The sequence below is a fragment of the Micromonospora sp. WMMD1076 genome, assembly GCF_029581475.1.
In the GTDB taxonomy this organism is placed as follows: domain Bacteria; phylum Actinomycetota; class Actinomycetes; order Mycobacteriales; family Micromonosporaceae; genus Micromonospora; species Micromonospora aurantiaca.
The window spans coordinates 6017501-6074632 of record NZ_CP120862.1 but is presented as its reverse complement, the minus strand read 5'-3'; the positions used below and the strand labels follow the sequence as shown (position 1 = coordinate 6074632).

The 57132-nt window shown below is 72.7% G+C and carries 51 protein-coding genes, 2 tRNA genes and 2 pseudogenes (1 of these 55 running past the window's edge); 38 read left to right on the top strand and 17 right to left on the bottom strand.

From position 1 onward, the window contains the following. Positions 1–106 precede the first annotated feature (106 nt). Positions 107–2239, bottom strand: a complete 2133-nt coding sequence (locus tag O7622_RS27420; protein ID WP_282310988.1) for a transglycosylase domain-containing protein — start codon at positions 2237–2239, stop codon at positions 107–109. A 121-nt stretch (positions 2240–2360) separates the two neighbouring features. On the opposite strand from O7622_RS27420, the gene cobC reads away from it, so the two are divergent. From cobC to cobA, 3 genes are read left to right on the top strand one after another with little or no spacing between them, the layout of a single operon-like run. Continuing rightward, positions 2361–3443, top strand: a complete 1083-nt coding sequence (cobC, locus tag O7622_RS27415; protein ID WP_282310987.1) for an Rv2231c family pyridoxal phosphate-dependent protein CobC — start codon at positions 2361–2363, stop codon at positions 3441–3443. Beyond that, positions 3443–4516, top strand: a complete 1074-nt coding sequence (cobT, locus tag O7622_RS27410) for a nicotinate-nucleotide--dimethylbenzimidazole phosphoribosyltransferase (protein ID WP_282314245.1) — start codon at positions 3443–3445, stop codon at positions 4514–4516. The genes cobC and cobT overlap by 1 nt, the downstream gene beginning before the upstream one ends. Then, positions 4513–5775 (top strand): uroporphyrinogen-III C-methyltransferase, encoded by a 1263-nt coding sequence (gene cobA, locus O7622_RS27405; protein WP_282310986.1) that lies wholly within the window; start codon positions 4513–4515, stop codon positions 5773–5775. Before cobT ends, cobA begins: the two co-directional genes overlap by 4 nt. 151 nt (positions 5776–5926) lie before the next feature. Here the strand turns inward: cobA and otsB are convergent, their stop codons facing one another. The 3 genes from otsB to O7622_RS27390 all read right to left on the bottom strand — a co-directional run bounded on the left by otsB (position 5927) and on the right by O7622_RS27390 (position 10236). After that, positions 5927–8527, bottom strand: coding sequence for a trehalose-phosphatase (otsB, locus tag O7622_RS27400; RefSeq protein WP_282310985.1), 2601 nt, complete (start codon positions 8525–8527; stop codon positions 5927–5929). Next, entirely contained in the window at positions 8524–9924 is a 1401-nt protein-coding gene (locus O7622_RS27395; RefSeq protein ID WP_282310984.1) for a trehalose-6-phosphate synthase, read from the bottom strand. The genes otsB and O7622_RS27395 overlap by 4 nt, the downstream gene beginning before the upstream one ends. Positions 9925–10038: 114 nt before the next feature. Next, positions 10039–10236: a hypothetical protein gene (locus O7622_RS27390; protein ID WP_282310983.1), complete on the bottom strand. Its 198-nt coding sequence runs from the start codon at positions 10234–10236 to the stop codon at positions 10039–10041. Positions 10237–10487: 251 nt separating this feature from the next. Here O7622_RS27390 and ettA point away from each other — a divergent pair, with 251 nt between their 5' ends. From ettA to O7622_RS27370, 4 genes are all read left to right on the top strand, one after another. Next, on the top strand, positions 10488–12164 hold the full coding sequence (gene ettA, locus O7622_RS27385; RefSeq protein ID WP_282310982.1) for an energy-dependent translational throttle protein EttA: 1677 nt from the start codon (positions 10488–10490) through the stop codon (positions 12162–12164). Continuing rightward, a complete protein-coding gene (locus tag O7622_RS27380; RefSeq protein WP_135241665.1) occupies positions 12157–12600 on the top strand; it encodes a thioesterase family protein in 444 nt (147 codons plus the stop codon). Before ettA ends, O7622_RS27380 begins: the two co-directional genes overlap by 8 nt. Beyond that, entirely contained in the window at positions 12597–13259 is a 663-nt protein-coding gene (locus O7622_RS27375) for a hypothetical protein (protein ID WP_282310981.1), read from the top strand. The genes O7622_RS27380 and O7622_RS27375 overlap by 4 nt, the downstream gene beginning before the upstream one ends. A 131-nt stretch (positions 13260–13390) precedes the next feature. Continuing rightward, complete coding sequence (locus tag O7622_RS27370; protein ID WP_282310980.1) at positions 13391–13975, top strand: YbjN domain-containing protein; 585 nt, start codon at positions 13391–13393, stop codon at positions 13973–13975. Between the two features lie 7 nt (positions 13976–13982). Here the strand turns inward: O7622_RS27370 and O7622_RS27365 are convergent, their stop codons facing one another. The 3 genes from O7622_RS27365 to O7622_RS27355 form a co-directional block, all read right to left on the bottom strand. Then, on the bottom strand, positions 13983–14369 hold the full coding sequence (locus O7622_RS27365) for a globin (RefSeq protein ID WP_091046104.1): 387 nt from the start codon (positions 14367–14369) through the stop codon (positions 13983–13985). Positions 14370–14447: 78 nt separating this feature from the next. Further along, positions 14448–15821 carry an MFS transporter gene (locus tag O7622_RS27360; protein ID WP_282310979.1) on the bottom strand — a complete coding sequence of 458 codons (1374 nt, stop codon included), beginning with the start codon at positions 15819–15821 and terminating at the stop codon, positions 14448–14450. Positions 15822–16054: 233 nt separating this feature from the next. Further along, positions 16055–17083, bottom strand: a complete 1029-nt coding sequence (locus O7622_RS27355; RefSeq protein ID WP_282314243.1) for a mechanosensitive ion channel family protein — start codon at positions 17081–17083, stop codon at positions 16055–16057. Between the two features lie 255 nt (positions 17084–17338). Here O7622_RS27355 and O7622_RS27350 point away from each other — a divergent pair, with 255 nt between their 5' ends. Continuing rightward, a complete protein-coding gene (locus tag O7622_RS27350; RefSeq protein ID WP_282310978.1) occupies positions 17339–17878 on the top strand; it encodes an HNH endonuclease in 540 nt (179 codons plus the stop codon). 9 nt (positions 17879–17887) lie between these two features. Here the strand turns inward: O7622_RS27350 and O7622_RS27345 are convergent, their stop codons facing one another. The 3 genes from O7622_RS27345 to O7622_RS27335 form a co-directional block, all read right to left on the bottom strand. Then, complete coding sequence (locus tag O7622_RS27345) at positions 17888–18757, bottom strand: class F sortase (protein ID WP_282310977.1); 870 nt, start codon at positions 18755–18757, stop codon at positions 17888–17890. 14 nt (positions 18758–18771) lie between these two features. After that, on the bottom strand, positions 18772–19281 hold the full coding sequence (locus O7622_RS27340) for a hypothetical protein (RefSeq protein ID WP_282310976.1): 510 nt from the start codon (positions 19279–19281) through the stop codon (positions 18772–18774). Between the two features lie 78 nt (positions 19282–19359). Continuing rightward, the gene (locus O7622_RS27335; RefSeq protein ID WP_013288068.1) at positions 19360–19800 is read right to left on the bottom strand and encodes an Lrp/AsnC family transcriptional regulator; all 441 of its coding nucleotides are present in this window, start codon (positions 19798–19800) and stop codon (positions 19360–19362) included. Between the two features lie 148 nt (positions 19801–19948). Between O7622_RS27335 and O7622_RS27330 the strand changes: the two genes are divergently transcribed. From O7622_RS27330 to O7622_RS27265, 14 genes and pseudogenes are all read left to right on the top strand, one after another. Next, on the top strand, positions 19949–20827 hold the full coding sequence (locus O7622_RS27330; protein WP_282310975.1) for a tryptophan 2,3-dioxygenase family protein: 879 nt from the start codon (positions 19949–19951) through the stop codon (positions 20825–20827). Positions 20828–20841: 14 nt separating this feature from the next. Continuing rightward, positions 20842–21948: pseudogene (gene kynU / locus O7622_RS27325) on the top strand (kynureninase); the annotation flags it as partial. Between the two features lie 415 nt (positions 21949–22363). Further along, a complete protein-coding gene (locus O7622_RS27320) occupies positions 22364–23692 on the top strand; it encodes an NAD(P)/FAD-dependent oxidoreductase (RefSeq protein WP_282310973.1) in 1329 nt (442 codons plus the stop codon). A gap of 20 nt (positions 23693–23712) precedes the next feature. Continuing rightward, positions 23713–25194 carry a 2-hydroxymuconic semialdehyde dehydrogenase gene (locus tag O7622_RS27315; protein ID WP_282314242.1) on the top strand — a complete coding sequence of 494 codons (1482 nt, stop codon included), beginning with the start codon at positions 23713–23715 and terminating at the stop codon, positions 25192–25194. A 74-nt stretch (positions 25195–25268) separates the two neighbouring features. Further along, complete coding sequence (locus tag O7622_RS27310; RefSeq protein ID WP_282310972.1) at positions 25269–26066, top strand: fumarylacetoacetate hydrolase family protein; 798 nt, start codon at positions 25269–25271, stop codon at positions 26064–26066. Positions 26067–26142: 76 nt separating this feature from the next. Then, the gene (locus O7622_RS27305; protein ID WP_282310971.1) at positions 26143–27138 is read left to right on the top strand and encodes an acetaldehyde dehydrogenase (acetylating); all 996 of its coding nucleotides are present in this window, start codon (positions 26143–26145) and stop codon (positions 27136–27138) included. After that, positions 27135–28190: a 4-hydroxy-2-oxovalerate aldolase gene (dmpG, locus tag O7622_RS27300; protein WP_282310970.1), complete on the top strand. Its 1056-nt coding sequence runs from the start codon at positions 27135–27137 to the stop codon at positions 28188–28190. The genes O7622_RS27305 and dmpG overlap by 4 nt, the downstream gene beginning before the upstream one ends. Further along, positions 28187–28960: a 4-oxalocrotonate decarboxylase gene (locus O7622_RS27295; protein ID WP_282310969.1), complete on the top strand. Its 774-nt coding sequence runs from the start codon at positions 28187–28189 to the stop codon at positions 28958–28960. Before dmpG ends, O7622_RS27295 begins: the two co-directional genes overlap by 4 nt. A 179-nt stretch (positions 28961–29139) precedes the next feature. Beyond that, positions 29140–29565: a RidA family protein gene (locus tag O7622_RS27290; RefSeq protein WP_282310968.1), complete on the top strand. Its 426-nt coding sequence runs from the start codon at positions 29140–29142 to the stop codon at positions 29563–29565. Further along, positions 29558–30082 (top strand): 3-hydroxyanthranilate 3,4-dioxygenase, encoded by a 525-nt coding sequence (locus O7622_RS27285; RefSeq protein WP_282310967.1) that lies wholly within the window; start codon positions 29558–29560, stop codon positions 30080–30082. The genes O7622_RS27290 and O7622_RS27285 overlap by 8 nt, the downstream gene beginning before the upstream one ends. Before the next feature lie 3 nt (positions 30083–30085). Beyond that, positions 30086–31081 (top strand): amidohydrolase family protein, encoded by a 996-nt coding sequence (locus O7622_RS27280; RefSeq protein WP_282310966.1) that lies wholly within the window; start codon positions 30086–30088, stop codon positions 31079–31081. Positions 31082–31130: 49 nt separating this feature from the next. Beyond that, a complete protein-coding gene (locus O7622_RS27275; protein ID WP_282310965.1) occupies positions 31131–32603 on the top strand; it encodes an amidase in 1473 nt (490 codons plus the stop codon). 70 nt (positions 32604–32673) lie between these two features. Beyond that, positions 32674–32958, top strand: coding sequence for a hypothetical protein (locus tag O7622_RS27270; RefSeq protein ID WP_282314241.1), 285 nt, complete (start codon positions 32674–32676; stop codon positions 32956–32958). After that, complete coding sequence (locus tag O7622_RS27265; protein WP_013475476.1) at positions 32945–33358, top strand: DUF5130 family protein; 414 nt, start codon at positions 32945–32947, stop codon at positions 33356–33358. Before O7622_RS27270 ends, O7622_RS27265 begins: the two co-directional genes overlap by 14 nt. Positions 33359–33497: 139 nt before the next feature. Here O7622_RS27265 and pepN read toward each other — a convergent pair whose 3' ends face one another. Beyond that, positions 33498–36044: an aminopeptidase N gene (pepN, locus tag O7622_RS27260; protein ID WP_282310964.1), complete on the bottom strand. Its 2547-nt coding sequence runs from the start codon at positions 36042–36044 to the stop codon at positions 33498–33500. A gap of 227 nt (positions 36045–36271) precedes the next feature. Between pepN and O7622_RS27255 the strand changes: the two genes are divergently transcribed. The 4 genes from O7622_RS27255 (at position 36272) to O7622_RS27240 (ending at position 39298) form a co-directional block, all read left to right on the top strand. Further along, complete coding sequence (locus O7622_RS27255; protein WP_282310963.1) at positions 36272–36895, top strand: disulfide bond formation protein DsbA; 624 nt, start codon at positions 36272–36274, stop codon at positions 36893–36895. Between the two features lie 179 nt (positions 36896–37074). Continuing rightward, positions 37075–37422, top strand: coding sequence for a hypothetical protein (locus O7622_RS27250; protein ID WP_282310962.1), 348 nt, complete (start codon positions 37075–37077; stop codon positions 37420–37422). Positions 37423–37555: 133 nt separating this feature from the next. Further along, positions 37556–38755 (top strand): DUF1015 family protein, encoded by a 1200-nt coding sequence (locus O7622_RS27245; RefSeq protein ID WP_282310961.1) that lies wholly within the window; start codon positions 37556–37558, stop codon positions 38753–38755. A 72-nt stretch (positions 38756–38827) separates the two neighbouring features. Then, entirely contained in the window at positions 38828–39298 is a 471-nt protein-coding gene (locus O7622_RS27240) for a ribose-5-phosphate isomerase (protein ID WP_282310960.1), read from the top strand. 16 nt (positions 39299–39314) lie between these two features. Here O7622_RS27240 and O7622_RS27235 read toward each other — a convergent pair whose 3' ends face one another. Beyond that, positions 39315–39575: a hypothetical protein gene (locus tag O7622_RS27235; protein WP_282314240.1), complete on the bottom strand. Its 261-nt coding sequence runs from the start codon at positions 39573–39575 to the stop codon at positions 39315–39317. A gap of 273 nt (positions 39576–39848) precedes the next feature. Then, complete coding sequence (locus O7622_RS27230) at positions 39849–41069, bottom strand: GNAT family N-acetyltransferase (protein WP_282310959.1); 1221 nt, start codon at positions 41067–41069, stop codon at positions 39849–39851. 98 nt (positions 41070–41167) lie between these two features. Between O7622_RS27230 and O7622_RS27225 the strand changes: the two genes are divergently transcribed. Further along, positions 41168–41707 (top strand): hypothetical protein, encoded by a 540-nt coding sequence (locus O7622_RS27225; protein WP_282310958.1) that lies wholly within the window; start codon positions 41168–41170, stop codon positions 41705–41707. A 523-nt stretch (positions 41708–42230) separates the two neighbouring features. After that, entirely contained in the window at positions 42231–44111 is a 1881-nt protein-coding gene (locus O7622_RS27220; RefSeq protein WP_282310957.1) for a propionyl-CoA synthetase, read from the top strand. Between the two features lie 37 nt (positions 44112–44148). On the opposite strand, the pseudogene O7622_RS27215 reads toward O7622_RS27220, so the two are convergent. Beyond that, positions 44149–44442: pseudogene (locus O7622_RS27215) on the bottom strand (peptidase M14); the annotation flags it as partial. Positions 44443–44496: 54 nt separating this feature from the next. After that, on the bottom strand, positions 44497–47421 hold the full coding sequence (locus tag O7622_RS27210) for an Hsp70 family protein (RefSeq protein ID WP_282310956.1): 2925 nt from the start codon (positions 47419–47421) through the stop codon (positions 44497–44499). Between the two features lie 128 nt (positions 47422–47549). Between O7622_RS27210 and O7622_RS27205 the strand changes: the two genes are divergently transcribed. The 4 genes from O7622_RS27205 to O7622_RS27190 all read left to right on the top strand — a co-directional run bounded on the left by O7622_RS27205 (position 47550) and on the right by O7622_RS27190 (position 50779). After that, the gene (locus O7622_RS27205) at positions 47550–48197 is read left to right on the top strand and encodes an MOSC domain-containing protein (protein WP_282310955.1); all 648 of its coding nucleotides are present in this window, start codon (positions 47550–47552) and stop codon (positions 48195–48197) included. A 29-nt stretch (positions 48198–48226) separates the two neighbouring features. Beyond that, the gene (locus O7622_RS27200; protein WP_282310954.1) at positions 48227–49255 is read left to right on the top strand and encodes a questin oxidase family protein; all 1029 of its coding nucleotides are present in this window, start codon (positions 48227–48229) and stop codon (positions 49253–49255) included. A gap of 15 nt (positions 49256–49270) precedes the next feature. Continuing rightward, entirely contained in the window at positions 49271–49696 is a 426-nt protein-coding gene (locus O7622_RS27195) for a nucleoside deaminase (RefSeq protein WP_282310953.1), read from the top strand. A gap of 471 nt (positions 49697–50167) precedes the next feature. Next, entirely contained in the window at positions 50168–50779 is a 612-nt protein-coding gene (locus tag O7622_RS27190) for a hypothetical protein (RefSeq protein WP_282310952.1), read from the top strand. A 202-nt stretch (positions 50780–50981) separates the two neighbouring features. Here the strand turns inward: O7622_RS27190 and O7622_RS27185 are convergent. Further along, a tRNA-Gly gene (locus O7622_RS27185) sits at positions 50982–51055 on the bottom strand. A 297-nt stretch (positions 51056–51352) separates the two neighbouring features. Between O7622_RS27185 and O7622_RS27180 the strand changes: the two genes are divergently transcribed. From O7622_RS27180 to clpX, 5 genes are all read left to right on the top strand, one after another. Further along, a tRNA-Pro gene (locus tag O7622_RS27180) sits at positions 51353–51426 on the top strand. 149 nt (positions 51427–51575) lie between these two features. Continuing rightward, positions 51576–52922: a trigger factor gene (gene tig, locus O7622_RS27175; protein ID WP_282310951.1), complete on the top strand. Its 1347-nt coding sequence runs from the start codon at positions 51576–51578 to the stop codon at positions 52920–52922. 175 nt (positions 52923–53097) lie between these two features. Continuing rightward, the gene (locus O7622_RS27170; protein WP_073830695.1) at positions 53098–53739 is read left to right on the top strand and encodes an ATP-dependent Clp protease proteolytic subunit; all 642 of its coding nucleotides are present in this window, start codon (positions 53098–53100) and stop codon (positions 53737–53739) included. A gap of 14 nt (positions 53740–53753) precedes the next feature. Beyond that, the gene (locus O7622_RS27165) at positions 53754–54416 is read left to right on the top strand and encodes an ATP-dependent Clp protease proteolytic subunit (RefSeq protein ID WP_013288034.1); all 663 of its coding nucleotides are present in this window, start codon (positions 53754–53756) and stop codon (positions 54414–54416) included. Between the two features lie 227 nt (positions 54417–54643). Beyond that, positions 54644–55936, top strand: a complete 1293-nt coding sequence (gene clpX / locus O7622_RS27160; RefSeq protein WP_013288033.1) for an ATP-dependent Clp protease ATP-binding subunit ClpX — start codon at positions 54644–54646, stop codon at positions 55934–55936. A 24-nt stretch (positions 55937–55960) separates the two neighbouring features. Here clpX and O7622_RS27155 read toward each other — a convergent pair whose 3' ends face one another. Next, complete coding sequence (locus O7622_RS27155; protein WP_282310950.1) at positions 55961–56584, bottom strand: helix-turn-helix domain-containing protein; 624 nt, start codon at positions 56582–56584, stop codon at positions 55961–55963. A 41-nt stretch (positions 56585–56625) separates the two neighbouring features. Here O7622_RS27155 and O7622_RS27150 point away from each other — a divergent pair, with 41 nt between their 5' ends. After that, positions 56626–57132, top strand: the 5' portion of a protein-coding gene (locus O7622_RS27150; protein WP_282310949.1) for an EamA family transporter. It continues 327 nt past the right edge of the window; 507 of the gene's 834 nt are visible here — the first part of the coding sequence; the start codon lies at positions 56626–56628; its stop codon lies off the right edge, out of view.

The following is a 57132-nucleotide window of genomic DNA, read 5'->3' as shown; positions in this document are numbered from 1 at the left end:
CTGCCCCACAACGTCGATCAAGGAGTTCGCGTCGGCGGATCAGCCGATCCGGGACGCAAACTCCTTGATCAACTACCCGGGCGCACCCCCGGGCGGATCAGGGCGGTCAGCCGACTATCTGGTCCGAGGGTGGGGTGAACTGGCGGGTGGGCTGGCCCTTCAGGGAGTCCCGAAGGGTCTGCGCCACCGCGTTCACCGGGATCTGCGACTGCCCGTCACCCACCGCGTTGAACGGATTGTCCGGGTCGGCGATGAAGCTCGCCGCCGCCAGCTCCGGCGTGTAGCCGACGAACCACGCCGACCGGGTGCTGTCGGTCGTACCCGTCTTGCCGGCGACCGGGCGGCCCACGGTGCCCCGCACGCTGTCGGCTGTCGACCAGCCGCCGCAGCCCCCCTTGGCCGGGGTGTCGCCGGTCGGGCAGCGCGCCGCGTCCGTGGCGGCGCGGGCCGCGTCGGCGTTCACCACCTGCCGGCACCGCGGCTTGGCGACCTCCCGCTGGACCCCGCCCGCCGTGGTGTACGTGGCGGGCGTGCCGTCCCGGTTCATGATCGCGTTGACCGGGATGGCCTCGCAGTAGCGCCCGTCGGCGGCGATGGCCGCGTACGCGTTCGCCATCTCCAGCGGGGTGGCGTCGGAGACGCCGAGCGTGAACGCGCCCCACTTCTTCGCCTTCCCCGGTGACGCCTGCTCCCTGTCCACGTCGGTACGCCAGCGCAGCCCCAGTTGCTCGGCCAGGCGCACCCCGGCGTCCGCGCCGATCTTCTCCTCCAGTTGGACGAAGTACGTGTTCACCGACTTGCCGAACCCGGACCACATGGTCTGCCGGCCGGTCATCGCGCCGCTGGCGTTGGACGGGGCCCACCCGTCGTAGACGGCCGACTTGTACGTGTACGGCGAGTCGTACGCGGTGGACAGCGGCATCCCGGCGTTGAGCGCGGCGAGCATCGGGAACATCTTGAACGTCGAACCGGCCTGGTAGCCCGGGAGCGTCCCGCCGCCGAGCAGCGGCGCCACGGTGTTCGGGTAGTTCGCCTTGACCTTCGGGCCGGCCTCCGGGTTCGAGCTGTTCGGGTTCTCGGCCAGGTCCAGCGAGTAGTTCCGGTTCACCGCCATCGCCTTGATCCGCCCGGTGCCGGGTTCGGCGACCACGATGCCGTTGGCGAACGGGCTGCCGGTGTTGTCCTTGGCACCGACGTTCCGCTCCGCCGCCGCCTGGGTCTTCGGATCGACGGCGAGCACGATCCGGTAGCCGCCGCGGCGCAGCTTGTCCATCCGTTCCAGCCGGTTCTCGCCGAACGCGGGCTGGGAGCTCCACCAGTTCTTCAGGTAGTCGCAGTAGAAGCCCCAGCTGCGGTGGCCGCCGTCGATCGCGGCGCAGTCGTTGGGCGGGGTGGTCAGCTTCAGCTTGATCGGCTGGCCCTTGGCCGCGGCGGCGGCATCAGGCGACAGGTAACCGAGGCGGGCCATGTTGTCCAGCACGTAGTTGCGCCGCCCGGTGGCGTCCTTCTGGTCCGAGGTGATCGGGTCGTACTCCGACGGCGACTTCACCAGCCCGGCCAGCGTGGCCGCCTCGACCGGCGTGAGCGTGGCCGGGGTCTTGGAGAAGAAGATCTGCGAGGCGGCGTAGATCCCGTACGCGCGGTGACCGAAGTAGGCCGAGTTGAGGTAGCGCTCCAGGATCTGCTCCTTGCTCAGGTGCTTCTCGATGTCCAGCGCCATGCGCATCTCCTTGACCTTGCGCAGGCTGGTCTGCTGGGTCGCCTCCTGGACCTCCTTGGGCGTGGTCGCGCTGTCCCGCAGCGCCATCCGCACGTACTGCATGGTGATCGTCGAGGCGCCCTGGGAGACGCCGCCGGATCGGGCGTTGGACACGAAGGCGCGCGCCACGCCCTTCGGGTCGACGCCGTGGTGCTGGTAGAAGCGGTTGTCCTCGGCGGCGACGATCGCCTGCTGGATGTTCGGCGACATGTTCTCGATCTTGGTGTACTGCCGGTACTCCTCGTAGAACATCGTCAGCACCGTCTTGCCGTCGGGCGCGTAGACGTACGAGGTCTCGGCCGGCAGCGCGGTCTTGAGGATGCTCGTCTTCTGTTCGATCGCGTGCGCGGTGGCCTTGGCCCCGATGCCGGTGACGGCGACCAGTGGATACAGGGCGGCGGCGACCACGATGCCGGCGATCAGGCCGGCGCGGAGAAGGGGAACGAGACGGCCAGCGGAAGCAAGGGGACGACTGCTCACGGGGTCAAGCTATGACATTTCCGATTCGGAAATGAGAAGAACTCATAAACTGGCGGACCGTGACGCGACCCACGCCGGGATGCGCTGTCCCGGGCGTCGGCTACCCGGCAGGATCGCGGACATGCCCGCAGCACCGACCGGGAGCGCCGCCGCGCTCGACGAGCCCGACCTGGGCCACCACGGGGACGCCGAGGCCACTCCCGGCCTGGTGGACCTGGCGGTGAACGTGCGCCGCGCACCGATGCCGGACTGGCTGGCCGACCCGATCACCGCCGCGCTCGGCGACCTGGCCGCCTATCCGGACCCGGCGCCGGCCCGCGCCGCCGTCGCTCACCGGCACGGGCGACCCCCGGAGGAGGTACTCCTCACCGCCGGCGCCGCCGAGGGTTTCGTCCTGATCGCCCGCGCGCTGTCCGGCATCCGCCACCCCGTGGTGGTGCACCCGCAGTTCACCGAGCCGGAGGCCGCGCTGCGGGCCGCCGGGCACCGGGTGGACCGGGTGCTGCTCGACCCGGCCGACGGCTTCCGCCTGGACCCGGCCCGCGTCCCCGGCGACGCCGACCTGGTCATGATCGGCAACCCCACGAACCCCACCTCGGTGCTGCACCCGGCCGACACGATCGCCGCGCTGGCCCGCCCCGGACGGGTGCTCGTGGTCGACGAGGCGTTCGCCGACACCACAGCCGTGCCCGGCGTCGACGGCGAGCCCGAGTCGCTCGCCGCCCGCCGCGACCTCCCCGGCCTCGTGGTGGTGCGCAGCCTCACCAAGACCTGGGGCCTGGCCGGGCTGCGGATCGGCTACCTGCTCGGCGACGCCGCGCTGCTGACCCGGTTCGCCGCCGCCCAGCCGCTCTGGGCGGTCTCCACCCCGGCGCTCGCCGCCGCCACCGCCTGCGCCGCGCCGGCCGCCGTCGTTGCCGAACGCGCCATCGCCGCCGAACTCGCCGCCGACCGCGACCACCTGGTGGCCCGTCTGTCCGGCCTGCCGGGGGTACGCGTGGCGGGCCGCCCGGCCGCCGCCTTCGTCCTGATCCACGTGGCCGGCGCCGCCGACGTACGCGAGCGGCTGCGCGCGCACGGCTGGGCGGTACGCCGGGGCGACACGTTCCCCGGGCTCGGCCCGGACTGGCTCCGGATCGCCGTACGCGACCGGGGCACCACCGACGCGTTCGTCGAGACACTGGCACGGATCCTGGAGGCATGATGCTGGAGTCCACAGTCGCGGCGATCCGGCCGCTGGACGAGGCGGCCATGGCGGCGGCCCGCGAGTTGCAGGGGCGGCTGACCAAGCCCGCCGGCTCGCTCGGCGCCCTGGAGCCGCTCTCGGTACGCCTCGCCGGGCTGGCCGGCGCCTGCCCACCGCCGCTGCCCGAACCGGCCGCGGTGGCGATCTTCGCCGGTGACCACGGCGTGCACGCCCAGGGCGTGACCCCGTGGCCGCAGGAGGTCACCGCCCAGATGATCGCCAACTTCCTGGCCGGCGGCGCGGTGGTGAACGCGTTCGCCCGCCAGGCCGGCGCCTCGGTCACAGTGGTGGACGTCGGCGTGGCCACCCCGATCCCCGGTGCCGACGAGCCCGGCGACCCGGCCGGGCCGCGCCTGGTGGCCGCCAACGTACGGCCCGGCACCCGCGACATGACCGTCACCGCCGCGCTGACCCGGGACGAGGCCCGCGCGGCTGTCGAGACCGGCATCCGGGTCGCCGGCGACCTGATCGACGCCGGGGCGGGCATCCTGCTCACCGGCGACATGGGCATCGGCAACACCACCCCGTCCGCCACGCTCATCGCCGCGTTCTCCGGCGTGGACGCGGAGGCGGCCACCGGCCGGGGCACCGGAGTCGACGACGAGACGTACGCCCGCAAGGTGGCCGTGGTCCGGGCCGCGCTGGCCCGGCACGAGCCCGGCCCGGCCGACCCGCTGGGCGTGCTGGCGACCGTCGGCGGGCTGGAGCACGCCGCGCTGACCGGCCTGATCCTCGGCGCCGCCGCGCGCCGGATACCGGTGCTGCTCGACGGCGTGATCGCGGTGAGCGCCGCGCTCGCCGCCGCCGCGTTCGCGCCGGACGCCGTGGGCGCGATGGTCGCCGGGCACCGCAGCGCCGAGCCGGGCGCCACGGCGGCGCTGCGGCACCTCGGGCTCGACCCGCTCATCGACCTGGGCCTGCGGCTCGGCGAGGGCACCGGAGCGCTGCTCGCCCTGCCGGTGGTCACCGGCGCGGTCCGGGTGCTGCACGAGGTGGCGACGTTCGACTCCGCCGGGGTGGCGGAGAAGTGACCGAGCCGGCCGGGCCGACGCCGCCCAGCCCGTACCCCCTGGGGTTGCGGCTGGACGGGCGGCGCGTGGTGGTCGTGGGCGGTGGAGCGGTCGCCACCCGGCGGGTGCCCGCCCTGCTCGACGCCGGCGCGGACGTGCTGCTGGTGTCGCCCGAGCTGACCCCGGCGCTGCGCGCGCACGTCGACGCCGGGCGGCTGCGCTGGGAGCCGCGCCGGTTCGCTCCCGGCGACCTGGACGGCGCGTGGCTGGTCCAGGTGGCTGTGGACGACCGGGCCGCCGCCGCTGCCGTCAGCGCCGCAGCGGCCGAGCGGCGGATCTTCTGCGTCCGCGCCGACGACCGGACGGCGGCGAGCGCGTGGACCCCGGCGGTGACCCGGCACGGCCCGGTCACAGTGGCGGTCCTCGGCGGCGGCGACCCCCGCCGCGCCATGGGCGTCCGAGACGCCATCCGCGCCCTGCTCGGAAGGAAGGGCCCCCTGTTAACGCCTGCGGTAGAGGAAGGGCCCCCGCTTAACACCGGCGGACGCGTCGCGCTTATCGGATCCGGGCCGGGCGACCCGGAGCTGATCACCGTGAAGGGGTGGCGACTGCTCACCGAGGCCGAGGTGGTCGTCGCCGACCGGCTCGTGCCCGGCCTGCTCCTGGACGAGTTGCGCCCGGACGTCGAGCTGGTCGACGCCTCCAAGATCCCGTACGGGCCGTTCCGCGCGCAGGAGGAGATCAACCGGATCCTGGTGGACCGGGCGCGGGCCGGCAAGGTGGTGGTACGGCTCAAGGGCGGCGACCCGTACGTCTTCGGCCGTGGCGGCGAGGAACTGCTGGCCTGCGCCGAGGCGGGCGTACCGGTGACTGTGGTGCCCGGCGTGACGAGCGCGATCGCGGTGCCGGAGGTGGCCGGCGTGCCGGTGACCCACCGGGGCGTGGCGCACGAGTTCACGGTGGTGTCCGGGCACCTCGCGCCCGACGCGCCCGCGTCGCTGGTGCGCTGGGACGCCCTGGCCGGGCTGCGGGGCACGCTGGTGATCCTGATGGGCCTGAAGAACCTCGCCGCGATCGGCGCCACCCTGATCGCGCACGGCAAGCCGGCTGACACACCCGCCGCGGTGATCCAGGAGGGCACCACGGCCGCCCAGCGGACGCTGCGCTCCACGCTGGGCACGGTCGCCGCCGACGTCGAGGCCGCCGCGCTGCGCCCACCCGCGATCGTGGTGGTAGGCGACGTGGTCCACGCCCTGACCCCGCCCGCCGCCCCCGGATAGAGCCGACTTGCACTTGGTGCCCGCTCGGTGCCCGTTATAGACCTTTCGCCGGGGCAGCAAGTGCAAGATCGCCGGGCCGGGGCCGGGGCTGGCCGGGGACGGCGGCGGGGACCGGGAGGTCGCCCGCCGCCGTCGCGGCGCTTCGGTCAGGTCACTGCTTGAGCATGTTGTCCAGCAGCAGGGCGCAGCGGATCAGGCCGAGGTGGCTGTACGCCTGCGGGTGGTTGCCCAGCCCGCGCTCGGCCAGCGGGTCGTACTGCTCCGGCAGCAGCCCGGTCGGGCCGGCCGTGTCGACCATCTGGGTGAACAGCTCCTCGGCATCGCTGCGGCGGCCGGTGCGCAGGTACGCCTCGATCAGCCACGACGTGCAGATGTGGAAGCCGCCCTCCCGGCCGGGCAGGCCGTCGTCCCAGTGGTACCGGTAGACGACCGGACCGCTGCGCAGCTCCGCCTCGATCTTGAGGACGGTGGACAGGAAGCGCGGGTCGTCGCCGGCGAGCAGCCCGGAGATGCCGATCCACAGCGACGAGGCGTCCATCTCCTCGTACCCGTAGGCGACGCTGTACGCCTCGGCCTCCGGGTGCCAGCCGTGCTCCAGCACGTTCGCGGCGATCCGGTCGCGCAGTTCGACCCACTCGGGCCGGTCCTCGCCGCCGTGCCGGCGTACGACGTGCAGCGCCCGGTCCACCGTCATCCAGAGCATGACCTTGGAGAAGACGTGGTGCCGCGGGGGGAGGCGGGCCTCCCAGATGCCGTGGTCGGGCTCGTGCCAGCGGCGGCGTACCGCCTCGACCATGTTCTCCAGCACCCGCCACTCGTCGTCGCGGATCGAGCCCCGGGCGTCGGCCACGGCTGCGATCAGGTCCGCTACCGGGCCGAAGACGTCGAGCTGGAGCTGGTGGTTGGCGAGGTTGCCGACCCGTACCGGCCGGGAGCCGGCGTAGCCGGGCAGCGTGTCGATGACCGCCTCGGCGCCCAGTTCGAAGCCGTCCACCGTGTAGAGCGGGTGCAGCCGCTCCGGGTGGCCGCCGGTGCGCTCGACCACGCCGTCGATCCAGCGCAGCAGCCCCTCGGCCTCCTCGGTGGAGCCGAGGTCGACGAGCGCGCGGGCGGTCATCGCGGCGTCCCGCAGCCAGCAGTAGCGGTAGTCCCAGTTGCGGACACCGCCCAGCTCCTCGGGGAGCGACGTGGTGGCCGCGGCGAGGATCGAGCCGGTCGGCTCGTGGCAGAGGCCGCGCAGCGTCAGCGCGCTGCGGGCGACCAGGTCCCGGGCGGTGGCGGGCAGCCGCAGCGAGGCCACCCAGTCCTTCCAGGGCTGCTCGGCGGCGGCCTGCCGCTCGTGCACCGGCAGCCGGTGCGGCTCCAGGCTCTGCGTGCCGAAGCGCAGCTCCAGCACCACCTGGCCGCCGGTCGCCGACAGGTCGACCACCGCCTTCGCGGTCTCGTACCCGGCGTCGTTCGTGACCTCCCACTCGACGCCGGGGGAGTGCAGCGCGACCGGCTCGTTGGAGCCGAGCACCAGCAGGCCGTCGTCGAGCGGCTGGAGCTGCACCGCCACCTGACCGAACTCGGGGCGCGGCGCGAACTCGACCCGGGCCCGCCCGGTGCCGCTGAGCACCCGGACCAGTGTCGAGTCGCCGCTGACCACGGCCGGGTCGTCCGGCGTGGTCTCCCGTACCGGAAGGTCGAGCCAGTCGGTCACGGTCAGGCCGGACCAGCGGGTCTCGACCGTCATCGTGTTGCTGCGGTAGCGCTGGCCCAGCGGGATGCCGCCGCGCTCCGGGCCGACTGTGAAATGCCCGGCCGGGCTGCCGCCGACCAGGTCGGCGAAGATCGCCGCCGAGTCCGGCTTCGGGTGGCACAGCCAGGTGATCTTGGCTTCCGGCGTGACGAGCGCGACGGTACGGCCGTTGGCGAGCATCGAGTGCCGCTCGATCGGCACCGCCCGCTCGCCGAACAGCCAGTGCCGCCGCGTCTCCAGCAGCAGCCCCAGCGCGCGGGCCGCCTCGATCGGCTCAGCCACCCGGTAGTCGGCCCGGGTCTCCCCGGGACCGATCTTGATGCCGACGTCCGGGCCGGCCAGGTTGCCGAACGCGTTCTCGTCGGTGACGTCGTCGCCGATGAACAGGACCGCGCTCGCGGCGAGCTGGGTACGGAGCTGGTCGACGGCGGTGCCCTTGTTGGTCACCACCACCGACAGCTCGATGACCTCCTTGCCCTGGGTGACTGTGACGCCCTCCCAGGTCGCGGGGCCGTTGCGGACCGCCTCGACGGCCCGGGCGGCGACGTGCGGGTCGACACCGCGGGTGTGCACGGCGACGCTGGCCGGCTTGCGTTCCAGGCGGACGCCCGGGTGCTCGGCGGCGATCTCGCGCAGCGCCTCGCGGAGCCGGTGCCGGACCGCGATCAGCTCGGGGGTGAGCCGCTCGACGAAGCCGATGTCGAACTCCGAGCCGTGGCTGCCGACGAGGTGCACCTCGCTGGGCAGCCGGGAGAGCGTGGCCAGGTCGCGCAGCGCGCGGCCGGAGACCACGGCGACGCTCGTCTGCGGCAGCGCGGCGAGCGCGCGTACGGCCGCCACCGACTCGGGCAGCGGCACCGCCTTGCTGGGGTCCTCGACGATCGGCGCCAGCGTGCCGTCGTAGTCGCAGGCGACCAGGAGTTGCGGAACCCGGGCGATACGGCCGATGGCGGCACGCAGTTCGGGATCCAGCACGCCGCCGTGGGCGGCGGCGGGGGCGGGCGAGGTCACGCAACCTCCGTATCGGGGACGCCGAGCTCGCTGAGGAACGACTTGGCCCAGTGGCCCACGTCGTGGCTGCGCAGATGGCGTTGCATGACGCGCATCCGGCGGCGGGCTTCGGGCTTTTCGACATGCACGGCCCGCAGCAACGCGTCCTTCACCGCGTCCGGGTCGTGCGGATTACACAGGAACGCCTGGCGCAGCTCTGTCGCGGCGCCGGCGAACTCACTGAGCACGAGCGCGCCGCCCTGGTCGGCGCGCGATGCGACGTACTCCTTGGCCACCAGATTCATTCCGTCTCGCAGCGGGGTCACCATCATCACGTCGGCCGCGACGTACATCGCGGCCAGTTCGGAGCGACTGTACGACTGATGCAGATAATGCACGGCAGGCACGCCGACCCGGCCGAATTCACCATTGATCCGGCCAACCTCGCGTTCCACCTTCACCCGAAGTGCCTGGTAGTGCTCCACGCGCTCGCGGCTGGGCGTGGCGACCTGCACCATAACCGCGTCCGGAACTGTCAACTTTCCGTCAGCGAGGAGTTCGCGGAAGGCCTTCAGCCGGAGTTCGATGCCCTTGGTGTAGTCGAGCCGGTCGACGCCCAGGATGATCGTCTTCGGGTTGCCCAGCTCCTCGCGGATCTGCTTGGCCCGGGCCTGGATCGCCGGGTCCTCGGCCAGCCGCTCCATCTCCTTGGTGTCGATGGAGATGGGGAACGCGCCGGCCTTCACCTGCCGGCCGTCGACCTGGATCATCTGGCCCTCGTAGCGCAGGCCGAGCAGGTGCCGGGCCAGCCGGACGAAGTTCTGCGCCGCCAGCCGCTGCTGGAAGCCGACCAGGTCCGCGCCGAGCAGTCCACGGAGGATCTCGGTGCGGAACGGCATCTGCATGAACAGCTCGATCGGCGGGAACGGGATGTGCAGGAAGAAGCCGATCCGCAGGTCCGGCCGCAGCTCGCGGAGCATCGCCGGCACGAGCTGGAGCTGGTAGTCCTGGACCCAGACCGTCGCGCCCTCGGCGGCCACGTCCGCCGCGGCCTCCGCGAACCGGGCGTTCACCAGCCGGTACGCCTCGCGCCAGCGCCGCTTGTAGGCGGGCGTCTCCACCGCGTCGTGGTAGAGCGGCCAGATCGTCGCGTTCGACTGGCCCTCGTAGTAGCGCTCCAGTTCCTCGGCGCTCAGCGGCACCGGGTGCAGCCGGATGCCCTCCAGGTCGAACGGCTCGGGCGCGGCGCCGGTGCCGCCGGCCCACCCCACCCAGGTGCCCTGGTGCTCGGCCAGCACCGGGTGCAGCGCGGTCACCAGCCCGCCGGGGCTGCGCCGCCACTGCCGCCCCTCGGGTGTGCTCACCTCGTCGACCGGTAGGCGGTTGGCCACTACGACAAAGGAGCTACGGACGGTCACGATCGGCCACCTCCGGGTACTGACGGGTCCACCGCGATGAGCGTACTGAGCGTAGCTGCGGCGTCTGATCCCCCGTGCCGGAGTCACCTACCCGTCCCAGAACCGCCGAACCCTTTACGTGATCTTGTCGACACCCCGGGTCCGGAGGTCGATGCTCGGCCACTCCTTCGGCAGCACCTGACCGAGCAGTTCCCGCCGGTCGCTCATGATCGGTGTGGTGGCCCGTGCGGCCTCCAGCGCCGCCTGGGCGAGGTCCATGCTCAGGAGCGTGCGCGACCAGCCGCCGAGGAACATGCACATGTCGTGCGCCACGGCGGCGGGTGTGCTCTCCCGCCATCCGCTGCCGCACGCTCTCGGTGACGATGAGTAGTACCGGGGTCGGCAACGCGGCTCGCCGCCGTACCCCTGGGGTGGGGTGATGTGGGCGTGGCGGTCCGTACCTGTCAGGATTGACGGCGGCGTGCGCGCGGCCGGCTCCCGGCCGGCGGCGGCAGGCGGAGATCGACGCCCGCGCCCCGCACCCGACAAGCCCGCGATCGCAACCGACGGAGGTAGCCCGCACCGTGGCCCAGTTCATCTACGTCCTGGACAAGGCGCGCAAGGCGCACGGCGACAAGGTCGTGCTCGACAACGTGACGCTGAACTTCCTGCCGGGTGTCAAGATCGGGGTGGTCGGTCCGAACGGCGCCGGTAAGTCCAGCCTCCTCAAGATCATGGCAGGGCTCGACCGGCCGAGCAACGGCGAGGCCCGGCTCATGCCCGGCTACTCCGTCGGCATGCTCGCGCAGGAGCCGCCGCTCAACGAGGAGAAGACGGTCCTCGGCAACGTCGAGGAGGCGGTCGCCGAGACCAAGGCCAAGCTGGAGCGGTTCAACAAGATCGCCGAGCAGATGGCCACCGACTACTCCGACGAGCTGATGGAGGAGATGGGCAAGCTCCAGGAGGATCTGGACGCCACCGACGCGTGGGACATCGACTCCAAGCTCGAACTGGCCATGGACGCGCTGCGCTGCCCGCCGCCGGACGCCGACGTCACCACGCTCTCCGGTGGTGAGCGCCGCCGGGTGGCGCTGTGCAAGCTGCTGCTGGAGGCGCCGGACCTGCTGCTGCTCGACGAGCCCACCAACCACCTGGACGCGGAGAGCGTGCAGTGGCTGGAGCAGCACCTGGCCAAGTACGCGGGCACCGTCCTGGCGATCACCCACGACCGGTACTTCCTGGACAACGTGGCCAACTGGATCCTGGAGCTGGACCGCGGCCGGGCCTACCCGTACGAGGGCAACTACTCCACCTACCTGGAGAAGAAGGCCGCCCGGCTCTCCGTCGAGGGACGCCGCGACGCCAAGATGAAGAAGCGCCTCTCCGAGGAACTGGAGTGGGTCCGCTCGAACGCCAAGGCGCGGCAGACCAAGTCCAAGGCCCGCCTCGACCGGTACGACGAGATGGCCGCCGAGGCGGAGAAGACCCGGAAGCTGGACTTCGAGGAGATCCAGATCCCGCCGGGCCCGCGTCTGGGCAACACGGTCATCGAGGCGCAGAACCTCACCAAGGCGTTCGGTGACCGGGTGCTGATCGACGACCTGTCGTTCTCGCTGCCCCGCAACGGCATCGTCGGCATCATCGGCCCGAACGGCGTCGGCAAGACCACGCTGTTCAAGACCATCGTCGGTCTGGAACAGCCGACCAGCGGCTCGGTCCGGGTCGGCGAGACGGTCTCGCTGTCGTACGTCGACCAGAACCGGCAGGGCCTCGACGGCGACAAGACCGTCTGGGAGGTCGTCTCCGACGGGCTGGACCACCTCATGGTGGGCAAGGTCGAGATGCCGTCCCGGGCGTACATCGCCGCGTTCGGCTTCAAGGGGCCGGACCAGCAGAAGCCGACGAAGGTGCTCTCCGGCGGCGAGCGCAACCGGCTCAACCTGGCGCTGACGCTCAAGATCGGCGGCAACGTGATCCTGCTCGACGAGCCGACGAACGACCTGGACGTGGAGACGCTGTCCAGCCTGGAGAACGCGCTGCTGGAGTTCCCCGGCTGCGCCGTGGTCATCTCCCACGACCGGATGTTCCTGGACCGGGTCGCCACGCACATCCTGGCCTGGGAGGGAGACGACCAGAACCCGGCCAAGTGGTTCTGGTTCGAGGGCAACTTCGAGGCGTACGAGAAGAACAAGGTCGACCGGCTCGGCGCCGAGGCGGCCCGTCCGCACCGGGTGACCTACCGCAAGCTCACCCGTGACTGACCGCTTCGTCTACCACTGCGCGCTGCGCTGGTCCGACCTGGACGCGTACGGCCACGTCAACAACGCCCGCTTCCTCACGCTCTACGAGGAGGCCCGGGTGGCGATGATGTTCGCCGGCGGCCGGGCGTGGGGAGTGGGCTCGTTCGCCGACGGCGTGGTCATCCGCCGGCACGAGGTCGACTACCTGCGCCCGGTCGACTACGCGCTCGGCCGGGCCAGCGCGGAGGCCGCCCCGACGGTGCGGATCGAGCTGTGGGTGGACCAGATCAGGGCCGCCTCCTTCTCGGTCGCGTACGAGCTGTACGACGGCGACACGCTGGCCGGCACCGCCCGGTCGCTGCTGGTGCCGTTCGACCTGACGGCGCAGCGCCCGCGCCGGATCTCGCCGGAGGAGCGGGCGTTCCTGCTCCGCTACGCGCCGGGGCTGAGCGGATGACCGGGCACGGGTTGACCGGGGCGGCCGACGCCGGGGCCTTCCTGGCCCGGCTGGTCCGGTTCGACCCGGCCACAGTGGTCCGGCTGCGGCCGGTGCCGGGCGCGGGCCGTACCGCCCTCTGGGCGCGTCTGCCGTGGGGGGTGCTCGTGGTCCGAACCGTGCCCGGCACCGCTCCCGGGGACGTCACGGTCGCCGCGGGGGAGCTGCTGGCCGAACTCTCCGCCGGAGGCGCCGCGCTTCCGGTACGCCGGGACGACGGCTGGCGGTGGCAGCTCCCACCGGCCGCGAGCCGGGCGGTGGAGGCGCTGCCCGGCGCCGAGCTGCGCCGGATCGCGGAGGCGGCGGCCGGGACGCTGCGCGAGGCGGCCACGCACGGCGTGGCGGGCCGCGCGGTCGGGCAACGGGTGCTGCGGGACGCGCTGCTGGACCACGTCGCCGTTGTGGTGACCCCGGACGAGGCGCCGCGCACACCCGTGGAGGTGTCGCAGCGGCTGGTGCAGGCCTTAGTCCGGATGGGTTTCCTCGGCGACGGCGCGGACGACGTTCAGGTGCGGACGGCAGGTCGATGGGTCGGACTCGTCGGACCGTTCGGGGCGGCCTGGTCGCGGACCGTCGCCGATCTTGCACTCAGGCCGACGGTAGGTCATCCGAACGGATGACCCCGTGTCGTCCTTCCGGTTTGGGGCGGTCGTTGGGGGGATGCCTCACGCCGTCTGTCCGGGTACCGTCCATCCTCGGATCCAACACACCGTAGGCGTCCGGATCCGCTGGGGAGTGAGGTGCGCGAGCGATGTCGTGGTGGTCATGGCGCCCTGGTCCCGCCGCTGGCGAGGAGCCGGAGACTCGAAGCGGGACCACAGTGGATGACACCATCCGGGTCGGCCCACCGGCCCCTCGCCAGCCGGGGGACGACGTGGCGCCACCTGAGCGGCCGGTCCTCGCGGACATGCCGGCCACCGTCGCGCCGGTCACCCTGAGCCGGGTCTGCGACGCGCTCGACCTGCTCGACGTCCGCTATCTGGCCGACGGCGACGGCAACCTGCTGGCCATGTGGGAGCGGCACGCCGTGCTCGTCGCGCTGGAGGGGCCGGAGGACGAGATCCTGGTGATGCGGGCCCGCCCGCACGCGACGGTCCCGCCGGACTGGGCCGACCGGGCCTACCGCGTCGTGAACGAGTGGAACCACACCCGGCGCTTCTGCAAGGCGTACATCGGTGACCCGACCGAGCGCGGTCAGCTCCCGATCTACGCCGAGTTGCAGGTGCCGCTCGGCGCCGGCGCCCACGACGCGCTGCTCGTCGAGATGCTCGACTGCGGTGCCGCGGTCGCCGTCACGTTCGTCGACTGGCTGCACGACGAGGGCGCCCTGCTCTGAGCCGGGCTCAGCCCGCGGCCGGATCCTCCATCACGTTCACCATGAAGTAGGCGGCCCGCTCCAGGTAGTCCCAGAGCGCGGCGGCGAGCTGCGGCGGCAGGTCGAGCGTGTCCACCGCCCGGCGCATGTGGCGCAGCCAGGCGTCCCGCTCGGCCGCGCCGATCCGGAACGGGGCGTGCCGCATCCGCAGCCGCGGGTGGCCGCGCTGCTCGGAGTAGGTGTGCGGGCCACCCCAGTACTGGATGAGGAACAGGGTCAGCCGGTCCGCCGCCGGGCCCAGGTCCTCCTCCGGGTACATCGGCCGCAGCAGCGGGTCGTCGGCGACACCGGCGTAGAACTCGTCCACCAGCTTGCGGAAGGCCGGTTCACCGCCGATCGCCTCGAAGAGGGTCATCGACTCGCCTGGGGAAGTCACGCTTCCATCCTGCCAGGTGCGACCCGGCACCCGCGCCCGCCCGCCGGGCGGCGCGGATCACGTCACCGCGTGCCGGTGCCGGCCGGGCTCGCGGTTCCGGTCACCCGGCGTGGGGCCACGCGAGTGCGCGTGTGCGGGCCCGGCGGCAGCCGAGGACTCGGCGCGGGCGGCCTCGATGGCCTCGTGGATCACCTGCGGCCGGGGCCAGGCGAGCGCCGCCACCGCCATGATCAGCACCCCCGCGGCGCTCCACACGCCGACCACCGACGGCACCGAGAAGCGCTCGGCGAGCGCGCCCGTGGCCAGCACCGCGGCGCCCTGGATGATCTGTGTGCCGCTGGCCATGACGCCGAACGCCCGGGCCCGGAAGCCGTCCGGCAGCGCCTGCACGAACAGGCCGTTGGCGACCGGGACGAGCCCGGCGACGGCGAAGCCGCACCCGGCGGCCATCAGCGCCACCACAGTCGGCGGCGGGTTGAACAGAGCGGGTACGAGCGTCGCCGGTGCGATGATCATCAATGGTCGGATCAGCGTCAGCCGCCGGTCCGGGCCGACGAGCCGGCTGATGGTCAGCCCGCCGAGGATGTAACCGACCGGGACGGCGGCCATGATCAGCCCTTGGGCGGTGCCGGCGTCCATCCGGTCGTCGGTCCGGTCGGCGGCCCAGCCCGCCGCCAGTCCCTCGGGGACGATCGAGAAGAGCATCGCGCTGAACACCAGCACCGCGATGGCGCGCAGCACCGGCCGCTCGAAGACGATCTGGAAGCCCTGGACGGTCTCCCGCAGCAGGTGGCTGCGGTGCACCTCGGTCATCGCCGGTGGCCGCTCGCGGACGCCGAAGCGGACCAGCGCGGCCGACACGGCGAAGGTCACCGCGTTGACGAGCAGCGCGGTGTTCGGGTTGAGCGCCGCCACTGTGGCGCCGATCAGGTAGCCGACGACCTGGGCGGCCTGGCCGGCGCTGGTGAACGCGGACAGGCCCACGACCAGCCGGTCCCCGGTCAGGATGTGCGGCATGAGCGCCGACCGCGCCGCCTGGCTCGGCGGGTTCGCGAGCGTGGCCAGGAAGATCAGCGCGAAGACCGACCAGGTCGGCATCCAGGGCATCGCGACCAGCGCCATCAGCGCCATCCGGAGGAGGTCGCAGACCACCATGACGCGCCGGTAGTGGTGCCGCTCGGCGAGCGCGGAGAGCAGGGGGCCGCCGACCAGCCAGGGAAGGTAGCTGGCGGCGAACGCGGCGGCGGAGAGCGCGACCGAATCGGTCTCGCGCAGCACGAGCACTGTGACCGCGGCGCGGGCCAGGTAGTCACCCACCCAGGAGAGGGTGTTGGCGGCGAAGATGGCGCGGAACTCCGACTGACCGAAGACGTCCCGAAAGGTGGCCGGGGCCTCCCGGGCGGGTCGCGCGTCGGACACCGTCGCCTCCATCGTTCCTGGTCGACCACTTGTGATGGCCCGACCGGGAACCGTCGTCAGATCGATCGATCAGCGAGGACACGAGCACGCCCCCCGGTGGAGCGTGTGCACCGGATTCTGCCCGATCGTCTGACAACTGGCTAGGGCGAACGGATTGATCGTCGCATCTCCGACTGAACGAACGGACGATACCCGAGGGGCCGCGCGGTGCGGAACCCCGGAAATCGTCCGGCTCGTCCTGCGGCTCAGGTGGGTCCGCCGGTGCCCGTACCCTCGGCGGCGGGCGGTGCCGGCGGCTGGACCGGCAGGCCCGGGAACAGCCGTGCGGCCGCGATCTGCGCGACGATCCCGGAGTTCTCCAGCGCCTCCGCGAGGCGTCGGCGCAGCTCACGGCCGACCGCGAACTGCCCGTCCGCGGTGGTCTTGACGACGGTACGGATCACCGCGCCGTCGACTGTCATCTGCTCGACGCCCAGGACCTCCGGCTGCTCCACGATGCTCGGCGCCAGCTCCGGGTCCAGCGCCACCGACGCCGCCGCGGTACGCAGCACGGCGGTGGCCTCCTCGGTGCCGGCGAACCCGATCGGCAGGTCGACCACTACCAGCGCCCAGCCCTGGCTCTTGTTCCCGACGCGGACGATCTCGCCGTTGCGGATGTACCAGAGCACGCCGCGGCCGTCCCGGACCGTGGTGACCCGCAGCCCCACCGCCTCGACCACGCCGGTGGCCTCGCCCAGGTCGACTGTGTCGCCGACGCCGTACTGGTCCTCTATCAACATGAACAGGCCGGCGATCAGGTCCTTCACCAGGCTCTGCGCGCCGAAACCGAGCGCCACGCCGGCGATGCCCGCGCTGGCCAGCAGCGGGGCCAGGTCGAAGCTGAACTCCTTGAGCACCATCAGCAGCGCGATGCCGAAGACGAACGCGGTGACCATGCTGCGCAGCACCGACCCGATCGCCTCGGCCCGCTGCCGCCGCCGCTCCGGCACGAACTGGTCCGGATCGGCCGCGGCGCTGGGGATCCGCTCGCGCAGCGGACGGAGCATGGTCGGTACCGCGCCGTCGGTGGTGGTCCGCACCAGCCGGTTGATGGTCCGGTGCAGTGCCCACCGGGCGGCCACCGCGATCAGCAGGATCAACGCGACCCGTAGCGGCTTCAGCAGGATCCAGTAGCTGCTCTCGGCGAACCAGGCGGAACCGGTGAGCCGGTACAGGAACTCGCAGGAACTGCTGCCCTGGCAGTCCGGGCGCCGGTCGGAGAAGGCCGACAGCAGGGCGGAGATCAGGTCGGAGACGTTCACCCTGCCTTCGTACCGCACCGGCGACCGGCGGCGGACACCGCCACCTCGGCGAAGTGTCGCTACCGGAGGGGGTAGCCCGGATTAGTACGTGCAATCCGGGGCGCGATCAGGGACTATTGGCGCAACGGACGTCGGTGATCCGGCCGGCGTCGGAGCCGTTCCGCGCTGTCCGCGGGGCGGTTCCGGCGCAGACGAGGCGGGAGCGACTGGACCGGGAGGGTGAGCGCGATGCCTGACATACGACCCACTGCGGGCTCCGGTGCACTCGTTCTCAACGCCACCTACGAGCCCCTGTGCGTCGTGTCGGTGCGTCGTGCCGCGATCCTCGTCCTCAGCGCCAAGGCGATCTGCGTCGCCGACGGCGAGGGCATCCTGCACAGCGCGCGCAACGCGTTACCGGTGCCCTCGGTGGTGCGCCTGACCCGCTACGTCCGGGTGCCGTACCGCACCCACGTCGGGTTGTCCCGGCGGGCCGTGTTCGCCCGCGACGGGTGGCGGTGCGCGTACTGCCGGGGGCCGGCCGAGACCATCGACCACGTCTTCCCGCGTAGCCGGGGCGGCCGGCACGCCTGGGAGAACGTGGTCGCCGCGTGCGCGCGGTGCAACCACACCAAAGGCGACAAGACGCCGGCCGAGCTGGGCTGGCGGCTGCACCACCTGCCGGCCGCGCCCAAAGGAGCCGCCTGGCGGGTGCTCGGGCACCGCGCCCCCGACCCGCGCTGGGCGGACTGGCTCGACCTGCGCGAGCCGGAGCCCGAGGCGGCCTGACCGGCCCGCTCAGCGCGCCTTGACCAGCGAGGCGTAGACGACCAGGTTGTCCGCGTACCCGGTCTCGCCGCCCACCCAGCGCCCGCCGCACGTGATCAGCCGCAGGTTGGGCCGGCTGAAGTCGCCGTAGACGTCCTCCACCGGCAGCTTCTCCTTGCCGTACCGCTCGATCGACGTCACCTCGAACACCGCCACCGACCGGTCCTCGCGGGTCACCTCGATCCGGTCGCCGTCGTCCAGTTCCTTCAGCCCGTGGAAGACGGCCGGACCGGTCGTGGTGTCGACGTGCCCGACGAGCACCGCCGGGCCGTACTGACCGGGGGTGGGGCCCTGGTCGTACCAGCCGACCTCGCCGGCCCGCTCCACGTCCGGCACCGCGATGCTGCCGTCCGGCGCGATGCCGACCCGGTGCACCGGCGCGCGCAGGTTCAGCTTGCCGATGCTCAGGTCAGTCGGCGGGCTGGCCGGCAGCACCGGGAACTTCTTCGGCGGCGGGCGCAGGCCGGCGACGATCCGGTCCGGCAGCACGCTGACGCCGGTCACCCGTTCCACGCCGAGCATGGCCACGATCAGCGCCATCACGCTCGCCACCACGAGCACCGGGACACCCGGGCCGCGGCTCGGGGCGTACCGGCGGGTGGTGGTCCTGCCGGCGCGGGCCTTGACCGGCCGGGACTGCGGGTCGGCGGTGGCGACGCTGGCCGAGAACGCGTGCCCGGCGACGTGGGCGAACCGGCGCGCGGCCCGGGACGTCAGCCGCAGCGCGGCCCGGAGCCGGCCGGCGCGCTCCGGCGACCGGCGGCCGGGACGGGCGGCGGCGTGGCGGGTGCGGTCCGCCGCCGGGCCGGTACGGTCCCGGCGGCGCGATGAGCGGGCCATTGCGGCACCTCTCGTCAGACGCGGCCGCCGGGCTTGCGGCGGGCGCTCACACCGGCCACCACCGCCACCGCGACCAGGCCGCCGACGAGCAGCAGCGAGCCGGTGCCCCGGCTGCCCGCGGTGCCACCGCCGCCGGTCGCCGGGCCCTTGCTCGGCTGCGCCATGTTGAGCACGGTGAGCATGGTCGAGGCGGTGTTGCCGTTGGAGCAGTCCAGGTTCACCGGGTAGTCGCCCGGCGCCTTGTTGCCCGGCACGGTGACCGAGCCGGTGAGGAAGCCGTTGTCCGGCCGCAGCGTCACCCGCCCGAAGGCGTCCGAGGTGACCTGAGCCTGGCGGTTGTTGCTGTTGTCGCAGCCGGCCCGCAGACTGACCCGGGAACCGGCCTGGACGCTGTTCGGCGTCACCTCGATGAACACGCTCTCCCCGGCCCGGGCCGGCGGCGCGGTGGTCAGGACGAACGCCGCCACCAGGCCGAACAGGCCCAACAGGGACGACAACGCACGATGTGACAGGAGCCCTCGCATGGTTCCCCCCTCCCGGCGCGACGGTGCGCCGGACCGCTGACGGGCAGCGGCGCCTGCTTTCCCGGAGGGCGGGGGAAGCTAACGGGGCGCCTTGACCACCGGGTGCCAGGCCAGCGGGGTGGACAGCACCATCGTGCTGGACGGCTGCCCGTACGGCGCGAGACGGTCGATGACCTCCTCGAACTCGCCCATGTTCGTGGCGGCGACCTTGAGCATGCTGCACGCGTCCCCGGTGATCCGGTGGATCTCCATGATCTCCGGCCAGCCCGCGACGTCGGGGTCGTTGAGGATGCAGCGCGCGCCGTAGCAGGACATCCGGATCAGTGCGAGCACCGTGCGCCCGGCCCGGGTGAGGTCGACGTGGGCGTGGTAGCCGGTGATCACTCCGGCTTCCTCCAGCCGCCGTACCCGCTCGGCGACAGCGGGCGGCGACAGGTGGACCCGGCGGGACAACTCGCTGTACGAGAGCCGGGCGTCGGCCTGGAGCTCGCGCAGCAGCGCCCAGTCCATGTCGTCCACGCGCGGACCTTCCTTCCGTAAAGACAGCGACGCGAGATGGTTTCGGTTCGCGAAGTGCGACCACCATACCGCCGTTGAACAGGCATTCCATTCGGCCGTCCACCAGCGGGATCATGACTTCTACCCCGCGCACGGACGGAGAACGACTGTGGAACAGACGACGGCGGTGCGTCCGGTAACCCCCCAGGAACGGGCGGCTCGGGCGGCACGCAACGGCGGCGAGCCGACGCTGGAGTTCGCCGACCGCGTGCCGTACGACGCGTACGTGCGGGCCAGCACGCTGCACCGGCTCCAGGAGCCGCTCAGCGACGACCCGGGCGAGATGTCCTTCCTGATGGTCAGCCAGATCATGGAGCTGTACTTCGGCCTGACCTGCCACGAACTGCGGCACGCCAAGCGCGAGCTGCGCGAGGACCGGATCTGGGAGGCGCTGGCCCCGCTGCGCCGCGCCGCCCTGCACCTGGAGGGCCTCAACGCCGCCTGGCACGGCCTGCGCTGGATGAGCCCGGCCGACTTCAACCGCTTCCGTGACCGGCTCGGCGAGGGCTCCGGCTTCCAGTCCGCCATGTACCGCCAGCTGGAGTTCCTGCTCGGCCTGCGCGACCGGGCGCTGATCCGCCCGTTCCGCCGGCAGACCGACGTGTACGACGAGCTGACCGCCGCGCTCGCCACCCCGAGCCTCTGGGACGAGGTGGTGGCGCTGCTCGCCCGCAAGGGCTTCGACGTGCCGGCCGAGCTGCTGTCGCGGGACGTGGACGCCGAGCACGAGGCGCACCCCGCGGTCGAGGCGGCGTGGGTCCGGATCTACGGCGACAGCGGCCCGGACAACCACCTGCGCCTGCTCGGCGACGCGCTGACCGAGATCGCCGAGGAGTTCGGCGACTGGCGCTGGAACCACGTGAAGGCCGTCCAGCGCACCATGGGCGCCAAGGTCGGCAGCGGTGGTTCCGCCGGACTGGCATGGTTGCAGCGCAGCATGTCCCGGGTGGTCTTCCCGGAGCTGTGGTTGTCCCGCACCGCGATGTGACGAGAGAGAACAGCATGCACACCCCCGAGAGCGAAGCCCTCCGGCGCGACGCCGCCGACCCCGGCCACCGGCACCTGTTCCACATCCCACCCGCCGACGGCGGGCGCTACCCCGACACCGCGTACCTGGCCGGCAACTCGCTCGGTCTCCAGCCGCGGGCCACCCGGGACGAACTCCTCGCCGACCTGGACGCCTGGAGTCGCCTCGGCGTCGAGGGGCACCTGGAGTCGGAGCGGCCCTGGCTGCCGTACCACGAGCTGCTGACCGCGCCGGCCGCCCGCCTGGTCGGCGCGCTGCCCGCGGAGACAGTGGTGATGAACTCCCTCACCGTGAACCTGCACCTGCTGATGGTCAGCTTCTACCGGCCGGCGGGCGAGCGGACCCGGATCGTCATCGAGGACAGCGCGTTCCCCTCGGACAGCTACGCGGTGCGCAGCCAGGCCCGCTTCCACGGCCTGGACCCGGACACCACGGTGGTACGCCTCAAGCCGCGTCCCGGCTCGGACACGCTCGGCACCGAGGACGTGCTGGACTTCCTGGCCCGCGAGGGCCACACGGTGGCGCTGCTGATGCTCGGCGGCGTGAACTACCTGACCGGTGAGCTGATGGACATCCCCGCCATCACCGCCGCCGGACGGGCCGCGGGCGCGGTGGTCGGCTGGGACCTGGCGCACGCCGCCGGCAACGTGCCGCTGGCGCTGCACGACTGGGACGTCGACTTCGCCGCCTGGTGCTCGTACAAGTACCTCAACTCCGGCCCCGGCGCGCTGGGCGGCGTCTTCGTCCACGAGCGGCACCTCGGCGACCCGTCGATCCCGCGGTTCGAGGGCTGGTGGAGCACCGAGGCGGCCACCCGGTTCGAGATGACACCGGTGTCCCGGCCGCCGGCCACGGTCGAGGCGTGGCAGATCTCCAACCCGCCGATCTTCGCGATGGGCCCGGTGCGCACGTCGCTGGAGCTGTTCGACTCCGTCGGCATGCCCGCGCTGCGCGAGCGCAGCCTACGGCTCACCGCCTGGCTGGAGCAGCTGCTCGACGAGGTGACGCCCGGCCGCCCGCTGACCGTTGTCACGCCGCGCGACCCGGCCCGGCGGGGTTGTCAGCTCTCCGTCCGGATCGGCGTGAGCGCGAGGAGTGAGCCGGGTTTGCGAGCCCCGCAGTCGCGAACGGAAGGTGGCTGGGTGAGCGCGAGGAGTGAGCCGGTTCTGCGAGCCCCGCAGTCGCGAACGGAAGGTGGCTGGGTGAGCGCGAGGAGTGAGCCGGTTCTGCGAGCCCCGCAGTCGCGAACGGAAGGTGGCTGGGTGGGAAGTGCCGACGAGCTGACCAAGCGGCTGCGGCACGAGCACGGCGTGGTCGCCGACGCCCGGGAGCCGGACATCGTCCGGTTCGCGCCGGTGCCGCTGTACTCCACGTACCACGACTGCTGGCGGGTCGCCGAGGCGCTGGCGGCAACGTTTGAGAAGGAGGGGTCGTGAGCGCGAGGAGTGAGCCGGTTCTGCGAGCCCCGCAGTCGCGAACGGAAGGCAGGTACCGCGCATGACGGAGCGTGACGAGATCGCTGTGGTCGGTGCCGGGCTGGCCGGCTGCCTGCTGGCCTGTTACCTGGCCCGGCGCGGCTACCCGGTGGCCCTCTACGAGCGGCGGCCCGACCCGCGTACCGGCACCGTCGAGCGGGGCCGGTCGATCAACCTGGCGCTGTCCGAGCGCGGCCTGGACGCGCTGCGCCGCATCGGCCTGGAGGACGAGGTGATGGCGGACGCGCTGCCGATGCGCGGCCGCATGATCCACCCGGTCGAGGGCGAGCCGGAGTTCCAGTCCTACAGCGGCTCCGGGGACCGGGCGATCAACTCGATCAGCCGGGGCGCGCTGAACAACGCGCTGCTCGACGCCGCCGCCGCGCTGCCGAACGTGCGCGTCGCGTTCGACCACCGGCTGGTCGGGCTCGACCCGCTCGGCGGCGAGATGACGTTCGAGACCCCGCAGGGCAAGGTCACCGCCACCGCCTCGGTCGTCCTCGGCGCCGACGGCGCCGGCTCCGCGGTGCGCGGGCAACTGCTCGCGTACGGCGGCCTGACCGAAAGCCTCGACTTCCTCGACTACGGCTACAAGGAGCTGACCATCCCGCCGCTGGGCGGGGAGTTCGCGCTCGACCCGGGCGCGCTGCACATCTGGCCGCGCGGCACCTCGATGATGATCGCGCTGCCGAACCCGGACCGCTCCTTCACCTGCACGCTGTTCTGGCCCACCCACGGCACCCGCAGCTTCGCGTCGCTGAGCAGCCCGGCGGCGATCGAGCGGTTCTTCGCCACCCACTACCCGGACCTGGTTCCGCTCGCGCCGAACCTGGTCGACGACTACCAGCACAACCCGGTCGGCGTGCTCGGCACTGTGCGCTGCACGCCGTGGCAGGTGGCCGGCAAGGTCGGCCTGATCGGCGACGCCGCGCACGCCATCGTGCCGTTCTACGGCCAGGGCGCGAACTGCGCGTTCGAGGACGTGGTCGAGCTGGACCGCTGCCTGGACGAGTGCGACGACGAGTGGGCCGCCGCGCTGCCGCTGTTCCAGCACCGCCGCCAGGACGACGCCGAGGCGATCGCCCGGATGGCGCTGGCGAACTTCGTGGAGATGCGGGACAAGGTCGCCTCGCCGGTGTTCCGCACCCGCAAGCAGGTCGAGCACGCGCTGGAACGCGTGCTGCCGGGCCGCTACGTCTCCCAGTACGAGCTGGTCTCCTTCTCCACCACGCCGTACGCGCAGGTGCGCCGCCGGGTGCGCGCGCAGTACGCGGTTGTCGGCGCGGTAGCGGCCGGCGCGGTCGCGCTGCTGGCCGGTGGTGTCCGCGCGGTGCTGGGGAGGCGGGGATGACGCTCTGGGATCCCCGGCTGATGACCGGCCACGCACCGCACGGCCCCGGCCTGCTGCGCAACTTCGTCGGCGGCGAGTTCGCCGACTCCGGTTCCCGGTTCACCAAGCGCAGCCCGGTCACCGGCGAGCCGGTGTTCGAGGTGGTCGAGGCGTCGCGGTCGACAGTGGACGACGCGGTCGCCGCGGCGCGGGCGGCGCTGCGTGGCCCGTGGGGCCGGATGGGGGAGCGGGAACGCGCCGAGGTGCTGCGCCGGGTCGCCGACGAGCTGGAACGGCGCTTCGACGACCTGGTCGCCGCCGAGGTCGCCGACACCGGCAAGGCCATCTCGCAGGCCCGTACGCTCGACATCCCGCGCGGCGCTGCCAACTTCCGGGCGTTCGCCGAGATCGTGGCCACCGCGCCCACCGAGTCGTTCACCACAGTCACCCCGGCCGGGGGCCGGGCGCTGAACTATGCGGTCCGCAAGCCGGTCGGCGTGGTCGCTGTCATCGTGCCGTGGAACCTGCCGCTGCTGCTGCTCACCTGGAAGGTCGCCCCGGCCCTGGCCTGCGGCAACGCCGTGGTGGTCAAGCCCAGTGAGGAGACCCCCGCCTCCGCCACGCTGCTGGCCGAGGTGATGGCCGCGGCGGGCGTGCCGGACGGCGTGTTCAACCTGGTGCACGGCTTCGGCCCCGGCTCGGCCGGCGAGCACCTGACCCGGCACCCGGGCGTGGACGCGATCACGTTCACCGGCGAGTCGGCGACCGGCAGCGCGATCATGCGCGCCGCCGCCGACGGGGTGAAGGCGGTCAGCTTCGAGCTGGGCGGCAAGAACGCCGGCCTGGTGTTCGCCGACGCCGACCTGGACGCGGCGGTCGCCGGTTCGGTGCGGTCCAGCTTCACCAACGGCGGCCAGGTGTGCCTGTGCACCGAGCGCATCTACGTGCAGCGGCCGGTGTTCGAGGAGTTCACCGCGCGGCTGGCCGAGCGCGCCGGCGAGCTGGCGTACGGCTGGCCGGACGACGAGGCGACGGCGAACATGCCGCTGATCTCGCACGGCCACCGGGACAAGGTGCTCGGCCACTACGCGCTGGCCCGTACCGAGGGCGCCGAGGTGCGCGCCGGCGGCGGCGCGCCGCGCTTCGGGGACGCCCGCGACGGCGGGGCGTACGTGCAGCCGACGGTGCTCACCGGCCTCCGGGCGGACGCCCGCACCAACCAGGAGGAGATCTTCGGCCCGGTGGTGCACGTCGCGCCGTTCGACGACGAGGACGAGGCGTTCGCGCTGGCCAACGGCACCGCCTACGGCCTGGCGGCGACGGTGTGGACGCGGGACGTCGGTCGGGCGCACCGGGCCGGCGCCCGGCTCGACGCCGGCATCGTCTGGGTGAACACCTGGTTCCTGCGCGACCTGCGCACCCCGTTCGGCGGGGTGAAGGCGTCGGGAGTGGGCCGCGAGGGTGGCGTGCACTCGCTCGACTTCTACTCCGAGCTGACGAACGTCTGCGTGGACCTGACGTGAGCGCGCGGACTGGCGCGGGCCCGCGCGGTGGGCAGAATGGCCGGAATCCCCAGCGACGTAAGCGAGGAGCCGCCATGACCGTGGACATCGAGGCCGCCAACCGGGAACTGGCTGTGGCCCGGCAGGAGGGGAAGCCGTGCCCGCCGCTGCGCGGCCGGCTGCTGCCCGAGGGCGACATCGAGGCCGCGTACCAGGTGCAGCAGGTCTACACCCGGCAACGGCTGGGCAAGGGGCACCGCCGCGTCGGCGCGAAGATCGGCCTGACGTCGCGGACGGTGCAGGAGAGCTTCGGCGTCTTCCAGCCCGACTTCGGGGTGCTGTTCGACGACATGGCCGTCGGTGACGGCGTCGAGGTGCCGATCGGCCGGCTGCTCCAGCCACGGGTGGAGGCGGAGATCGCCTTCGTGCTCGGCGCGGACCTGCCGGACGAGCGGGTCACCACGGTCGACCTGATCCGGGCGGTGGACCACGTGCTGCCGGCCATCGAGATCGTCGACTCGCGGATCGCCGACTGGGACATCTCCATCGTGGACACGGTCGCTGACAACGCCTCCAGCGGACTGTTCGTGCTCGGCACCGCGCCCCGGCGGCTCGCCGACGTGGACCTGCGGCTGTGCGGCATGGTGCTGGAGCACGCCGGTGAGCCGGTCTCGGTCGGCGCGGGCGCGGCCTGCCTCGGCAATCCGCTGCACGCGTTGCAGTGGCTGGCCGCGACCATGGCCCGGGCGGGCGACCCGCTGAAGGCCGGTGACGTGGTGCTCTCCGGCGCGCTCGGCCCGATGGTGCCGGTCACACCCGGCGCCGCGTACGAGGCGCGCATCTCCGGGCTCGGCTCGGTGCGTACCTGCTTCTCCAAGGAGGGAACCCCATGAGCGAGCGGCAGCGAGCGAATCATCGACACAGGGCCGTCGAGTCTCATGGCGGCACGCAGCGCAGCGGAGGGCCGGCATGAGCGTCGGAGTGGCGGTGCTCGGGTCGGGCAACATCGGCACCGACCTGATGATCAAGGTGTTGCGGCTGAGCGGTGCCGCTGATGGGTCGCGACTGCGGGACTCCGCCTCGCTGCGTTCCTCGCGCTCCCCGGCAAGCCTGCGCATGGTGGCCATGGCCGGCATCGACCCGGCCTCGGACGGACTGGCCCGGGCCCGCCGGCTCGGCGTCACCACCACCGCCGAGGGCGTCGACGGCCTCGTCGCGCTGCCCGAGTTCGCCGACGTCCAGCTCGTCTTCGACGCCACCTCGGCCGGGGCGCACAAGCGTCACGACGAGGTGCTGCGGGCGCACGGCCGTACCGTCGTCGACCTGACCCCCGCGGCGATCGGCCCGTACGTGGTGCCGCCGGTGAACCTCGACGAGCACCTGGGCGAACCGAACGTCAACATGGTGACCTGCGGCGGGCAGGCGACGGTGCCGATCGTGCACGCGGTCGGCCGGGTCACCCCCGTCGCGTACGGCGAGATCGTCGCCTCGATCGCCTCGAAGTCGGCCGGGCCGGGCACCCGGGCCAACATCGACGAGTTCACCGAGACCACCGCCCGCGCCATCGAGGTGGTCGGCGGCGCCGAACGCGGCAAGGCCATCATCGTGCTGAACCCGGCCGACCCGCCGCTGCTCATGCGCGACACGGTCTACTGCCTGTGCCCGGACGCCGACGCCGACCGGGGCGCGATCGCCGCCTCGGTGGCCGACATGGTGAAGGCCGTGCAGGAGTACGTGCCCGGTTACCGGCTCAAGCAGGACGTGCAGTTCGACGCCGTGGACACGTACGCGCCGGTGCTCGGCCGGCACTTCACCGGCCTCCAGGTGTCGGTGTTCCTGGAGGTCTCCGGCGCCGGGCACTACCTGCCCGCGTACGCCGGGAACCTGGACATCATGACGTCGGCCGCGCTGCGTACCGCGGAGCGGCTGGTGGCGCTGCGTTCCCCGGAGGTGAGTGCGCGATGACCGACCTCTACATCCAGGACGTGACGCTGCGCGACGGCATGCACGCCATCGCCCACCGCTACACGGTCGACCAGGTGCGTACCATCGCCGCCGCGCTCGACGCGGCCGGTGTGGCGGCGGTCGAGGTGGCGCACGGCGACGGCCTGGCCGGTTCCAGCGTCAACTACGGGCACGGCGCCGCCGCCGACGCGGACTGGATCGCCGCCGCCGCCGAGGTGCTCACCACCGCGCGGCTCACCACGCTGCTGCTGCCGGGCATCGGCACCATCGCCGACCTGAAGGCGGCGAAGGCGCTCGGCGTGACGAGCGTCCGGATCGCCACGCACTGCACCGAGGCGGACATCTCCGCCCAGCACATCGCGTGGGCCCGGGAGAATGACATGGACGTTTCCGGGTTCCTCATGATGTCGCACCTCAACGACCCGGCCGGGCTGGCCGCCCAGGCCAAGCTGATGGAGTCGTACGGCGCGCACTGCGTCTACGTCACCGACTCCGGCGGGCGGCTGCTGATGTCGGACGTGGCGCAGCGCGTCGACGCGTACCGGCAGGTGCTGGAACCGGAGACGCAGATCGGCATCCACGCGCACCACAACCTGTCGCTGGGTGTGGCGAACAGTGTGCTCGCGGTCGAGCACGGCCGGATCCTCGGCGACGGCCCGCCTGGCTCGCCGTCCGGACGGACCGTCCGGGTGGACGCGTCGCTCGCCGGCATGGGCGCCGGCGCGGGCAACGCGCCGCTGGAGGTCTTCGTCGCGGTCGCCGAGCTGCACGGCTGGAAGCACGGCTGCGACGTGTTCGCGCTGATGGACGCCGCCGACGACATGGTCCGCCCGTTGCAGGACCGGCCGGTCCAGGTCGACCGGGAGACGCTCTCCCTGGGGTACGCGGGCGTCTACTCCAGCTTCCTGCGCCACGCCGAGCGGGCCTCGGCCAAGTACGGCGTGGACGTCCGCTCGATCCTGGTCGAGTTGGGCCGTCGCCGGATGGTCGGCGGCCAGGAGGACATGATCGTGGACGTGGCGCTGGACCTGGCCGGTAAGGAGAACCCATGATCGGGCCGGACATCGCCGGCATCGCGGAGAAGCTGGGCGCGGCGGCCGACGACGCCATCGCGATCCCGCAGCTCGCCGCCGAGACCGGCCTCGACGTCGACGCCGCGTACGCGGTGCAGACCGCGCTGGTGAAGCGCCGCCTCGACCGGGGTGAGCGGCTGGTCGGCCTCAAGATGGGGCTCACCAGCAAGGCCAAGATGGCGCAGGTCGGCGTGGACGAGGTGATCTGGGGCCGGCTGACCGACGTGATGCGGGTGCCCGACGGCGGCGGCGTCGACGTCGGCGACTTCATCCACCCCCGGGTCGAGCCGGAGGTGGCGTTCCTGCTGGACCGGCTGCCCGACCCGGGCGAACCGGTCGGCTCGTTCACGAGGGCCGTGCGCGCGGTCGCCCCGGCGATCGAGCTGATCGACTCGCGGTACGCGAACTTCACCTTCTCGCTGCCGGACGTGATCGCCGACAACACCTCGGCCGCCGCGTTCGTGGTCGGGCCGTGGTCGCCGGTGCCGGACGGGCTGGACAACCTGGGCGTACTGCTGGAGATCGACGGGCGGGTGGCGCAGGTCGGCTCGACCGCTGCGATCCTCGGCGACCCGCGCCGCGCGCTGGACGAGGGGCTGCGGCTGGCCGGCCGGCACGGTGTCCGGCTGCGTAAGGGCTGGGTGTTCCTGGCCGGCGCGGCCACCGCCGCGGTGCCGCTGCGCCCCGGCGCACACGTCCGCGCGACTGTCGAGAAGCTCGGGTCCGCCTCCCTGAAGGCCCTCTCGTGAGTGCGAGGAGTGAGCCGGGTTTGCGAGCCCCGCAGTCGCGAACGGAAGGCGGCCCGGTGAGTGCGAGGAGTGAGCCGGGTTTGCGAGCCCCGCAGTCGCGAACGGAGGGCGGCCCGGTGAGTGCGAGGAGTGAGCCGGGTTTGCGAGCCCCGCAGTCGCGAACGGAGGGCGGCTCTGCCATGACGGCCCGGACGGTGGCCGGGAAGGCCGTGCCGCGGGGCGCGTTCCCGCACGTCAAGGTGGCCGGTGGGTTCGTCTACGTCTCAGGTACGTCGTCGCGCCGGCCGGACAACACGTTCGCCGGTGTGTCGGTGGACGAGTTCGGCACCACCGACCTGGACATCCGGGAGCAGACCCGGGCCGTGGTCGAGAACATCCGCGACCTGCTCCGCTCGGTCGGCGCCGACCTGAGCGACCTGGTGCAGGTCACCGGCTACCTGGTCAACATGAACGACTTCGGCGGCTACAACGAGGTGTGGGCGGAGTTCTTCGACGCCACCGGGCCGACCCGGACCACAGTCGCCGTGCACCAGCTTCCGCACCCGCATCTGCTCATCGAGATGCAGGCCGTCGCCCTACTTCCGTCGGGAGGTTCCCATGAGTGAGATCGCCGAGCCGTTCAGCTTCTCCGGCTGGATCGGCGAGAACCAGCACCTGCTCAAGCCGCCGGTGGGCAACAAGGAGATGCTGCCCGGCAGCGACGACTTCATCGTCATGGTGGTGGGCGGCCCGAACCAGCGCACGGACTTCCACGTCGACCCGTACGAGGAGTTCTTCTACCAGGTCAAGGGCAACATGCACATCAACCTGATGCTGCCCGAGGGCCCGCGTACGGTGCACGTGCGCGAGGGGCAGATGTGGATGCTGCCGCGCGACACCCCGCACTCGCCGCAGCGTCCCGAGGCCGGCTCGATCGGCATGGTGATCGAGCGGGTTCGCGAGGAGGGCACGCTGGAGAGGTTCCAGTGGTACTGCGGCGAGTGCCACCACAGGGTGCACGAGGTGGAGTTGCAGGTCCGCGACATCGCCGCCGACCTGCCTCCGGTCTTCGCCGCGTTCTACGCCGACGAGAAGGCCCGTACCTGCGACAACTGCGGCGCGCTGCACCCGGGCAAGGGCTGACGCGTGCCGGTCGTGGACGTGCACACGCACGTCGTACCGAAGGGGTGGCCGGACCTCGCCGCGACGTGCGGCGGGTCCGGCTGGCCCTGGCTGCGGGTGGACTCCGAGCGCGCCGCCATGATCATGGTGGGGGAGACGGAGTTCCGCCCGGTCGGGGCGCAGTGCTGGGACGCGCCGACCCGGCTGGCCGACATGGCGGTCGACGGCGTGGACGTGCAGGTCGTCTCGCCCACCCCGGTGTTCTTCAGCTACGACCGACCGGCCGACCAGGCGGTCAGGGTGGCCCGGATCTTCAACGACCTCACGCTGGAGGTCACCGCTGCGGGTGCCGGCCGGCTGGTGCCGTTCTGCCAGGTGCCGTTGCAGGACGCGGACGCGGCCTGCGCCGAACTGGATCGCTGCCTGTCGGCGGGGCACGCCGGCGTGGAGATCGGCAACCATGTCGGCGACCGGGACCTGGACGACGAGGGCATCGTGCAGTTCCTGACCCACTGCGCCGAGGTCGGCGCGCCGGTGTTCGTGCACCCGTGGGACATGCCCGGCGGCCCCCGGCTGGACCGGTGGATGGCCCGCTGGCTGACCGGGATGCCGGCCGAGACGCACCTGTCGGTGCTCGCGTTGGTCCTCGGCGGCGTGTTCGACCGGGTGCCGGACACGCTGCGGATCTGCTTCGCGCACGGCGGCGGCAGCTTCCCGTTCTGGCTGGGCCGCGCCGACAACGCCTGGCACCGCCGCGGAGACCTGGTACGCGGCGCGTCCAGCGCGCCGCCCAGCTCGTACGTCGACCGGTTCCACGTCGACTCGGTGGTCTTCGAACCGGCCGCGCTGCGGCTGCTCGTGGACACCATGGGCGCCGAGCGGGTGCTGCTCGGCAGCGACTACCCGTACCCGCTGGGGGAGCGGCCGGTCGGCCAGGTGGTGCACCGGGCGGGCTTCCTCACCGACGCGCAGCGGGACGCGTTGCTCGGCGGCAACGCCCTGCGGTTCCTCGGCCGCTGACTGACGTGTCGCCCGGCCTCCCGGCCGCCGGACCGGCAGGATGGACGGCATGGCCGAGCCGCACGACCTGACCGCGCTGGAGCAGGCCGCCGCGATCCGCCGGGGCGAGCTGTCCAGCCTGGAACTGGTCGAGCACCACCTGCGCCGGGTCGAGGCGCTCGGCGACACCGTCGGCGCGTTCGTCACAGTCACAGCCGACCGGGCCCGGAGCGCCGCCCGCGCCGCCGACGCGCTCGCGGCGGAGGAACGCGGCCCGCTGCACGGGGTGCCGACCGCGATCAAGGACCTCACGCTCACCGCCGGGGTGCGCACCACCTTCGGCTCGGCCGCCTTCGCCGACTTCGTCCCGCCCGTCGACGCCGACGTGGTCCGCCTCCTGGCCGACGCCGGCCTGGTCAGCCTCGGCAAGACCACCACCTCCGAACTCGGCTGCTCGCTCTACTCGGAAGGGCTGGTGGCGCCGCCGGCCCGGAACCCGTGGGACCTCGCGTACACCGCGGGCGGGTCCAGCGGCGGCGCGGCAGCCGCGGTCGCCGCCGGGCTCGTGCCGGTGGCGCAGGGCTCCGACGGCGGCGGCTCGCTGCGCATCCCGGCCGCGCTCTGCGGCCTGGTCGGCTACAAACCCAGCCGGGGCATGGTCTCCGGCGGTCCGCTCGGCTTCGGCGGCTTCGGGCTGCCGGTGAACGGGCCGATCGGCCGGACCGTCGCCGACGTGGCCGCGCTGCTCGACGTGCTCGCCCGCCCGGTGCCCGGCGAGCCGTACCTGCCGCCGGCCGCGCCCGCCGGCGGGTACCTCGGCGTCACCCGCGCCGCCCGCGTCGCCGGCCCCGGCCGGCTGCGGGTCGGCCGCTTCACCACGCCGATGCTCGCCGACGAACCGGTCCACCCGGACTGCGCCGCCGCCGTCGACCGGGCCGCCGCGCTGCTCACCGACGCCGGCCACGAGGTGGTCGACGTCCCCGCGCCGCTCGGCCCCGAGGCGTGGCCGCTGTTCGAGACCGTCTGGTACGCGCTGGCTGTCACCCCGGTCCCGGCCGGGCGGGACGGCGACCTGCTGCCGCTGACCCGGTTCCTGCGCGAGCGCGGCGAGGCGCTCGGCGCGGCCCGGCTGATGGCCGCGCTCGGCGAACTCCAGGCGCAGGTACGCCGTGGCGTACGCCGTACCGCCGGGTGTGACCTGCTGCTCTGCCCGACGCTCGCGAGCCCGCAGGCACCGGTGGGCGCGTTCGCCGCCCTCGAACCGGCCGAGGACTTCGACGGGCAGCGGCGCTTCTCGCCGTACTGTGCGGTCTTCAACGTCACGGGCGATCCGTCCGTTTCGTTGCCGGTCGGACGGACCGACGACGGGCTTCCGGTCGGGGTGTTGCTCACCGGCCGGTACGGCGACGACGCGACACTGCTCGCCACTGCCGCGCAACTGGAGCACTCCAGTGGCGGATGGGATCAGCACCCCGCAATCTGGCGGGCCGCCGACTCCGCTAACGTGAACATCACAAGTGACGTGGGGCGCGACCGGTCCTGACCGGCCGACCCGCACCATTCCTGGTCTCTCTTTCCGCCTGGGGGCGTTGGGATTGTCTGTTACCGAGACGTTGGTGGTCTTCGTCGGCATCCCGGCCGTCGCGGTGCTGCTGATCGCCGCCCTGGCGGCCGTCGGCAGCCGCGGCAACGGTGGCGGCGCCAAGCGCTACCGGCCGGGCCGGCCCTTCGACTTCACTCCGGTCTGGTTCCTGGGCCGTCCGGAGCAGCTGGCCGACTCGGCCGGTACGGCGCTGGCCGCCGGGGCGCAGGCGCCGGCGTTGACCAGCCGCAAGCAGGAGCAGGCCGGCCGGGAGGCACCGGCCGGTGGAACCGGAGGCGCAAGTGACCGTTGGTGAAGCGCGGCCCACGACGGGGACGGGCACCCCGCCCGAGGTGCTGGACGGACCGTTCTCGACCCGTCAGCTGCTCCGCATCGACGAGGCGCTGCGCCTCGCCGACCAGGGCACCGGTCTGGTCTTCTCGGTCTACGTCGGCGGCCTCGACGAGCCGATCCGGGAGCACGCCGAGCGGCTGCACCGCCAGCTCGCCGACCCGGACCGCTCGGTGCTGATCGCGGTGTCGCCCAACCAGCGGCAGCTGGAGATCGTCACCGGCAAGTATGCGCGCAAGCGCATCCCGGACACGTACGCCAAGCTGGCCGCGCTCTCCATGGTGGCCTCCTTCGGCGGCGGCGACCTGGCCGGCGGCATCATCCAGGGCCTCGACCAGCTCGCCAGCCACGCCGGCAAGGGCTGATCCGCCCGCACACACCACGAAGCCCGGCCCGCGCGTACGCGGGCCGGGCTTCTTCGTTCGTCGGCGGCGCAGGTCCCACGACAGCGGCCGGGGCCGGCGCGGGCTGCCACCCGCGCCGGCCCCGGCCGACATGCCTCACTCAGGCGCTGCGCGCGTCCCGCTCCCGGGCCTTCAGCGCGCGGACCACGCCGTCGCGGCCCTCGGCCACCAGCCGTCGCAGCGACGCCGGTCGGCCGTCCTGGGCCAGCCACGCGTCGGTGGCCGCGACGGTGTCCTCCTCGACCAGGTACGCCGGGTAGGCGAGCTGCACGAACTCCTGCGCCGGCTCGCTGTCGCGCTGCGCCCACACCTGGTCCACTGTGGCGAAGTACCGCTCCCGGTAGGGCGCGATCAGCTCGACCTGCGCCGCGTGGGTGAAGCCCTGCAACAGCGCCCGGTTACGCCAGTTGGGCAGCGCGTCCGGGCCGGTGAGCAGCGCCCACACCGCTGCCTTGTTCTCGACTGTCGGCACCAGCGCGTGCGCGTACGCGGCCTCCCGCTCGCCGCTGGCGGTACGGTCGCCGGCCAGCTCCGCGTCCACGTCGGCGGCACCGGCCGCGCCGTTGGCGACCAGCGACTGGAGCACCGTCCAGCGCAGTTCCGTGTCGACGGTCAGCCCCTCCGGCACCCCGTTGCCGTCCAGCCAGCCGCGCAGCGTGGCCAGGTCCTCGCCGGAGCGGGCCGACGAGGCGTACGACCGGGCCCAGGCGAGCTGGAAGCCGCTCCCCGGCTCGGCCGCCGCGAGCGCGGTCCGCGCGGTACGGGCCAGGTCGGCCCAGCCGGTCGGCGCCCACGCCGGGTCGGCGTAGAAGGTGAGCGCTGTGGTCGCCTGCCGCAGCGTGGCCGTGACCAGGTTGATGTCGGTCTCGGCGGTCAGCCCGGCCAGCACCAGCGCCACGTAGTCGCGGGCCGACAGCTCGGCGTCGCGGGTCATGTCCCAGGCGGCGGTCCAGCACAGCGCCCGGGCCAGCGACGAGTCGAAGCCGGCGATGTGCTGCACCACAGTGGCCATCGACCGCTCGTCCAGCCGCAGCTTGGTGTACGTCAGGTCCTCGTCGTTGAGCAGCAGCACGTCGGCGGCCGGCTTGCCGTGCAGCTCGGACAGCTCGGTCAGCTCGCCGGTCACGTCCGTCTCGATCAGCTCGCGGCGCACCAGCCGGCCGTCGGTCAGGTCGTACAGGCCGACCCCGATGCGGTGGGTACGCAGCGTCGGGTAGGCCGACGGCGCCTCCTGCCGGACCACCACCCGCTCGTACGTGCCGTCGGCGCCGATGGTCACCTCCGGGCGCAACGTGTTGACCTGCGCGGTCTCCAGCCACTGGGCGGCGAACTTGCGCAGCTCCCGGCCGGAGGCCGCCTCCAGCTCGGACAGCAGGTCGTCGAAGGTGGCGTTGCCCCAGGCGTACTTGCCGAAGTAGGCGCGCAGGCCGGCCAGGAACGGCTCCTCGCCCACGTACGCGACGAGCTGCTTGAGCACGCTCGCGCCCTTGGCGTACGTGATGCCGTCGAAGTTGACCTCGACGGCCTCCAGGTCCGGCATCTCGCAGTAGACCGGGTGGGTGGAGGAGAGCTGGTCCTGCCGGTAACCCCAGTTCTTGCGGATCGACAGGAACGTGGTCCACGCGTCGGTGAAGCGGGTGGCGTGCGTGTTGCACCAGTGGCTGGCCCACTCGGCGAACGACTCGTTCAGCCACAGGTCGTTCCACCAGCGCATGGTGACCAGGTCACCGAACCACATGTGCGCCAGCTCGTGCAGGATCGTGTTGGCGCGCTGCTCGTACTCGAAGTCGGTGACCTGCGACCGGAAGATGTAGTGCGACTCGGCGTGCGTGACGCAGCCGAAGTTCTCCATCGCGCCGGCGTTGAAGTCCGGCACCCAGAGCTGGTCGTACTTGGGCAGCGGGTAGCGGACGCCGAACTTCTCCTGGAAGAAGTCGAAGCCCTGCGTGGTGATCAGGTGCAGGTCGTCGGCGTCCATGTGCGGGGCCATGCTGGCCCGGCAGAAATAGCCCATGTCGATGCCGTCGTGGCTGCGGCGCACCTCGTGGTACGGCCCGGCGCAGAGCGCGGTGATGTAGGTGCTCATCCGCTCCGACACGGTGAAGTGCACAGTCTTCAGGGCCTCACCCGCCGCCTCCTCGCGGGCCACCGGCATGTTCGACACGACCCGCCAGTGGTCCGGGACGGTGGCGTGCCAGGTGTAGACGCTCTTCAGGTCGGGCTGGTCGAAGCAGGCGTACACCTTCTGCGCGTCGGCGGTCTCGAACTGGCTGTAGAGGTAGGTCTCGCCGTCCACCGGGTCGACGGTCCGGTGCAGGCCCTGCCCGCTGTTGGAGTAGCCGAAGTCGGCGTCGACCACCAGCACGTTCTCGGCGGCCAGGCCGCTGAGCGTGAGTCCCTTCTCGGCGGACCAGCCGGACAGGTCCACCGGATCGCCGTTGAGTGTGGCCGACCGCACCGATTCGGCGGCTGTCTCGATGAACGTGGTCGCCCCCGGTTCGGCGCAGCGGAACCGGACCTCGGTCACCGAGCGGAACGTGCGACCGGTGGGCTGCACCGCGGTCGACAGGTCAAGGCTGATGTCGTACCCGGTCACCTCGAGCAGGCGGGCCCGCTCCGTCGCCTCGACCTGGGTCAGGTTGCGCACTCCCGGCACTGTTCGTCTCCATCCCACTCGTCTCGCCGCGCCCCGCGGCGCCGGTTCGGCCCGGCCGCTCGTGACGGCCCGTCGAGAACCGAGTCTTCCATGCACGGACCGCTCCCGGTGGTCGAGGTCACGCTCTCATTCCGGTACCGGGCGACGGGGTACGGGGTGAGGATCGGAGGTGACCGCGCCGGATCCCCGGCGCGACGATGTCGTGAAGGGAAAACACAGTGACCGAACGTGTCACCGCGGACATGTGGTTCGACCCGCTGTGCCCGTGGGCGTGGATCACCTCCCGTTGGCTGCTGGAGGTCGAGCAGGTCCGGGACGTGGACATCCGGTTCCACGTGATGAGCCTGTCCGTGCTCAACGACGGCCGGGAACTGCCGGAGGAGTACCGGAACCTGATGCGCGAAGGCTGGGGCCCGGTACGGGTGTGCATCGCCGTCGAGCAGGCGCACGGCGCCGCGGCGCTGGCGAAGCTCTACACCGCGATGGGCACCCGGATCCACCTCGGCAAGGAGGGCCTGGGCCGGGACATGCTGGTGGGTGCCCTCACCGAGGTGGGCCTGGACCCGGCGCTCGCCGACGCGGCCGAGTCCACCCAGTACGACGAGGCGCTGCGGGCCAGCCACGAGGCGGGCATGCGGCCGGTCGGCACCGACGTGGGCACCCCGGTGATCCACGCCCCGGGTCCGGACGGCGGGCAGGTCGCCTTCTTCGGCCCGGTGATCACCCCGGCACCGAAGGGCGAGGCGGCCGGCCGCCTCTGGGACGGCGTGCTGCTGGTCGCCGGCACCCCCGGCTTCTACGAGCTGAAGCGCACCCGCGAGCAGGGCCCCATCTTCGACTGAGGGGTAAGGAAGGGCCCCCTCTTAACGCCTCAGGTAGAGGAAGGGCCCCTTCTTAACACCGGCAGCGCGCCCCGAGCCCCGCACCCGCCCGTCACCGGGCCGGTGCGGGGCTCGTTTCACCGGGTGTCCCAGCCGACGGCCCGCGGGGCCGCAGCACGGCAGCTCCTGGAGGCGTTCCCATGGCCAAGCACCGCCACATGTCCGACGACGCGCCGCAGCAGGCGACGACCGAGGACTCCGGTGCGACGTACTGGTCGGTGACCGAGAGTGACTGGCCGGCCGGCCCGGCCGAGGTGGCCGGCCTGCTGGCCCCGCCGATCGTGGTCGGCGTGGCCCGGGTGGTGGCCACCTCGCGGATGACACCGCCGGGCGAGAGCGGCCGGCCCGCCCGCGCGCCGTCGCGGTCCGGCCCCGCCGCCCACCCGGCCTCCGCGGGTGCGACGACGGTACGCCTCAACGCCGGCTCCCGCCCGGCACCGCCGGTGCGCCGCCCCGCCCCGGGCCGGCACCGCAACCCCACCGCCTGAGCTGTCCTTCCCGGCGTTAAGAAGGGGCCCTTCCGCTATCGGAGGCGTTAAGAGGGGGCCCTTCCTTTCACCTGGTGGTAAGCGGGTGAGTCCGGCGGCGGGGGCGATCGGGGCCCGGGTAGCGTCAGCGGACATGAAGGTCGTGCATCCGATCAACCGGGCCTGGATCACCACTGGCGGCACCGGCGCGCAGAACTACGACGAGTTCGCCGACGACGCGGAGATCACCTCCATTGTCGAGGCGAATCCGCACAGCGCCCTGGGCATCGAGATGCCCCACCGGGCGCCCGGCAGCCTCGGGAAGTCCTTCCTCGACGCGCTGCCGGACGCGGTGGCGCGCCTGGCCGAGGCGAAGGCCGACGGCAGCTACACGCCCGCCGAGCAGGTGGTGGTGCTCTACCGGATCAGCGCGCCGGGCGAGGAGAGCGCGTACGGGCTGTGGGCCATGGTCGACACCGACCAGATCTCCACCCGCGCCGACGAGCCGGGCCTGGTGATCCGCAACGAGGACGTGTTCATCGCCAAGGTGCGCGAGCGCGTCGCCCTGGCCGAGGCGCTCGGTCACCTGCTCTCGCCCGTACTCCTGCTCCAGACCGGTAGGGGCGACGAGCTGCACGCCGCGCTCGCGGCGGCGACCGACGCGGCCGGCGCGCCCGCCGCGACGGACGTCGACCAGTCCGGCCGGACGCACGCGATCTGGCTGCTCGGGCCGGGCCCGGCGCAGGACGAGCTGACCGCGCTGGCCGGCGGCGGGGAGCTGGTGGTCGCGGACGGCAACCACCGCAGCCTGGCCGCGCAGACCGGCGGTTTCCCGCGCTTCCTGTCGGTGATCACCACGCCCGCATCGGTCGCCATCCAGCCCTACAACCGGCTGGTCAGCGAGCTGACCACCACGCCGGACGAGCTGCTCGACCGGCTGCGCGCGGCGGGCGCGGAGGTCACCCCGGTCGACGGGCCGGTCGGCGTGCCGGCCACCGGCGGCGTCGTGCACCTCTACCTCGGTGGCCGGGGGTACGCGGTGACGCTGCCGCACGTCGGCGCCGCCCGGCTGGAGAACCTCGACCACGCGCTCGTCGAGCGCCTGCTGCTGCGCGACGCGCTGGGCCTCGACCCGGGCGACAAGCGGATCACGTACGTGGGCGGCGACTACCCGGCGAGCTGGCTCGCCGGTGAGGTCGACGCCGGCCGGGCCGAGCTGGCGGTGCTCGTCGCGCCGGTGACTGTCGACGACTTCGTCGCGGTGAACCTGGCCCGGGAGAAGATGCCGCGCAAGAGCACCTGGTTCACTCCGAAGGCGCGGGCCGGCCTGGTCGTGGCCGAGCTGCCGCACTGACCGTGTGACGAATCCGCCTCCGGGCCGCCGCCCGGTCACCGGTCCGGAGGCGGGCCTGTCAGACTGCGCGGTATGCGCGTCTACCTGGGATCCGACCACGCCGGTTTCGAGTTGAAGGTGCACCTCGCCAACCACCTGGCCAAGCAGGGCTACGAGGTGGTCGACGTGGGACCGCACGTCTTCGACCCGGACGACGACTACCCGGCGTTCTGCCTGCACACCGGTGACCGGGTGGTCGGCGACCCGGGCAGCCTCGGCGTGGTGATCGGCGGCTCCGGCAACGGCGAGCAGATCGCGTCGAACAAGGTCGCGGGCGTCCGGGCGGCGCTCGCCTGGAACGTCGACACCGCCCAGCTGGCGCGCGAGCACAACGACGCGAACGTCGTCGCCGTCGGCGCCCGGCAGCACACGCTGGACGAGGCCACAGCGCTCGTCGAGGCGTTCCTCAGCACGCCGTTCTCCGGCAACCCCCGGCACAGCCGGCGCATCGAGCAGGTGGCCGCCTACGAGCAGAGCCGCCGCCTGCCCGAGCTGCCCGCCTGAGCGGACGCCTCCGGGCTCACCGCCCGTTGCGGGGCAGCTCCTCGCGCGGCACCCAGTTGCGGCGGATGAGCACCACGCGCTGTTCGGCCTCGGCGAGGTCGTCCTCGGTGGGGCGGGCGGCGTCCCGTGCCCGCAGCGCGGCCGTCACGCTCACCTGCGACGAGCCGGAGCCGACCAGCCCGCGCAGGCCGCGCTCGCCCTCCTCGGCGGGCGCGGCACGGCGTCCCCGGGGCTCCGGCTCGCCCGGCCGGGCCCCGCGCGCCGGCCGGGGCGCCACGTCGTCGTGTACCGGGGCCGTGCTCGCGCTGGGCCCGTCGGTCTCGGCCGGTGCCCCGGCCTCCCCGTGATGCCGCAGCCGCCGTCGCCGTCGCTCCGCCTCACCCACCCCCCGACCGTACCGTCCCGCACCCACCCGCGCCCCCGCCCGCACGCACCCGCGCTCCGCTGCCCGCACGCACCCGCTCCGCTGCCCGCGATCATGAAGTTGGCCGGGGACAAACCGGACGGTTCGCGCCGCCAACCTCATGATCGACGGGGTGAGAGGTGGCGGTCAGAAGACCTCCATGGGGGAGGGGGTGCGGTGCCAGGTGAAGGCGGGTGTCAGCTCGGTCAAGGTCTGCGGGATCAGCTCCTGGACGCGGCCGGCGGCGGCCAGCGCGTACGGGTTCGCGCCGCCGAGGTACATCTCGCCGAGAGCGCGTACGTCACATGCCAGCCCGGCCGGGGCGGTGGTGGGCGTGCACTCTGCCCCGTCGGGTCCGCCGACCAGACGCCAGCGGCCGGTGTTCTCCTCCAGCAGCTCGTCGGTGACCTCGATCACCACGTCGACGCCGGTGGCGTAGCGCCGGGCGGCGAGCGCGGCCGGCACGTCCACCACCCGTACCCAGAGCGCGTCGGCGAGCTGCGGGGAGAGCTGGCGAGGCTCGTCCACCAGCCGCAGCAGCGGCTCGTCCAGGGCCGCGATCGGGAACGACAGCCGGCGGGTCAGGTCGACCGAGAGCAGCAGCCGCCACAGCGCCGTGTACGCCTCGGGCGTCGCCGCCACCACCTCGCCGACCTGCACCTCCGCCTGCGGCCCGGTGGCCGGCGAGTTGTCCTTCGTCCGGTAGAGCGCGTACCCGTCGAGGCCGTCGGCGCCCTCGTGCAGCAGCACCCGGCGCTCGGTGGCACCGCCCCGGTGCGCCTTGAGGTCCGCCAGCACGTACGACCACCAGCGCTCGTCGCGCCGGGACCAGCCGGGACGTTCGGCGCGGACCCGCTCGTACAGCCGGGCCAGCTCGTCCCGGTGCGCGTCCGGACGGTCCAGTCGCAGCCTGCCCTCGGCGGGCGCCGGTGCGGGCAGCCGCAGGCCGGTGGTGTCCACCGACAGCACGTAGCGCGGGGCCGCCGACCCGTAGCCGAAACGGGGGTAGATGCGGCCCTCGCTGGCCCAGAGCACCGCGATCGGCTCCCGGCCGGCGTCGCGGACGTCCCGCAGCTGGCGCCGCATCAGCCGGGTGAGCAGGCCGCGCCGCCGGTGCGTCGGCGCGACCGCGACCATCGTCACGTGCGCGGCCGGCAGGTCCGCGCCGGGCACCGCGAGGTCGCGGCTGAACGCGGCGGCGTGTGCCACCGCCGTGCCGCCGTCGCGGACCAGCAGCGACCGGTCCGGCTCGAAGATCGGGCGTTCGAGCGCCTGCACCTCGGGGTCGAGCTCGCCGTGGAAGGCCAGCGCCAGCAGCGCCGCGATGTCGTCGAAGTCCTCGGCCCGGGATACCACCACGTCAGTCACGGCACGTGTGTATCGCACCGCGATGGGGGTCGGCACCCTATTTGCGGGCTGGCTACCCTCGGAACCGAGGCCGGAATCGGTCGAGGGGGAGGACGAAGATGGCGGACCAGACACAGCCGTGGGCCGAGCGCACCGTGGAGGTGCCGCCCCAGCCGGGGGTGGTGCCCCCGCAGCGGGACGCGTTCCAGCGCGGGGTGGCGGCTGTCGGTCAGCCGCGCCCGTCGCGTACGCCCCGTACCGAGCAGTTCCCCACCGTCGAGCACGGCGACTGGGCGGCGGAGCCGGCACCCCGCCGGCCGATGAGCTGGCACCTGGCCCAGGCGCGCAAGGGCGGGGAGCTGAGTGCCGCGGGCGCGCTGTTCGCGTTCGTGTGCTGGGGCATCTGGGCGATCTCCGGGCGGGGCAACCTGGTCGCCCCGCTGCTGACGTTCGTGCTCAGCCTGCTCACCGCGGTCGGCCTGTTCGCGCTGGCCCGGCTGCTCGGCCGGCTGATCCTGGAGCGGCAGTTCGGCCGGGTGCGCCGCACCGCCCGGGGCGCCCACCTGGTCACCGCGTTGTTCCTGGTCGGCGTCGGTGTGGCGTATCTCCAGCAGACCGAGTGGGTGGTCTCCGCCTGGAACTGGGTGACCGGCAACTGAGCCGACGGGTCGTCCGTCCGGTACGCGCCGGACGGACGACCCGGGGCGTCGGCGTCAGAAGGCGGTCGGCGAGGACGGGACGGCGGAGGCCGAGGTGGCCGCCGGCCCGGCCGTGGTCGAGGGCTTCCCGTCGCCGCACGCGGCGAGGCCCAGCACGGCGCGCTAGTCGATGCCCGCCATTGATCAAACTCGGTTTGCCCAGGTCGGTCCCGGGATGTGCGGGCGGGCGGCATCCGCGCCGCCCGCCCGCGTGCCCGGCCGCGGTACGCCGCGACACCGGTCGTCGCTCCACCAGGACCGTGCTGCCTTACCCCGCCCCGCGGACTTCATCCGTCGCCCGTTGGGCTGAGCCGTCACCGCTGCTCGTCCGCCTTCGGCGACGCGACCCGGGCCGCCGGAGACGACAGGCGACGGGTACCGCCCACCGCCGTGAGTGGCCGTTCAGCGAGCCGGGGCGTGCTTCCGGCGCACCGGACCCGTCCGGCCGTCGTGCCGGCGCGGCGCCGTGGCGCAGCATGGCGGCATGGGCGCGTATCGATCAGCGTACGAGCGGAGCATCGCCGACCCGGCCGGCTTCTGGCGGGACGCGGCGGCCGACATCGACTGGGTCATCCCGCCGGAGCGCATCCTCGACGAGGAGGCGGCGCCGCTGTACCGCTGGTTCCCCGACGGGGTGCTGAACACCTGCCACAACGCGCTGGACCGGCACGTCGCCGCCGGGCGCGGCGACCAGCCCGCGCTGATCCACGACAGCCCGGTCACCGGCACGGTACGTACCCTCACCTACGCCGAACTGCTCGCCGAGACCGCCCGGTTCGCCGGGGCGCTGCGCCGGCTCGGCGTCGGCCGGGGCGACCGGGTGCTGCTCTACCTGGCGATGGTCCCGGAGGCGGTGATCGCCATGCTGGCCTGCGCCCGGATCGGCGCGGTGCACTCGGTGGTCTTCGGCGGCTTCGCCGCGCACGAGCTGGCCGTCCGGATCGACGACGCGCGCCCGAAGGTGGTGGTGGCGACCTCCTGCGGCATCGAGGCCGACCGGGTGGTGCCGTACCACCCGATCCTGGCCGCCGCGCTGGACGAGGCCGCGCACGCGCCGGAGCACTGCGTGGTGGTGCAGCGTCCGCAGGAGCCGGCCCCGCTGGTGCCGGGCCGCGACCTGACCTGGGCCGAGGTGATGGCGGACGCGGAACCGGCGCCGTGCGAGCCGGTGGCCGCCACCGACCCGCTGTACGTCCTCTACACCTCCGGCACCACCGGCCGGCCCAAGGGCGTGGTGCGGGACAACGGCGGGCACGCGGTGGCGCTGCGGTGGTCGATGCGCCACGTCTATGGCATCGAGCCGGGCGAGGTCTTCTGGGCCGCCTCCGACGTGGGCTGGGTGGTCGGCCACTCCTACATCGTGTACGCGCCGTTGCTCACCGGCGCGACGACGGTGCTCTACGAGGGCAAGCCGGTCGGCACCCCCGACGCCGGGGCGTTCTGGCGGGTCGCCGCCGAGCACCGGGTGGCCGCGCTGTTCACCGCGCCCACCGCGATCCGGGCGATCCGGCGCCAGGACCCGGACGGCAGCCACATCTCCCGGTACGACCTCAGTGCGCTGCGTACCCTCTTCCTCGCCGGCGAGCGGCTGGACCCGGACACCTGGGCCTGGGCGGGGGAGCGGCTCGGCGTACCCGTGGTGGACAACTGGTGGCAGACGGAGACCGGCTGGCCGGTGGCGGCCAACCCGCGCGGCCTGGAGCCGCTGCCGATCAAGCCCGGGTCGCCGACGGTGCCGGTGCCCGGCTACGACGTGCGCGTGGTCGACGGCGCGGGCCGGGACGTGCCGCCCGGCACGGACGGCTCCATCGTGATCCGGCTGCCGCTGCCGCCCGGCTGCCTGCCCACGCTCTGGGGTGACGACGAGCGGTTCGTCCGCTCCTACCTGTCCACCTTCCCCGGCCACTACCTGACCGGCGACGGCGGCCGGTTCGACGAGGACGGCTACCTGTACGTGATGGGCCGCACCGACGACGTCATCAACGTGGCCGGGCACCGCCTGTCCACAGGCGCGATGGAGGAGGTCCTGGCGACGCACCCGGCGGTGGCCGAGTGCGCGGTGATCGGCGTGGCCGACGCGCTCAAGGGACAGGTGCCCAGCGGTTACGTGGTGCTCAAGGCCGGCGCCGACGTGGACCCGGACGCGCTCGCCGCCGAGCTGGTCGCGCTGGTCCGGCAGCGGATCGGCCCGGTGGCGGCGTTCCGCCGGGTGACAGTGGTGCCGGCGCTGCCCAAGACGCGCTCCGGGAAGATCCTGCGCCGCACCATGCGGGGCCTGGTGGAGGGGCGCGACGAGCCGGTGCCGGCGACCATCGACGACCCGGGCGCGCTCGCCGTCTTCCGCGACCTCGGCACCGCGGACTGAGACGGCCGGGCCGGCCGCGCCCGGACGGACCGATGCGCATCAGACCGCCGGCGTACTCCTGCGCCTCGGCGTGCGCCTCGTCGAACGGCGGCTGGAAGCCGACGCCCTCCCACTGGCCGGTGGCCTCGTTCCACCTGTCGTTTCCGACCTCGAAGCCCCAGGCGAAGATGCCCAGCTCGTAGTGGAGCTGGTCGGCCGAGTTGCCGGCCGCCGAGTAGAGCACGTCGGCGACCGGGCCGGTCTGCGACGGCCAGGTGACGGTGCCGCGCTCGGCCGCGATCGCGCCGACGATGCGCCGCGCGCTGCCCAGGAACAGCGTCGACTCGTCGATCTCTCTGCCGTTCACACCAGCCGAGGCATCGATCGCTGTCAAGCTCACTTCCGGTCAGCCGGCGAACCGGTACAACCGGAACTCCTTCTCCGCGCCGCACACCAGCATCTCGGTGTTCCACGAGCAGGACTCGCTGCGGATCTGCTTGAGCTGCCCCATCTCGACCGGCTTGCCGTCCACAGCCGTCCCGGCGAGGACGCGGTCGTCCTCGTATGCGCTCGGCGCCTCGGAGAAGATCAGCAGGTTGCCGGCGTCCAGCCGGACCGCCGTCCCGTCCCGGTCGCGCAGCACCGCCGTGCCGTCCGGCGCGAACAGCGTCACCGCGTCCGGCGAGTCCCGCCCGGCCAGCACGTGCTCACCCACCGGCACCAGCGACTCGGCCCTCGGCGCCGGCCACTGCCGGCTGCCCTCACCCTCGGTCGCCGCCACCACCCGGGTGTCGTCGGCGCCGCTGCCGGGCGTCTCCAGCAGGCACACCCGACGCTCCCCGCAGGTGACGAGATCCTTCACCCGGCCGCCCTGCTCCGGCGCCTCGTACAGCACGCTCGGCGTGCCGAGACCGCCCAGGTCGTAGGCGAGCAGCCGCAGACCGCGCTCGTTCTCCGCCACGTACAGCCGGTCGTCGCGGGCGGCCACCGGATAGTCGAGCCCGGCGACGTTGCCCCGGTTCTTGAGGATCTTCCCGCTGTGCATGTCCACGACCCGGACCGACCGGTCCGCGCCGACCTGCACGAGCCGCTCCGCCCTCCCCGCCCACGGTGCGTTCGGCGAGCCCTCGGCGTTCCCGGGCCCGTCCAGTGCCGCGCCGGTGCCGACCGGGACCACCTTCGTGCGCGCGTCGCCGTACTCGGTGCGCGGGTTGGGCCGTTCCCACCGCTGCCGGCCGTCGTCCAGCCGCAGCCCGACCAGGCGTTCGCCGGTGCGGTCCAGCCGGACCATCGTGTCGGGCCCGAGGTACAGGGTGTCGTCGCGGCCGACGTCGGTCCGCCAGCGCTGCTTGCCGGAATCGTCGTCGAGCACCGCGAGCACGCGGGGGGTGTCGCTTCCGGTGGCGTCGCCGAGGACGAGCAGCCCGTCGGGCAGCGCCCGGATCCCCGCCCACCGCTGCGCTGTCGCGTCGGTCCGCTTCTCCCAGACCGTCCGGCCGGTGGCCGCCTCGACGGCTGTCACGTGCAGGTGGCCGTCGGGCAGCGAACGGGCCAGGTAGGCGCGTTCCCCGAGCGTCGCGGTGAACATCTGGTCCGGCCGAGTGTCACCGGCGGACACCGTCCTCACCAGCTCCGCGGTGTGGAAGTCCAGCGCCGGATGCCGGTCCCGGAACACCCAGAGCAGCACCGACGCCGCCACGGCGACGACCACGAGACCCGCGCCGAACGCGATCCACCGGCCGCGCCGGGGCCGGCCGCCGCCGGGCCGGACGCCGCCCGGCGCGGGGGAGAACGGCGCCCCGGGTACGCCGGGCTGCCAGCCGCCGCCGGGCGGGGGAGCGGACGGTCCGGGTACGCCGTAGCCCGCGGCCGGGTGCGGCGGAACCGGCCCGTGGGCGGGCGGCATGTGGTCGTACCTCGTGGGCTGTGGCGGAACCGGGCCCGGCGTGCCGTCGTACCTCGTGGCGGCTGTCTGCGGGACGGGGCCGTCGGCGACCAGCGTGCCGTGCGGTCCGGCGGACGCCGCGTCCGGACCGCCGAGCGGCGCGGCCGGGTTCGGCCTCGTCGCACCGGCGGGGACCGTGGCGGCGTCGGTCCCGCCCGCGGCCGGCGCGGGCCGTGTCGATTCGGGTTGCGTCGGCGCGGGTGGTGCCGGCGCGGCCTGGACCGGCACGCCGGGACGACCGGGCCGCCTGGGCAGCGGCAGGTCGGTGAGCGCGCCCTCGGCGACAGGCATCTCCGGCTGTTCCAGCACCGTCGGCGCGATGCCCAGCTCGGCGTGCAGCAGCCGGGCCACCAGCGGCACCCGGGTCGACCCGCCGACCAGGAACAGGCCGGAGAGCTGCTCCGGACGCAGCCCGGCGGCGGCGGTCACCTCGCGGGTCTCCGTCACCGCCCGGGCCAGCAGCGGCGCGGCGAGGCGTTCGAAGTCCTCCCGGGACAGCGGGACCGCCGCCTCCACCCCCGGTACGGCGATCGGCGCCACGATGGCCCGGGACAGCATCTCCTTCGCGCCGCGCACGTTGTCCCACAGTTGCTGGCGGTCCCGCCGCTCGGCGGTGGTCGCCGGGTCGGCCAGCCGGGCCCACTCGCGCGGATGGGCCGGGCCGACCAGCTCGCCGAGCCGACCGAGCAGGGCCGCGTCCAGGTCGAGACCGCCGAGGTCGGGGATCCCGCCGGTGGCGACCAGCTGGAAGCCGGAGTCGCCCCACGGGTCGGCGCCCTCGTTGCGCAGCACCGCGACGTCGAGCGTGCCGCCGCCGAAGTCGAACACCGCGACCGCGCCGCCCACCGGCACCGGCCGGCGCAGCACCTGCGTGAAGTAGCGCGCCGCGGCCACCGGCTCACGCAGCAGGCGGGTGCCGGGCGCGATCGGCCCGGCCAGCGTGTGCTCGGCCGCCGCCGGCCAGCCGGCGAGTTCCAGCGCGTCGTGCAGCACCTGACGGCGCGCCGGCGTCCAGGCCGCCGGATGGGTGACCACCGCCGGGGGCAGCATCCCGACCGCCGCCACCGCCGCGTCCGCGACCGCGCGCAGCGTCGCGGCCAGCAGCTCCGCCGGCCGGTACGCCCGCCCGCCCAGCTCCACTGTCTCCTCGTCGACCCGGCGCTTCGGGTTCGGCTCGTAGCCGGCCGGGTCGGCCTGGGCCAGGCGCTGCGCGTCCCGACCGACGTGCAGGTGACCGTCCGCGTCGGCGTACACGCCGGACGGCATGATCGGGTGGCCGTCGACGAGCACCGGGCGGGTCCGCCCGTCCGGCCAGCGCAGCACCGCCACCGTGTTCGAGGTGCCGAGGTCCACGCCGAGGGCGAAACCGTCCTGCTGGCCTGCCATCCGCGGCTACCTCCACCACCCGACGAGGATGTCCGGCCCGCATCGTACGCAGGCCGCGCCGCCTCGCCGTGCACCCGGCCCGGGGAATGGACTGGCCCGTCCGGCCCCGGCCGCATACCGTCGCCGTCATGAGGGTGATCTCCGTCAACGTGGGCCGACCGCGACCGAACCCGTGGAAGGGGAGCGGCGTCACAGGCATCGACAAGCGGCCCGTGGACGGCCGGGTCGCCGTCACCGCGCCCGGCCCCAAGGGCACCGGCGACGTCGGGCTCGCCGGTGACCGGGTCTACGACGTAGCCCACCACGGCGGCACCGACCAGGCGGTCTACGCGTACGCGCGGGAGGACCTCGACCACTGGGAGGCCGAGCTGGGCCGCCCGCTCGCCGACGGCAGCTTCGGGGAGAACCTGACCACCGGCGGGCTGGACGTCAACGGAGCGCTGATCGGCGAGCGGTGGCGGATCGGGCCGGACCTGGTGCTGGAGGTTTCCTGCCCGCGCATCCCCTGCGGCACGTTCCAGGGGTGGCTGGGCGAACGCGGCTGGATCAAGCGGTTCACCGAGGAGGTACGGCCCGGGGCGTACCTGCGGGTGGTCACGCCGGGCGGCGTCGGCGCCGGAGACCCGGTCGAGGTCGTGCACCGGCCCGACCACGACGTGACGGCGGCGCTGGTGTTCCGGGCCACGACGCTGGAGACGGAGCTGCTGCCCCGGCTGCTGGTGGCCGACGCGCTCCCCGAGGAGGAGATGGCGCGGATCCGCCGCCGCTTGACCTGAACCGAACTTCAGGTCGGACGCTTCCCGGTGTGCTGAACTCCGTACTCGACGAGGCGTACGAGCGCGTACGCCACACCGGTCCCGAGCGCGACGGGTGGCTGTCCAACCACGTGCCGATGGCGGCGGAGGCCCTGGTGCGCCACGGCCACGGGCGGGCGGTGCACCGCTGGATCGACGCGTACTCCGACCGGCTGGAGGAACGCCCCCGCGGCATCCGGCGCATCACCGCCGACGAGTGGCGTGACCCGCTCGGCGACCCGGTGCGCACCGGTGACTGGCTCGACCTCTTCGACCGCGAGCTGGCCGGCGACCCGTGGCGCGACGTGCTGGCCCGCTGGTGGCCGCGCCTGCTGCCGGGCATCGCCGCCGGGGCCACCCACGGTGTCATCCGGGTCGGCCACGCCGTGCGCGCGCTCCTCGACGCCGAGACCGGACCGCGGGTGGCCGAACTCGGCCAGGGGCTCGCCTACTGGGCCGCCCGCTGGCAGCCGATCGCCCCGCCCGGCACCGGGCCGTACCCCGGAACCGATGCCCGGTCCGCGCTCGACGCGGTGCCCCGCGTACCCGATCAGCGGTTCGGCATCCGGTCCCGCCTGGCGCAGCTGGCCGACCTGGACCGATGGCCGGCCGCCGCGGCGGCCGTGCCCGGCGCCGCCGCCGACGTGCCCACCCGGCTCGCCGCTGTCGTCGACGCCGCCGTGGTCCGGCACGGCACGCACGGGTACGCCGGTCCCGTGATGCTCGTGCACGCCGCCACCGCGCCGAACGCAGTCCTGCGTACGCTGCCGGCCCTGCCGCCGACGCTGTGGCAGCCGAGCCTGGCCGCCGCCTGGGCGGCGACCGCCGCCGTCACCGCCGCCTACGCCCCGGCCGGGGCCCGTTCCCTCCCGCCGGCCGCCGGGCCGGACCTCGACGAGGTCATGGCGCGGGCGCTGGACACCGGGGACGCGCACGCGATCAAATTCATCGACACCCTGAGCGACGCGTACGCCCGCAGCGGCGACCCGGCTCTGCTCGCCGTCGCCGTCCGATCCGTCGAGCAGATCGCCGCGGACTGAACACGTGGAGGGCTGATGACACCCGACGACGAGGCGTTCCTGCGCCGCGCCGTGGAACTCGCCGGCCGGGCCGGCGCGTCCGGCGAGCGGCCGTTCGCGTCGCTGCTCGTCGGCGCGGACGGCACCGTCCTGGTCGAGGACCACAACACTGTGGTCTCCGACCGGGACGTCACCGCCCACCCGGAGCTGAAACTGGCCCGCTGGGCCGCCCGGCAGCTCGCTCCCGAGGCGGCGGTCGCGACCACCATGTACACCAGTTGCCAGCCCTGCCCGATGTGCACAGTCGCGATCAACGCATCAGGCCTCGGCCGGGTCGTCTACGCGCTGTCTACCGAGCAGTTCGAGCAGGTCAAGCCCGCGACGTCCGCGACGCGCCCGGTGCGGTACGACGGGCCGGCGCTGTTCGACGAGGCACGCCGGCCGATCGAGGACCACTACTAGGCAGGCCGGTGATGTGAGGAGAAGCTTCACGCTTGCCTCCGGTACGTAGCGGTCATGACGTTCTCCCCGAGAGTCGTGAGATCGGGTACACGGGAATGCAGACCGGACGCGGTAACGAAACTCGTCGCTGTCGCCCAGGGGCTGCGGACGGCTGCCGGATCCGGCTGCCGGTAATGCGGACGGCACGGATGACCTTGCGCATTACGAGATCAAGATGGGGCGAGCCGCCGGCCTGCGCACGTGGGCTCCTGGTTGCCGGTCAGATCCCCCGAATCCGTCCGCTTTCAGACTGTCCGCTTGGGAATTCCCGATCCCTGGCAAGCCACAGTCTCCGTGGCCTGGTCCCGGCAGTCTCGCGTGGCCTCGGCCGGCCCCTGACGTCCTCGCCCAAAGGCACGCCAACGGCACGGTTCCCGATCTCGGCTGTACAGCCGGTCGATGCGTGGCCAGGGAGAGCCCTAGGCTGACGCCATGTCGGCGGAGCACGAAGTGATTGACCTGGACGAACACGATCACCGGCCGGCGGATTCGGACGGCACTGTCCCTGACCGCCTCGTGTCCAGACGAACAATGAATGTACGGCTCGTTGCTGCCTTGGTGATCGGCGTTGTGCTCGGCGGTGCCGGCGCGAGCGAGCTGCGAGTCTCGCGGGACGAGCGGGAGCGGAATGCTTCGGTCGTACTCGTGGCCTTACCTGAAGACAGCGTCAGCGGGGATTCGGGTACCGAAGTCCTGGGCGTCATCCAGCTGGACGGGCAGCTGGCAGTGATCAACGCCGGTCCCGCGCCGATCACGGTCGGTGCGGCTGCCGGTCAACGACCGGGCATACAGGTCCGTGACACCGGCCAGTCGAAGCTGCTACGCCCCGGCGGTACCGGCTGGATCGATGTCAAGGTACGCATCGAGTGCTCTAGTTCTACCGCGTTCGAGAGCGAGCCGTTGTCGATACGGTCCTCGGTCGAGACCGCCGATCGGCGGATCAGAGAGGTCAACTACCCCGTCGCTGTAAAAGGAGGCGCCTGGGACCGGGCGGCCGAGATGCCATGCGCGTACCTCAGTTACGCGGGGAAACGCGGCGGCTAACGCATGGGTCACAGCACCATGCGGGCGGCTCTGCTCTATCAGCACGCTACCAGCGAGCGCGATCGTGAGATCGCTTCGGCGCTGCATCGCCGGATCGCTGGGACAGGCTGACACCGCCGGTGAATGGCGCAAGGCCGACAATGGGCAGGAATGCGAAAGGCCCAGGTGCCGTGACCATGCGGTCTGCCTGGGCCTTCGTCGGTGGAGCGGGCGACGGGAATCGAACCCGCACCGTCAGTTTGGAAGACTGAAGCTCTGCCATTGAGCTACGCCCGCGCGCACCCCGCCATCGCGGGGCGCGCCGACAGCGTACCGAATCACCCCCGCCGCCGTGCAGCGCGTACCCGCGTACGCCGCCGACCGTCAAGATCCACACAACTTCGGCGAGGTGGCGCCTTCCTGCACCCCTGGACCCAGCCACTTCCCCGAAGTGGCGCCCGGCAACGCCCGGCAACGCGCCCGGCAACGCCCGGCAACGCGCCCGGCGGCGCCCGGCGCCACCGGGCACACGCGCGGGCCGCGCCCCCGGTCACCCCAGCGGGTGGCCGGACGGCATACACTCTTCGTCGCCACCGGGGTGTGGCGCAGCTTGGTAGCGCACTCGCTTTGGGAGCGAGGGGCCGTGGGTTCAAATCCCGCCACCCCGACTGTCGTTCGCGACCGGATCGTCCCGGGAACCGCCGGTTTTTTCCGCGCGGTGCCCGGGCCCTGCCGATGCCGTCGGCCGGCTCGCCTACACTCGATGCGCGCAATCACGCCCCAGAATCAACACCCGGATCCGTCAAGGAGTACGCCTGTGAAGAGCACCGTCGAGACTCTGAGCCCGACGCGCGTGCGGCTCGCCATCGAGGTGCCGTTCGTCGAGCTCGAGCCGAGCCTCAAGAAGGCGTACCGGGAGATCGGCCAGCAGGTCCAGGTTCCCGGCTTCCGCCGGGGCAAGGTCCCGTCCGCCGTGATCGACCAGCGGGTCGGCCGGGGCACAGTGCTCAACGAGGCGGTGCAGGAGGCGATCCCGCAGAACATCCTCGCCGCGGTCCGGGAGCACGACCTGAAGACGCTCGGCCGTCCCGAGGTCGAGATCACCGAGTTCGCCGACGGCGACTCGCTCAACTTCACCGCCGAGGTGGACGTCCGGCCGGAGATCACCCTGCCGGACCCGGCCACCATCGAGGTGACCGTCGACGAGATCCAGATCGCCGACAGCGAGATCGACGAGCAGATCAACAGCCTGCGCGAGCGGTTCGCCACGCTGAAGACCGTCGAGCGGGCCGCCCAGGACGGCGACTTCGTGCAGATCGACCTGAACGCCACTGTCGACGGCGAGGAGGTCCCAGGCGGTTCGGCGAGCAACATCTCGCACGAGGTGGGCAGCAAGCAGCTCCTGCCGGGTCTGGACGAGGCGCTGGTCGGCCTGGCCGCCGGCGACAGCACCACCTTCACCACGCAGCTCGTCGGCGGCGACTACGCCGGCCGCGACGCCGACGTGGCGGTGACCGTCCGCACGGTCAAGGAGAAGGAGCTGCCCGAGCTCAACGACGACTTCGCGCAGATGGCCAGCGAGTTCGACACCATCGACGAGCTGCGCGGCGACCTGCGGGAGCGGGTCACCCGCGGCAAGCAGGTCGAGCAGATCTACGCCGCCCGTGACAAGGCCCTGGAGCAGATGGTGGCCGCCGCCGAGGTGCCGGCGCCCGAGGGCGTCGTCAAGGAGGAGGTCGAGAGCCGCAAGGCCGCGATGGTCGACCAGCTCGAGCGCATCGGCGCCTCCCTGGAGGAATACCTCGCGGCGGAGGAGAAGACCGAGGAGCAGATCGACACCGAGCTGACCGAGGCGGCGACCGACGGCGTCAAGATCCAGCTCCTGCTGGACACCCTGGCCGACGCCGAGGACGTGCAGGTCTCCGACGACGAGTTCGGTCACGAGATCGTGCACCGGGCGCAGCGCGCCGGCATGGCCCCGCAGCAGTACTACGACCAGCTGGTCCGCTCCGGCGCCGCCGCGGCCGTCTTCGGCGACGTCCGCCGGGGCAAGGCGCTCGCCGCGGTGATGGAGAAGATCAAGATCAAGGACTCGGTGGGCAACGAGGTCTCCCTCGACGCGCTGCGGGCCCAGAACGAGGCCGAGCACGACCACCAGCACTGACCATCGGGGGTGTCGGCCGCCGTCCCGCGCTGCGCGCCGGGAGGCGGCCGAAACCCTTTCCGGGGTACGCCGTGCGGGTGACTGCGCTGAGAGCGAACAGTGCCCCGACCGGGAGTACGCCTCCCGGCTGAGCGGTTAGTGTCGGGTAGGACGGTACGGAGAGCGAAGGGCTGCCATGACCGACATGCACATCCCCAAGAAGTCGCTCCGGGTGAACGAGGCCCGCGGTGGCGACTCCATTGGCAACCTCGACGACTCGGTCTACAACCGGTTGCTCAAGGAACGGATCATCTTCCTGGGCAGTGAGGTGAACGACCAGGTGGCCAACCGCATCTGCGCGCAGCTCCTGCTGCTCGCCGCGGAGGACCCGGACCGCGACATCTTCCTCTGGATCAACTCGCCGGGTGGCTCGGTCTACTCCGGCATGGCGATCTACGACACCATGCAGTACATCGACAACGACGTCTCGACGGTGGCGATGGGCATGGCGGCCTCGATGGGCCAGCTACTGCTCTGCGCGGGCACCAAGGGCAAGCGCTACGCCCTGCCGCACGCGCGGATCATGATGCACCAGCCGTCGGGCGGCCTCGGCGGCACCGCGTCGGACATCGCGATCCAGGCCGAGCAGATGCTCTACACCAAGCGGATGTTCCAGGAGCGGGTCGCGTTCCACACCGGCCAGGCCCAGGCCCAGATCGAGGCGGACTCGGACCGTGACCGCTGGTTCACCGCCCAGGAGGCCATGGACTACGGCTTCATCGACAAGGTGATCATCGGGGCCGCGCAGGTTCCGGATGGCGCCGGGACCCTGAGCTGACCGAGGAGCTGACGATGACCGACCTGAGCCTGCCGCCCCAGTTCGCGGCCGTGCACAACCGCTACGTCCTGCCGTCGTTCGTCGAGCGCACGTCGTACGGGATGAAGGAGTCCAACCCGTACAACAAGCTCTTCGAGGACCGGATCATCTTCCTCGGCGTCCAGGTGGACGACGCGTCGGCCAACGACGTGATGGCCCAGTTGCTGACGCTGGAGGGCACCGACCCGGACCGCGACATCATCATGTACATCAACTCGCCCGGTGGCTCCTTCACCGCCATGACGGCGATCTACGACACCATGCAGTACGTCCGCCCGGACATCCAGACCGTCTGCCTCGGGCAGGCGGCGAGCGCGGCGGCGGTGCTGCTCTCCGCGGGCACCCCGGGCAAGCGGATGGCGCTGCCCAACTCCCGGATCATCATCCACCAGCCGGCCACCGAGGGCGGTTACGGCCAGGGCTCGGACATCGAGATCCAGGCGCGGGAGATCCTGCGGATGCGGACGCAGCTGGAGGACATGCTCTCCCGGCACTGCAACCGCCCGATCGAGCAGGTCCGCAAGGACATCGACCGTGACAAGATCATGACGGCCGAGGAGTCCAAGGAGTACGGGCTGGTCGACACGATCCTGACCAGCCGCAAGAAGGGTCTGCTGGCGTCGCACGCCGCGGGCTGAGCAACGTGTGGTCGGAGGTCGGTCGGGGTATCGTTCCCGGTCGACCTCTGACACACCCGTTTTGGGGGTCGGAGAAAACCCGGCCACCGGGTAACGTCGGGTCTGTACCGCTCCGCCGGTCGGATCAGGTGGAGCCGACAGCATGGTGGGACGACAGGACGGACGGGCGCTCCGGCGCTCGCAGGTCAGGGCCGGCGTTCCGGCCGACGAGTGCAGGGAGAACGTAGGTGGCACGGATCGGTGACGGCGGCGACCTACTGAAGTGCTCGTTCTGCGGCAAGTCGCAGAAGCAGGTCAAGAAGCTCATCGCGGGCCCTGGTGTCTACATCTGCGACGAGTGCATCGACCTCTGCAACGAGATCATCGAAGAGGAGCTGGCCGAGTCCGGCGAGGTGAAGTGGGAAGAGCTTCCCAAGCCGATGGAGATCTGCCAGTTCCTCGACAACTACGTCGTCGGTCAGGAGCAGGCCAAGAAGGCGCTCGCCGTCGCGGTCTACAACCACTACAAGCGGATCCAGGCCGAGGCCGCGGGCGCGCCGGGCTCCGGCACGGACGGCGTCGAGCTGGCCAAGTCGAACATCCTGCTGCTCGGCCCGACCGGCTGCGGCAAGACGCACCTGGCGCAGACGCTCGCCCGGATGCTCAACGTCCCGTTCGCGATCGCCGACGCCACCGCGCTCACCGAGGCGGGCTACGTCGGTGAGGACGTCGAGAACATCCTGCTGAAGCTGATCCAGGCCGCCGACTACGACATCAAGCGCGCCGAGACGGGCATCATCTACATCGACGAGGTCGACAAGATCGCCCGCAAGTCGGAGAACCCGTCGATCACCCGTGACGTCTCCGGCGAGGGCGTGCAGCAGGCGCTGCTGAAGATGCTCGAAGGCACAGTCGCCAACGTGCCGCCGCAGGGCGGGCGTAAGCACCCGCACCAGGAGTTCATCCAGATCGACACCACGAACGTGCTGTTCATCTGCGGTGGCGCGTTCGCCGGGCTCGACCAGATCATCGAGGCCCGCACCGGCTCCGGCGGCACCGGCTTCGGCGCCCGGCTCCGGTCGGTGTCCGAGCGGTCGACCGACGACATCTTCAGCCAGGTCATGCCGGAGGACATGCTGAAGTTCGGGCTCATCCCCGAGTTCATCGGCCGGCTTCCGGTGATCACCAACGTGCGCAGCCTCGACCGCAGCGCCCTGGTGCGGATCCTGACCGAGCCGCGCAACGCGCTGGTCCGGCAGTACCAGCGCCTGTTCGAGCTGGACGGCGTCGAGCTGGAGTTCGAGCAGCCCGCGCTGGAGGCCATCGCCGACCAGGCCATGCTCCGCGGCACCGGCGCCCGCGGCCTGCGGGCGATCATGGAAGAGGTGCTCCTCTCCGTGATGTACGAGGTGCCGAGCAACCCCGACGCCGCCCGGGTGCTGATCACCCGCGAGGTCGTCCTGGAGAACGTCAACCCGACGATCGTGCCCCGCGAGTTCACCGGCCGGCGCCGGCGGGACCGCGAGGAGAAGTCGGCCTGATCGCCTTTCGCGACCGCGCCCGGGTCAGCTCGGGCGCGGTCCGCGTGAACGGGTCCGCCGGTCCCACTCGCCCGACGGGGTGACCACCACCATCATCAGGCGCACCGGCCCGTCACCGGCCGTGCGATAGCCGTGCTCCCGGTCGGCGTGGAACTCGACCGTCTCGCCGGCGCGTACGTCGTGGTCGACGCCGTCCACTGTGACTGTCGCGACGCCGTCGAGCACGTGCAGGATCTCCCGGGTGCCGTGGGCGTGGTCGGGGGACCGCAACGCCTCCCCGGGTTCCATCCGCCAGTCCCACAGCTCGACCAGGTCGGGTTCGCCGAGGCCGCTGAGCAGACGCGCCAGTCCGCCGTGCGGGCCGCGCCACAGCACCGGCACCTGGTCGGCCGCGCTGACCCGCACCGTGCTCTGTTCGGCCGGCTCCAGCAGCCGGGCGATGCTGACGCCGAACGCGTCGGCGACCCGGCAGAGCGTGCCGATGCTCGGGTTGGTGCGCGCCCCCTCGATCTGCACGAGCATGCCCTTGCTGACCCCGGACCGGCCGGCCAGTTCCTCGAACGACCAGCCGCGTGCCGCTCGCAGCTCACGTACCTGGCGGGCGACGGCTGAGGTCACCGCGCCGACCCGTCCACCGGTATCGGTCATCACACTGTCCTTCACGGTCACTATTGTGGTACGACGGCGGGGTGCTGCCCATTGTCCTCGCCGCCGTGTCCGCGCTCGCCTTCGGCACTGCCGACTTCGCCGGCGGCAAGGCGTCCCGACGTGCCGATCCGATCGCCGTGACTGTGGTGTCGCAGATCCTCAGCGTTCCGCTGCTGCTCGTACTCGTCCTCGTGGTGCCCGGCACGCCGAGCCCGCTCGACCTGGGGTGGGGACTGCTCGCCGGCGTGGCGGGCGCGGGCGGCGTCATGCTGCTCTACCGCGCTCTCGCCACCGGTGTGATGGCTGTCGTCGCGCCGGTCACCGCGATCACCGCGGCGATCGTGCCGATCGTCGCCGGCCTGGTCCTCACACACTCGCCGGGCGCAGTAGCGCTCGGCGGCGCCGGGCTCGCCGTGGTCGCCATCGGGCTGGTCAGCCTGGGGGAGCGCGGCGAGGCACGCCGCGTCTCCGGCCGCGTGATCGGCATGGCACTGGCCGCCGGACTGCTCTTCGGCGTCTTCTTCGCGCTGCTCGGCCAGGCCGACGAG

Bases quoted from the DNA above. Each gene is read 5' to 3' on its own strand.
- O7622_RS27245 (WP_282310961.1), top strand. From the start codon at position 37,556: ATGAAGGTCGTGCATCCGATCAACCGGGCCTGGATCACCACTGGCGGC.
- O7622_RS27250 (WP_282310962.1), top strand. From the start codon at position 37,075: ATGGCCAAGCACCGCCACATGTCCGACGACGCGCCGCAGCAGGCGACG.
- O7622_RS27155 (WP_282310950.1), bottom strand. From the start codon at position 56,584: ATGACCGATACCGGTGGACGGGTCGGCGCGGTGACCTCAGCCGTCGCC.
- O7622_RS27220 (WP_282310957.1), top strand. From the start codon at position 42,231: ATGGGCGCGTATCGATCAGCGTACGAGCGGAGCATCGCCGACCCGGCC.
- O7622_RS27310 (WP_282310972.1), top strand. From the start codon at position 25,269: ATGACCGTGGACATCGAGGCCGCCAACCGGGAACTGGCTGTGGCCCGG.
- O7622_RS27375 (WP_282310981.1), top strand. From the start codon at position 12,597: ATGACCGGGCACGGGTTGACCGGGGCGGCCGACGCCGGGGCCTTCCTG.
- O7622_RS27305 (WP_282310971.1), top strand. From the start codon at position 26,143: ATGAGCGTCGGAGTGGCGGTGCTCGGGTCGGGCAACATCGGCACCGAC.
- O7622_RS27350 (WP_282310978.1), top strand. From the start codon at position 17,339: ATGCCTGACATACGACCCACTGCGGGCTCCGGTGCACTCGTTCTCAAC.
- O7622_RS27370 (WP_282310980.1), top strand. From the start codon at position 13,391: ATGTCGTGGTGGTCATGGCGCCCTGGTCCCGCCGCTGGCGAGGAGCCG.
- O7622_RS27240 (WP_282310960.1), top strand. From the start codon at position 38,828: ATGCGCGTCTACCTGGGATCCGACCACGCCGGTTTCGAGTTGAAGGTG.
- O7622_RS27275 (WP_282310965.1), top strand. From the start codon at position 31,131: ATGGCCGAGCCGCACGACCTGACCGCGCTGGAGCAGGCCGCCGCGATC.
- O7622_RS27285 (WP_282310967.1), top strand. From the start codon at position 29,558: ATGAGTGAGATCGCCGAGCCGTTCAGCTTCTCCGGCTGGATCGGCGAG.
- O7622_RS27290 (WP_282310968.1), top strand. From the start codon at position 29,140: ATGACGGCCCGGACGGTGGCCGGGAAGGCCGTGCCGCGGGGCGCGTTC.
- cobC (WP_282310987.1), top strand. From the start codon at position 2,361: ATGCCCGCAGCACCGACCGGGAGCGCCGCCGCGCTCGACGAGCCCGAC.
- O7622_RS27320 (WP_282310973.1), top strand. From the start codon at position 22,364: ATGACGGAGCGTGACGAGATCGCTGTGGTCGGTGCCGGGCTGGCCGGC.
- O7622_RS27205 (WP_282310955.1), top strand. From the start codon at position 47,550: ATGAGGGTGATCTCCGTCAACGTGGGCCGACCGCGACCGAACCCGTGG.
- O7622_RS27165 (WP_013288034.1), top strand. From the start codon at position 53,754: ATGACCGACCTGAGCCTGCCGCCCCAGTTCGCGGCCGTGCACAACCGC.
- O7622_RS27195 (WP_282310953.1), top strand. From the start codon at position 49,271: ATGACACCCGACGACGAGGCGTTCCTGCGCCGCGCCGTGGAACTCGCC.
- O7622_RS27190 (WP_282310952.1), top strand. From the start codon at position 50,168: ATGTCGGCGGAGCACGAAGTGATTGACCTGGACGAACACGATCACCGG.
- O7622_RS27360 (WP_282310979.1), bottom strand. From the start codon at position 15,821: ATGGAGGCGACGGTGTCCGACGCGCGACCCGCCCGGGAGGCCCCGGCC.
- O7622_RS27170 (WP_073830695.1), top strand. From the start codon at position 53,098: ATGACCGACATGCACATCCCCAAGAAGTCGCTCCGGGTGAACGAGGCC.
- O7622_RS27345 (WP_282310977.1), bottom strand. From the start codon at position 18,757: ATGGCCCGCTCATCGCGCCGCCGGGACCGTACCGGCCCGGCGGCGGAC.
- O7622_RS27315 (WP_282314242.1), top strand. From the start codon at position 23,713: ATGACCGGCCACGCACCGCACGGCCCCGGCCTGCTGCGCAACTTCGTC.
- cobT (WP_282314245.1), top strand. From the start codon at position 3,443: ATGCTGGAGTCCACAGTCGCGGCGATCCGGCCGCTGGACGAGGCGGCC.
- dmpG (WP_282310970.1), top strand. From the start codon at position 27,135: ATGACCGACCTCTACATCCAGGACGTGACGCTGCGCGACGGCATGCAC.
- O7622_RS27210 (WP_282310956.1), bottom strand. From the start codon at position 47,421: ATGGCAGGCCAGCAGGACGGTTTCGCCCTCGGCGTGGACCTCGGCACC.
- O7622_RS27340 (WP_282310976.1), bottom strand. From the start codon at position 19,281: ATGCGAGGGCTCCTGTCACATCGTGCGTTGTCGTCCCTGTTGGGCCTG.
- O7622_RS27295 (WP_282310969.1), top strand. From the start codon at position 28,187: ATGATCGGGCCGGACATCGCCGGCATCGCGGAGAAGCTGGGCGCGGCG.
- O7622_RS27365 (WP_091046104.1), bottom strand. From the start codon at position 14,369: ATGACCCTCTTCGAGGCGATCGGCGGTGAACCGGCCTTCCGCAAGCTG.
- O7622_RS27225 (WP_282310958.1), top strand. From the start codon at position 41,168: ATGGCGGACCAGACACAGCCGTGGGCCGAGCGCACCGTGGAGGTGCCG.